Raw genomic sequence first — 55659 nt, forward strand, 5'->3', positions numbered from 1 at the left:
TCAAAGTCCTGGAGGAGAAGCGGGTGCGGCGGCTGGGCGGCAGCCAGGAGATCCCCTTCGACGTGCGGATCGTGGCGGCAGTCAACGAGCCGCCTCTTCAGCTGGTCAAAAAGGGAAAGCTGCGGGAGGATCTGTACTACCGCCTGGGGGTGGTGCGGCTCACCCTGCCCCCTCTGCGGGAGAGGCCGGAGGACATTCCGCTTCTGACCAACTACTTCATCGAGCAGTATAACCGCTCCATGCGCCGGAACATCCGGGGGGTCACCGACGGCGTGGCCGAGCGGTTTCTGCGTTACAGCTGGCCGGGCAATATCCGGGAGCTGCGAAACACTGTGGAGAGTGCCTTCGCCGTGGCCAAGGGGGATGTGCTCACCGAGGAGGATGTGGCCGGTAGCCTAGGGGCGTGGACCCTGGAGGAGACGCCGGCCCCTGCCACCGTGCCCGGCCAGGAGCTGCCAGAGGGCTTCTCTCTGACTCAGGCGCTGGAGCGCTATGAGCGGGAGCTGCTCCGACAGGCCATGAGCCAGATGGGTTCCATCTCGGGGGCGGCCCGTCTGCTGGGGATCTCCCGCCAGAACCTGAAGTACAAGCTGCAAAAATTTGACCTGTAAAAAATTTTGCACCTGCAAAAAATTTTGCGGGGTATATCGGATGAAACGGGCCGTCAAGGTCCCACTCGTCGAGGGTGCCAAACAGGCAAAACCCGGTGATGAGAGGGCCTTGACGGCCTTTTGTTGTAAAAATACACGATTTGGCACCGGGCTTGCTCCTATATAAGCTGTAAAACTTGCCGAAGGGCGGAAAGGGCGAGGGATTTGAAACGACTTTGGTACAACGGACGGGTGGTCTCCATGGACAGCCGGATGAGCCGCTGGGAAGCGGTGGGCACCGATGAAGATCGGATCGTCTATCTGGGGAATAGCACCCAGGCACTGACCATGGATTGGGATGAGAAGCGGGATCTGGAGGGAGCCATGGTGCTGCCCGCCTTCAACGATACCCACATGCACATGCTCTACTACGCCATGTTCCAAAAGAACGTGGCCCTCTTCGGGGTGGACTCCATCGAGACCATTGTGGAGCGGTGCCGGGAGAGGATCGAGAAGAACCATCCCGACTATCTGCTGGGAATGGGCTGGAACCAGGAGACCCTGGCGGAGGGTCGGATGCCCCAGCGGGAGGACATGGACCGCATCTCCACCGAGATTCCGGTGTGTATGCTGCGCGCCTGCGCCCACATCGCAGCCTGCAACAGTGTGATGCTGGAGCGCATCCGTGCCCTCCGGGGGGTGGACCCGGAGACCATGAGCCATGTGGATTTCATTCACGGCCTGCTGCGGGAGGACGCCATGCGGCTCTATATGGAGGTCTTCCCCAAGGCGGACGACGACTACGTCCGGGAGCTCATCGAGATCGGGCAGCGGGACCTGAACGCCGCCGGCATCACCTGCGTCCACTCTGACGACCTGAAGGTGATTGCCGGCATGGACCCCGTCCATCTGGTAGAGCTGTTCCGGGACATGGAGGCCCAGGGGCGGCTCACCGTCCGGGTCTACGAGCAGAGCCTGGTGGACCAGACTGATTTTGACCGCTTCCTCGCCGTGCGGGGGGACCCGGCGGACCGGACCAGCCTTTTCCGGGTGGGACCCCGCAAGCTGCTCCAGGACGGCTCCCTGGGGGCCAAGTCCGCCGAGATGATCGACGGCTATGTGGATGACCGGGACAACCACGGTATCCCCATCTATACCGAGGAGGAGCTCTACACCTGGATCAAGGCCGCCCATGACTGTCACATGGACGTGGCGGTCCACGCCATCGGTGACCTGGCCCTGAAAAAGGTGTGCGACGCCATCGAGCGGGCGGAGAAGGAGAACCCCTGGCCCGATCACCGCCACGGCATCGTCCACGCCCAGACCACCACCCCGGCTCTCCTCCGTCGGATGCAGGAGTTGGGGCTCCAGGCCTACATCCAGCCCATCTTCATCGACGCCGACATGCACATCATCGAGCAGAGGGTGGGCCCTGAGCACGCAAAGGACTGCTATAACTGGAAGGCCATGGAGGACCTGGGCCTGCGGGTGAGCGGTGGCTCCGACTGCCCGGTGGAGCCCTTCAACGTGCTGGACAACATGCGCGCGGCCATCACCCGGGAGGACCGGGCGGGTACCATGACCTACCTGCCCGAGCAGGCTCTGAGCGTGGAGCAAGCCGTCCGCCTCTTCACCTCCGACGCGGCCTGGGCCGGCCGGGACGAGGATGTTCGGGGCACCCTGGAGCCGGGCAAGCTGGCCGACCTGGTGGTGCTGGACAGGGACCTCTTTGAGACGGAGCCCCGGGACTTCCCCAAGGTCCGGGTGCTGGAGGCGGTGCTCAATGGCCGGACGGTTTACAGCGGTGAGAAGAAATAAGGTAAGAGGGCAGAAGGAGGAGACAGCATGAAGAAGAAAAACTTTTTCAAGGACATCATCATTGTGGGCCTGGCCCTGTTCGCCACCATGTTCGGAGCGGGCAACCTCATCTTCCCCCCGCAGATTGGCCTGTTCAGCGGTACCCAGTGGGGGCTGGGCGCGCTGGGCCTGCTGCTGGGCGGCATCGTACTGCCGGTGCTGGCCCTGTGGGCGGTCAACAACGTGGGTGAGAACGCCCAGGACCTGATGGGCCACGTGTCCCCCTGGTGCTATAACGCCTACTACCTGATCGGCTGCACCTTCATCGCCATGGGTTCCACCCTACCCAGGAGTGCCGCTACCACCCATGAGCTGGCCATTCAGCCCCTGTTCGGCAATGTACCTATCTGGATCACGGTCGTCGTGTTCTTTGTCCTGGTGTACTTCTTCGCCTGTGATTCCAATTCCGTCATCGACAAGCTGGGCAAATACATGACGCCCATCCTGGTCGTGCTGCTGGCCATCGTGCTCATCAAGGGTGTGATCAGCCCTGTGGGGGAGCCCATTGACACGGGGATCGCCAACCCCTTCGGCGACGCCATCCTTACCGCCTACAACACCGGTGACCTGACAGTGGGCATCATGTTTGCCGGCGTCATCCTGATGGATCTGCGCCGTCGTGGCTACAGCGGAAAGGACAGCAAACGGGGCGGCTTTTTGGCCGGTCTGGTCTCCATCGTGGTGCTCTTCGCCGTCTATGGTACCCTGACCTATATCGGCGCCTGCGCCAGCTCCATCTATCCCCAGGACACTGCCCAGACGGCTCTGCTCTCCGGCATCATCCGGCAGATCATGGGCACCGCCGGCATGGCCTGCCTGGGCTGTGCGGTGGCCCTGGCCTGCCTGACCACCGCCGTGGGCATCGGCACCACCGCCGTCAGCTTTTTCTATGATTTCTTCAAGCACAAGGTGCCCTATCGGGTACTGATGCTCATCGCCTGCCTGATCGGTGTGTTCATGGGTATCACCGGTGTGCAGAATCTGGTAAACTACGTCACCCCCATCTTCCTGGTGGTCTATCCCGCCCTGATCGTCATGACCGCATTGGGCCTGCTCAACAACTTCCTCCCGAACGACGGCCCCTATAAGGGCGGCGTGCTGATGGCGGTGGTGGTGAGCTTAGGTGACGCGGTGCTCAGTGTGAACCCCAACATCGGATGGCTGAAAGGCCTGATGTCCTGTTTCCCCTTCTCCGGTCTGGGCTTTGCCTGGGTGGTCCCCACGCTGATCGGTATGATTGTGGGTGCGGTGATCTGCCGGGGCCGTCCCAAGTATCAGCCCGCCGATGTCGGGGAGGAGGCCGCACAGTCCTGAGTCTTACCCTGGGTAGTGCGACACAAGTAAAAAGAACGCCGCCGGCACTGCCGGCGGCGTTCTCGTGTTTAAAATAAAAAACATGACCGCAAAGCAAAGCTTTGCGGTCATGTGGTGCGCGAGGCGGGAGTCGAACCCGCACGCCCTTGCGAGCACTGGCACCTGAAGCCAGCGAGTCTACCAATTCCACCACTCGCGCAAGTGGTTTGGCGGTTTTTGCTTTCGTGTTGCTCAACGCAAGAAGTATATTACCATAGGCGTGGGGAGATGTCAACAGTTTTTTTCAGATTTTTTCGACAAAGTGGGAGACAGTGCTCCCGAGGCCCGGAGCTGGACCAGCTGGGCGGCCACGCTCAGGGCGATCTCTTCCGGGGTCTCGCCTCCCAGGGGGAGGCCCACCGGCAGGACGATGCGGTCCAGGTCGGTCGGGGAGAACCCCTCGGCGGCCAGGGCGGAGCGGAGGAAGGCCCCCTTCTTCCGGCTGCCCAGGACTCCAAGGAAGGCGGGCTCTGCCGGCAGAATGGCCCGGAGAAGAGTGAGGTCCAGGCCGTGGCTCCGGCTCATAAGGAGGGCGCAGTCCTCCGGGCCGGGCAGATCGTAGGGGGAGAGACGCTCCAGATTCCGGCAGCGGACCTCCTCCGCGCCGGGAAAGCGCTCCTGCCGGGCAAAGTCCGGCCGGTCGTCCAGCACGGTGCAGGCAAAGCCCATCCGGGCCAGCAGTCCGGCGGTTTCCACCGCCACGTGGCCGGCGCCGTAGAGCAAGACCCGGCAGGGCCGGCGCAGATCCAGCCAGAAGGAGGGCTCGCCGTGGGGGCCAGGGATCAGCCCCGCCGCGCCGCCCGCCCTCTCCGGCCGGCGGTCCAGAAGCCGGGGAGGGCCGGAGGTCTCCCACACCAGGCAGCCCGGCGTTCCGGCGGCCAGGCGGTCCGCCGCCTCCGCCAGGGCAGCGCGCAGGGCGCCGTCCCCGGCGGGGAGGGCCTGGAGCCACAGGGTCACGTCGGCGTTTTGGCGGTCACGGGAGATCAGGCCGTCGTGCTCCAGGGAGAAGGAGACCAGCCCGCCGCCGCCCCGGGACAACCGCTCCAGGGCCAGTTCCCGGGCACGGGCCTCCAGCAGGCCGCCCCCCACGGTGCCCAGAGTGGGGACGCCCGGCTCTGTCAGCATCAGCGCCCCCGGCCCCCGGGGCGCTGAGCCGGTCCGTTCCGCCACCCCGGCCAGAGCCAGGCTCCGCCCCTGGGCCAGCCGATGGACGGCCTCCCGCAGCAGCACTTCCATGCTCACTCCACCATAGCCAGCTGAGGCAGCAGCTCCAGGAGGAGGCGGGCCCCCTCCTCGTTCATCCGCCGTTCCAGCTCCCGGTAGCCTGCCAGGAGATCCCGCCCCAGGGGCGTGAGCCGGGAGCCGCCTCCCCGCCGTCCTCCGGCCTCCCGTTCCAGCAGGGGGAAACCCAGGGCCTGCTCACAGGCCCGCAGGCTGGTCCAGGCTTTGGAATAGGCCATGTCGGCCTCCGCCGCCGCGGCCCGAAGGGAGCCCAGCCGGTCGGTGGCCTCCAGAAGGGCGGCGGGGCCAGGTCCGAAGCATTTTTCACCGCCGAAAAAGAGCCTGATGGACATTCGGACCTCCAGTGCCAGTTCTTCCATGGAATCGCCGCCTTTCGTGTTTTGTTATCTGCATTATACCGGTTTGACTTACAGGATGCAATATGCTATTCTAAGGATAACGGCACAGGATTTATGGAAATGTATCGTATAAAGTATAAAATGGAACCGGTGATTTTTGAAAAAAGATGCGTTGCACATCTGGGGACCAAAGGCCGGAAGGCGCCGCTGCCCGGTCTTTGGTTTTGTTCCCCTTGCATTATTCTGAGAAAAACATAACGGAGGGATGGCTATGGAGCTCCTGGAGGCCCTGGCGCTGCCGGCGGGGGGCTGGACCTGCCTGGTGGGCGGCGGGGGCAAGAGCAGTCTCATGCTGCGGCTGGTGGGGGAGCGGGCCGGGCGGGGCCTGCCCGCCCTGGCCGCCACCACCACCCACATCGGAGTGGAGCAGGGCCGGGCTGCCGGTCCCCTGGCGGGGACCCTGGAGGCGCTGGAGGTGGCCCGGAGGGCGGGCCTCACCGCCTGCGCCGCCCGGCCTGAGCCGGAGACGGGCAAGCTCACCGCCCCGCCGACGGAGGTGCTGGACCGGGGTCTGGCCCTCTTCGGCTTCGGGGTGGCCGAGGCCGACGGGTCCAAACGGCTGCCCATGAAGGCCCCTGCGGGCCACGAGCCCTGTCTCATCCCCGGCTGTGCCGCCGTGGCGGCGGTAGCGGGGCTGTCCGCCCTGGGACGTCCCCTGGGGGAGGTCTGCCACCGGCCCCACCTGGCCTGCGCCCTGCTGGGGGTGGGAGAGGAGACCCTTGTTACCCCGGCCCTGCTGGCCCGGCTCCTCACCCACGAGGCGGGGCAGTTCAAGGGGGTGGGGGACCCGAGAAAGTTCCGGGTCCTCCTGAACCAGGCCGACGGGCCGGCGGAGCTGGCCCTGGCCCGGGAGACCGCCCGGCAGATTCAGGCATATCTGCCGGGTACCCGGGTGGTGGCCGCTGCCCTCCGGGAGAAGGAATGTGTCAAAGAGGTGTTTGTATGCTGATCGTCGTAAAGGGAGCGGGGGATCTGGCCACGGGGATCGCCTGCCGGCTGTTCCGGGCAGGGTGCTCCGTGGTGATGACCGAGACCGCCCAGCCCACCACCGTGCGCTGCACCGTGGCCTTCTCCCAGGCGGTGTACCGGGGGACGGCGGAGGTGGAGGGAATCACCGCCCTCCTGGTTCAGAGTCCCCAGGAGGCCCTGGACTGCGTCCGGACGGGCAAGGTGGCGGTGCTGGTGGACCCGGAGGGGGCCTGTGTCCCCGCTCTGAAGCCCGACGGGGTGGTGGACGCCGTCCTGGCCAAGAAAAACCTGGGAACCGCCCTCACGGACGCCCCCGCTGTGGTGGGGGTGGGTCCCGGCTTCACCCCCGGGGTGGACTGCCACGCCGCCGTGGAGACCCAGCGGGGCCACGATCTGGGCAGGGTGCTGTGGGATCGCTCCCCGGCCCCCAACACCGGCGTCCCCGGCGACATCGGCGGCTATACCATTGAGCGGCTCCTCCGGGCCCCGGCGGAGGGGAGCTTCGTCCCCCTGGCCGCCATCGGCGACACGGTGCAGGCGGGGCAGACCGTGGGCCGGGTGGGGGAGGCCCCCATGCAGGCCCAGATCACCGGTGTGGTCCGGGGCCTGCTGCCGGAGGGCACGCCGGTCTTTGCCGGTATGAAGGCGGGGGATGTGGACCCCAGATGCCGCCGGGAGCACTGCTTCTCCGTCTCGGACAAGGCCCGGGCGGTGGGCGGCGGGGTCCTGGAGGCCCTCATGTGTCAATGGAGCAAGGGAGGAGAGATACAATGGCATCGGACATCCAACTGACCAAGCTGGCCGAGTGCGCCGGCTGCGGCGCCAAGGTGGGGGCAGGGGTCCTGGCCCAGCTGCTGGAGGGCCTGCCCACCCGCACCGACCCCAAGCTGCTGGTGGGCTACGACACCAGCGACGACGCCTCGGTGTACCAGCTCTCCGACGACCTGGCCCTGGTCCAGACGGTGGACTTCTTCCCGCCCATCGTGGACGACCCCTACCTCTTCGGCCAGATCGCGGCGGCCAACGCCATCAGCGACGTGTACGCCATGGGGGGCGAGCCCAAGCTGGCCCTCAACGTCATGTGCGTCTCCCCCCAGATGGACCGGGAGGCCGTCCACGGCGTCCTCCGGGGGGGCTATGAGAAGGCCTACGAGGCGGGGACCATCATCACCGGCGGCCACACCATCCAGGATAAGGAGCCCAAGTACGGCCTGGCGGTGTCCGGCTTCGTGCACCCGGGGCGCATCCTCCGCAACGACCGGGCCCGGCCGGGGGACGTGCTGATCCTCACCAAGGCCCTGGGCATCGGGGTCACCACCACCGCCGCCAAGGCGGGGCTGGCCGCCCCGGAGCTCTACCGCCAGGCGGTGGAGCAGATGCGCACCCTCAACAAGACGGCCCGGGACATCATGGTGAACTTCGACGTGGGCAGCTGCACCGACGTCACCGGCTTCGGCCTCCTGGGCCACAGTCTGGAGATGGCCCGGGGGGGCGGGGCCACGGTGGTCATCGAGAGCGGGCACATCCCCTTCCTGCCCGGGGTGCGGTCCCTGGCCGAGATGGGGCTCCTCCCCGAGGGCATGTATCGCAACCGCCACTTCGCCGAGTCCTCCACCAAGGTGGAGGGGGAGGTGCCCCTGGCCATCCAGGACCTCCTCTACGACCCCCAGACCTCTGGCGGTCTCCTCATCGCAGTTGCTGAGAAGGACGCCCAGGAGCTCCTCTCCGCCCTGAGGGACCGCATCCCCTGTGCCGCCCAGGTGGGCTATGTGGAGGCCAAGCGGGAGGACTGCTCCATCGTGGTGAAGCCGTGAGGGAGACCTATCAACTGCTGGCCTTTGACAGCACCCACGCCGCCATCGCGGCGGAGCGGGCTTTGAAAACCAGAATGCCGGTGACGGTGATGCCCACCCTGCGGCAGATCACCGCCGCCTGCGGCATTTCGCTCCGGATCGAGGACGGGGACGGCCCGGCCCTGGACGGAGCTTTGAAGGACGGCCTGGTGCCACCGGGGGCATACCGGCGTTATAGAGTGGAGGACGGGGTACCCGTCCTCTCTGGCTGTTGAAAAAGTGGTGACACGCAAGATGTGCCACGGGGGAAAAGTGTGAAAGGAGGGCGGTGAGCCCCCACTTTCGCGTGTAGTCAGGAACTTTTTCGATGGAATCGAAAAAGTCAGCAGCTTGTTGAAAAAGCCCTTTTGGGCTCTTTCAACAAGCTGGGAGGACGGGGTGCCCGTCCTGTGGAACGATGATACAGGAAAGGTGGAGAAGAGCGATGGCAGTGGAAATTGACGCCAAGGGCAAGGCCTGCCCCATGCCGGTGGTCCTGGCCAAGCAGGCCCTTGACGGCGGCGAGAACGATGTGACGGTGGTGGTGGACAACCAGATCGCCGTGGAGAACCTGACCCGGCTGGCCGAGAGCCAGGGCATGACGGCGGTGAGCGCGCCCCGGGTGGGCGGCTTTGCCGTGCGCATTACCGGCGAGCGGAAGGCGGCCCCCGCCCCCGAGCCGGTGGCCTGCTGCCCCACGGCCCCCGGCGGCGCCACGGTGTTCATCGGCAAGGACTTTGTGGGCGACGGCAGCCGGGAGCTGGGGGAGAACCTGATGAAGATGTTCCTCTACACCCTGGCCCAGAGCGACACGCCCCCAGCCTGCCTCCTCTTCATGAACGGCGGCGTGAAGCTGCCCTCCGGGGAGGAGCCTCAGGTCATCGAGAGCCTGAAGAGCCTTTTGGACAAGGGCTGCGAGATCCTGGTGTGCGGCACCTGCCTCAACTACTTCGGCCTTACAGAGCAGCTGAAGGTGGGCACCGTCAGCAATATGTACGACATCGCGGGACGGCTCCTGACCGCCCCCCATGTAGTCACGGTGTAAAAAGACAAAAAATCGCCTCTCCCGATAGGAGAGGCGATTTTTTTATGCAGCGGACCTTGCCATGCGCAGGGAGGCCAGGGACAGGAGGGCGGCGGCGGTGCAGCAGGCCATGCAGAAGAGCAGCATGGCGTTGGGGCCGCCCAGGTCCAGGATGGACCCGGCGAAGAGGCTCCCCAGCACCCCACCCAGGCCGTTGGAGGCCACCATCATCAAAGTCTGGCCCTTCACCTGGTCCTCGGCGGGCACGGAGTCGTTGACGTAGTACACCGAGGTTGGGGTAAAGAGGCCGTAGCCCAGCATTTGGAGGGGCTGGGACAGGAGGACGAAGGGGAGGGAGGGGGAGAGGAAGAGGGCCAGGGCCTTGAAGAAGCAGAAGACCATGCTCAGCAGGAGGAGGCGGCCGCCCCCCAGGCGGCGGTAGAGCCGCTGGAAGAAGAAGGCGGTGGGCAGCTCGAAGCCGGCCATGATGAAGAGGGCCACCCCCAGATCTCCGGCGGTACCGCCCCGGCTGGTGACCACGTTGACCAGGAAGTTGGACATGGGCAGGCACCCGGTGAGGCCGAAGAGAATGGCCAGCAGCATGAGGGCAAAGGCGGGGTTCTGCCGCAGGAGCCACAGGGCGGAGTGGGGGGCGGGGGCCGGTCCGGCGGTGCTCTCCTCCACCGGGCAGACGGGGTAGGTGATGACCAGGACGATCTCCAAGGCGGTGAGGACGGCGTGGGTGATGAGGGTGGTCTCCACCCCCCAGGCGGTGACCTGCAATCCCAGGGCCACGCAGCACACGGCGTAGGCCAGGGAGCCCACCCCCCGGCCCAGGCTGTACCGGATGGGCACGCCCTTCTGAATGAACTGGATGGCCATGGCGTCCATCAGGGGGTAGGAGGTGATCTCAAAGCCGCCCATGAGGATGAGGACGGCCATGGTCCCCGCCATGCCCATGGGGCACAGGAGAAAGACCACCCCGGCGACAAGGCCCACCCCCAGGGCCAGGGAGACGATGAGCCGCAGGGGAATGCGGGGGTGGCGGTCGGCGAAGGAGCCCAGGGCGGGCTGGCAGACGATGCCGGCCAGGCACCGGACGGCGATGAGGAGGCCGGTCTCGGCGTTGGTGAAGCCCCGGCTGGTGAGCAGGGCGGCCTGGTAGGCGCAGATGGCGGCGAACATGGCCCAGAAGCCGATCTGCATGGCCATATAGTGGTAGTCCAGACGGCGGACGGAGGGCATGGTGCATTACCTCACAGTCAAAGCGGTCAATTTGTGCCTAGGGCCGGCTTTTCCGCCGCCGGCGGGTCCAGGGCGTACTGGGGCTGGGCGGTGTCGTTGGGGAAGAAATCGAAGAGCTCATCCAGAGCGGTGGAGCCGGCGGTGTACATGACGATGACCAGGTCGGGCTCCAGCCAGTCCACGTAGGTGAGCAGGTCGTCGTTGAAATACCGCAGGTCGATGGTGATGAGCTCCCCGCAGTCCAGGGCCAGGAAGGGGGTGAGCACGCAGGCGTAGGAGTCCCGCAGGAGCATGATCCGGGGCCGGTCCGGGGCGAGCAGGTTGTAGATCCGGGCCATGGGGTAGTCCCCGCCGGCGTAGAGGGTGTAGGGGTTGCCGTTGAAGAAGTCCTTCTCCTCAATGCGCTCCGGGAAGAGGAGGGACTCTTCAAAGGGGCCGGTGCGCTCCATGTCGTAGATGGGGATGGAGTAGGTGAAGTCGGTGTCGAAGTTGGGTTTCCAGATCTCGATATCGTCTACCCCGGCGTACAGGGAGCCCACCCGCTTGCCCTGACTGCCCAAGAAGAAGTCGGACAGATTGGTCCGGGTAAAGGCGGCGGGGTCGGTGTTCTCCTCCGGGATGGTGAAACCGTAGTCGGTCTCCAGCACCTGGGCCAGGGCCTGGTGGGCGGTGAAGGCGGCCTCCGGCGTCCAGTGGTGGTCGGTGCGGAAGAAGAAGGAGGACCAGACCCGGCCGGTGTCGGTCAGGGTCTTTCGCAGGTCCAGGGTGACCACGCCGTTCTCCGAGAGCACCGAGAGGATCTGGTCGGCGTAGTCGTTGCCGTAATCGGTCACACCTGTGGGGAGATGGTCGTCATTTTCCTGGAGCTTCTGGGGGGCCTGGACGTAGAGGAGGGGGACCTCCCGCTGGGCCAGGGCCTGGGAGAGCCGCACCACCGACCGGCCATTGCCGGTGACGTCCTTGGGCTCGGCGTTGATGAAGGTAATGGTGCCGTCGGTGAGCTTCACCACCGAGTACTGGGGGTCCACGTCCTCCACCACCGTCCGGTCGGAGAGGGCCTGGACGCCGCCGTAGAGCTCAATGAAGAGGTGGCCCTTGTCCAGGGCGCTGTTGGCGGCGGCGTCGGCGGTGGAGAGGAAGTCCTGGAGCCGCTCAAAAGGGGGCTCCGTCTTGACGGGCACCGCTTCGCCTCCCTGGCCGGGGGAGGCGCGGCCGTCCCGCAGGCCTGCCTGGGCGGTATAGGCGGCGCTGCGGGTGGGAAGGCGTACCCCTTCACAGGCAGGGACGGTGGGGGCCAGGCCGGTGAGGAGCAATATGGCGCCGGCGGCCATGGCGCACAGGAAGAGGACGGCGCCGGTGCTGCTGTGTGAGGGGACCATGGGGCGCCCTCCTTTCGGGTCAGAAATTGAAGTAGATGAAGGGGTTGTAGGTCCCCTTCACCAAAAAGGCGGCGGCGGCCAGGAAGATGAGGAGGAGCCCCAGGCCGTACACCCCGTCCCACAGGGGGAAGACGTGGCGGGCGTACTGGCCGAAGTAGGCCTCTACCTTCCGGGTGAGCCAGGGGGCAATGGGGAAGGAAAAGAAAACGGCAAGTAGAATCACAATCCAATATTGCTCCCAGTAGTAGGCCACCTGGAGATCCGGCCCGCCGCCCTGGCCAAACATGGCCTGGAGAAAGGCGCCGCAGGCGGTGAGGGAGTCGGCCCGGAAGAGGACCCAGCCGAAGTTGACCATGAGGAAGGTCCAGGCCCAGCCCAGGATTTTGGGCCAGGAGAGAACCTGACCGGTGGTCTTTTCAAAGACCAGCAACAGGAAGTAGAAGAGTCCCCAGCAAATAAAGGTCCAGTTGGCGCCGTGCCACACACCGGTGAGGAGCCACACCACGAAGAGGTTCCGCAAGGTCTTGCCCTTCCCGTGGCGGCTTCCCCCCAGGGGGATGTAGACATAATCCCGAAACCAGGTGGACAGGGAGATGTGCCACCGCCGCCAGAACTCGGTCACCGAGCGAGAGACATAGGGCCAGTTGAAGTTCTCCAAAAAGTGGAAGCCGAACATGCGGCCCAGGCCGATGGCCATGTCGGAGTAGCCGGAGAAGTCGTAGTAGATCTGGAGGGTGTAGCACAAGGAACCCAGCCAGGCGAAAGCGGTGGAGAGGCTGCCGGCGGGGGTGTCCCAGGCGGCGTCGGCCACCAGGGCCAGCTGGTTGGAGAGGAGGACCTTCTTGCCCAGGCCCACCAGGAAGCGGCAGCACCCGGCGGAGAAGTCGTTCCAGGTCTCCTTGCGGCCCTGGATCTCATCGGCCACGGTGGCATATTTCACGATGGGGCCGGCGATGAACTGGGGAAAGAGGGAGATATAGAGGCCCAGGCCGAAGGGGCTGCGCTGGACCTGGGCGGTGCCCATGGCCACGTCCAGCACGTAGCTCAGGGCCTGGAAGGTGAAGAAGGAGATGCCGATGGGCAGCTCGATGACGGGGATGGGGGTGTTGAGGCCCAGCAGGTTCAGGTTCTTCAGGGTGAAGGTGAGGTACTTGAACACAAAAAGGAGCCCCAGGTTGCACACACAGGCGGCGGCCACGGGGAGAAGGAGCCTTCTGCCCCGCCGCTTCCAGGTGTGCACCCAGAGGCCGAAGAGGTAGTTTGCAAGAATGGAGGCCATCATCACCAGGACGAACCAGGGCTCCCCCCAGGCGTAGAAGAGGAGGGAGGCGGCCAGGAGCAGCAGGTTCTGGGCCCGGCGCATCCCCCGGAAGACGACATAGTACCCCAGGAGCACCGCGGGGAGAAAGGCGAAGAGAAAGACGGAGCTGGAGAAGAGCATGGGCGGGACTCCTTTGTGTGAGGGTTTCAGGTGAGGTAGCGGCCCACCGCCGGCAGCTTGTGGAGAAGCCAGGAGAGGGCGTAGCTGGGGATAAAAATGACCGGGGTCAGGAGGGGCACCGCCACCGCCGCCGGAATGGGCGGGATGGCCAGACCGAAGTGGCGCAGGAGGGTGAGAAAGACCACATGGGAGAGGTAGACACCGAAGCCGCAGGCGGCTATGGCGCTGACCTGTCCCTTCCGGGAGCGCTCGTCGCTCACCCCCAGCACATAGCGGAAGAGGACGAAGACCGCCACCGACATGGCGGCCACGTTGGGGGTGAGGTAGCTATACAGGGTGGTGTCCAACCCGCCGGAGCGGGTGGAGAGGAGGGCGGTCCCGCCCACCGTGGCCACAGCCCCGGCGATGCCCAGCAGGTAGATGAGCCACTCGGCCACCCGGCCCAGGGTGTAGGTCTTTAAGTAGTAGCCCGCCACAAAATAGCCCACGTAGGCAAGGGGCGGAAAGGCCAGAGTAAAATTGAGGTAGAAGCGGTTGGCGTAGAGGGCGACGGTCTGACTCCCCCTGAGCCGGAGGAAGAGGGGGAGGACCAGCATAAGGACGGCGTAAATGAGGAAGAACCAGTGGAGGTCCCCCCGGGAGGCGCCACGGATGAAGGCGCGGAGGAGGGGCGTGAGCAGGTAGAGGCCCATCATCATGGTGAGGAACCACAGGTGGGTCTCGGTGTTGCCCAGCACCACGGCGTAGAGGGCGTGGGGGAGGCTGTCCAGGCTCAGGACACCGTTGAGGAAATCATAGAGTAGGTGGTAGGCTATGCCCCAGAAGAAGAGGGCGGTGACCATCCGCAGAAAATAGCGGAAGAAGAGGGTGGGCAGGGAGAGGGATTTCTTTGGGTCCAGCAGGAACATGCCGCTGCACATGACAAAGACGGGGACGGCCCAACGGGTGAGGCTGTCCCAGGCGTTGAGGGCGTGCCAGTCCGCCGTCCCCACGGGGAGGGACTCCAGCCACCCCCCGGAGACGTGGATGATGATGACGGCCAGCATGGCGGCCACCCGCATCAGATCGGCATAGACCAGCCGACCGCCTTCCTGTTTCCCTGCCATGTCCTCACCCCTTGTCCGGGACGATCTCGATCCAGTAGCCGTCCGGGTCCTCAATGAAGTAGATCCCCATAGCGGGATTTTCAAAGCAGATGCAGCCCATCTCCTGGTGCTTCTGGTGGGCGGCGTCCAAGTCGGGCACGGTGAAGGCCAGGTGGAACTCCCCCTCGCCCAGGTCGTAGGGCTCGGTACGGTCCTTGAGCCAGGTGAGCTCCAGCGTGAAGGCGGAGACACCGTCCCCCAGGTAGACCAACCGGAAGGAACCGTCACTGGCCTCCTTCTCACGGACGGGGGTCAGTCCCAGGGCGTCCTTGTAGAAGGCGAGGCTCCGTTCCAGGTCCAGGACGTTAAAATTAAAGTGGTTAAAGGTGAACATGGTCGTAACTCCTTTGGCAAATATAGAAAAGTATAACATATCAGGGCATTGCCGTGCAACGGTCAACGGCCCAACAGCTCCTCGGCGATGCGGCGGCCGGTGGGGGTGGCGGCCAGACCGCCGCCGCCGGTCTCCCGGAGGGAGGCGGGAAGGACGTCGCCCACGGCGCGCATGGCGTCGATGACCTCGTCGCAGGGGATAGGGCTCTCCACCCCGGCCAGGGCCAGCTCGGCGGCGGTGAGGGCGTTGACGGCGCCGATGACGTTGCGCTTGACGCAGGGCAGCTCCACCAGCCCGGCCACCGGGTCGCACACCAGGCCCATCAGGTTCTGGAGGGCGGTGGCGCAGGCCCGGGCCATCTGCTCCGGGGTGCCCCCCATGAGGGAGACCAGGGCGGCGGCGGCCATGGCGGAGGCCGAGCCCACCTCGGCCTGGCAGCCGCCTTCGGCCCCGGCGATGGAGGCCCGGGTGGCGATGACCTGGCCGAAGCCGGCGGCCACATAGAGGGCCTGGACCATCTGCTCGTCGGAAAAGCCGTACTTCTCCTTCATGGGCAGCAGCACGGCGGGGAGGACGCCGCTGGCCCCGGCGGTGGGGGCGGCCACGATGCGGCCCATGCAGGCGTTGCATTCGCCCACCTTCAACGCGGTGGCCATGACGGCGGTGAGCACCGGGCCGCACAAGCCGATCTGAGCCTGTTCGACTTTAGCACCGTCGCCGCCGGTGAGGCCGCAGGCGGAACGGCGCTCCGGGTCGTAGTTGGTCACGGACTCCTCCATGGCCCGCCAGAGCCCCGTCATCTTCTCCCAGGAGGCCTCCCGCGCCACCCCCCGGTCGCTGAGGTCATCCAGGAGGACGGCCTCCCACACCGGGACGGACTCCGATGCCCGGAGGAGGCTCTCCACAGAACCGAATGCCATTTCAATGTCCCCCTTCCATGTCCAGGTAGGTCACCCGGACGATGCCCGGGGAGGAGCGCAGCTCCTCCACAGCCTCGTCCCAGATGGGCTGGTCGCTCTCCAGCACCATGACGGCCAGCCCGCCCCGCTTGTCCCGGTAGAGCTGCATGGTGGCGATGTTCACCTGCCGCCGGGAGAGGATGGCGGAGACTTCGGCCACGGCGCCGGGCCGGTCCTGGTTGCGGATGATGAGGGTGGGGTAGTCGCCGGTGAAGGTGGCCTCCATGCCGTCGATGGCGTTGACCCGCACCCGGCCGCCCCCCAGGGAGGAGGCGTTGACCTCCATCTCCCGGCCCTGGGCGTCCCGGACCCGGAGGAGGACGGTGTTGGGGTGGGCACCCCGGAGGACGGCGGTAGAGATGCTCAGCTCCATGCCGGCCTCTTTGGCCAGGACGAAGGCCTGAGGGATGCGGGGGTCATCGGGGGCCATGTCCAGCAGCCCGGCCACCAAAGCCCGATCGGTGCCGTGGCCCTTGCCGGTGGCGGCAAAGGAGCCGTGGAGGAGGAGCTGGGCGGAGACGGGCTGACTGCCCAGCAGGTGCCGGGTAATGAGCCCGATCCGCACCGCCCCGGCGGTGTGGGAGGACGACGGCCCCACCATAATGGGGCCCATAATGTCGAAAATGTTCATAGGAAACTCCTTGTTGAGAGTGAGAAAAGAGGTGGGTGGGGCCGTCGTCCGCGAGCGGGAGCGAGCCGCGCCGTCCGGCGCGCCCAAGCGTCCCGGGCTTGTCCCGGGACCTTGCCGCAGGGCGGATTCACTCCGCCCGAGGAAGTGAAGTCAATGAGGGGTCCCCGGCCCATGGACCATGGGCTGGGGCAAGGGCCCCACCATGATGGGGCCCATGATGTCGAAAATGTTCATAGGAAACTCCTTGTTGAGAGTAAGAAAAGAGGTGGGCGGGGCCGTCGTCCGCGAGCGGAAGCGAGCCGCGCCGTCCGGCGCGCTCAAGTGTCCCGGGCTTGTCCCGGGACCTTGCCGCAGGGCGGATTCACTCCGTCCGAGGAAGTGAAGGCAATGAGGGGTCCCCGGCCCATGGGACATGGGCTGGGGCATGGTCCCGACCATAATGGGACCCATGATGTCGAAAATGTTCATAGGAAAGCTCCTTGCTTGGGAATGAAAAAGGACGTTTACTTCGCCTTGAGGTCAATCTCCCTTGGGTCCCGCTTGGAGTAGAGGATGACTTGTTCGCTGTAGAGGCCGGAGTAGCCGGACAGTCGGTAGGCCACGGCGATGGCCAGGGCGTAGAGGGGGAGCCCGCCGCCGCCGAAGAGCTCGTAGGCCAGGAGAATGGAGGAGATGGGGCAGTTGGTGACGCCGCAGAAGGTGGCCACCGTACCCACGGCGCCGCCGAAGGAGGGGGACAGGCCCAGGAAGGGGGCAATCACGCAGCCGAAGGTGGCGCCGCAGGCAAAGGTGGGGACGATCTCGCCGCCCCGGAAGCCGACGCCCAGGGTGACGGCGGTAAAGAGGAGCTTGGCCAGAAATGCCCAAGGCTCCACGTCCACGCCGCCGCCGGTGACAGCGGCTTCCACCAGGTTACCGCCGGCACCGTTGTAGTACTGGTGGGCCAGACCGCCGTCCAGCAGGGAGAGGAGGAGGACCAGGGCGCCGCCCACCAGGGCCCGGAACCGGGGGTCGGGGAGGACCTTGGCGTAGAGGTGGCCGGCGCCGTGGGTGACGGCGCAGAAAAAGACGGCCAGCACGGCGCACAGGGCCCCCAGCACCACCACTTGGAGGAGGGAGAGGGGGGAGAGGGCGGCCAGGCCGGAGACGGTGTAGGCGGTGGGGGGGACTCCAAGCCATCCGGCCAACAGGAAGCCGGTGAGGGAGGCCAGGAAGGCGGGGACCAGGGCGGCGTATTGGATGACGCCCACATGGACCACCTCCAGGGCAAAGACAGCGGCAGTGAGAGGGGTGCCGAAGAGGGCGGAGAAGGCGGCGGCCATGCCGCAGACGGTGACGATGCGACCCTCCTCGGGCTCCAGGCCCAGCTTGTGTCCGATTTTGCTGGAGATGGAGGCGCCCAGCTGGAGAGCGGCGCCCTCCCGGCCGGCGGAGCCGCCCACCAGGTGGGTGAGGACGGTGGAGAGGAAGATGAGTGGGGCGGTGCGCAGGCGCATGGGCTCGTGTTCCCGGACGGCTACCAGCACCAGGTTGGTACCCTGATCCTTCTCCATGCCGCAGACCTGGTAGAGCAGTACGATGGCCAGCCCGCCCAGGGGGAGGAAGAACAGCAACCAGTGGTGTTCCTGGCGCAGCTCGGTGGCCAAGTCGATGCCGTAGTGGAAGGCCACACCCACGGCGCCCACCAGCAGGCCGATGAGGACGGCGAACAGGGCACGGCGGAGGAAGTCGCCCAACTCGTCGGGCAGGACACGCAGGGGGGTGGAAAGAGGCTTCATCTCTCATCATCTCCTGAAACGGAACTGTCATACAAGGAAGAGACACGGAAAAGTGAGAACAGTATACCACATTTGGATGCTCAGTTGAACTTTGTAGTGAAAAGTTTTCTCAGCTGTGTTATAATGTTGTCATTATAAAACCAAAAAGACGGCCGGGGCGTCTGTCCTCGGCCGGAATCACGAGGGGGAATTTGTTTTGCTGCCGGACCCATTATGGCCGTACATACTTGCAGGCGTCGTCCTGTTTCTGCTGGGGGCGCTGCTGTCCCAGGCGTGGGCGCCCCTGGGGGGCGGGATCAACGCCGCGTGGAACGCCTTTCTGCGCCTGACCCGGATCAACCCGGATGCTGGGCGGGAATCGGTCTCTGAGGAGGACCTGCGCGCCCTCATGGACCTGAGCGAGGAGAAGGGGGACATGGAGGCCGATGAGAAGGAGATGATCGAGAACGTCTTCGAGTTCAACGACACCGTGGCCGAGGACGTGATGGTCCACCGCACCGATATGGTGCTGCTGTGGGCAGAGGATACCGACGAGGAGATCGTCAAGACCATCGAGGAGTCGGGCCTGTCCCGGTTCCCGGTGTGCGGGGAGGACGCCGACGATGTGCTGGGCATCCTGAGCAGTCGGGACTACTTTCTCAATAGCCGCCATCCGGACCCCAAGCCCATCCGGGAGCTGCTGCGGCCGGCCTACTTCGTGCCGGAGTCGGTGCGGGCCGATGTGCTCTTCCGGGACATGCAGAGCAAGAAATTCCACATGGCCATCGTGGTGGACGAGTACGGCGGCACGTCGGGGCTTCTGACCATGGAGGACCTGCTGGAGGAGATCGTGGGCAACATCTACGACGAGTTCGACCGGCAGGAGGACCAGGAGATCATCCAGCAGGGACCCAACCTGTGGCGGATCTCCGGCTCGGCGGAGCTGGACGACGTGGCCGCCGCCCTGGACATGGAGTTTCCGGAGGACGAGGAGTCGGAGACCCTGGGCGGCCTGGTCTTTGACCAGCTGCCGGTAATCCCGGAGGACGGCCCCTGCCAGGTGGAGGTGGACACCCACGGCCTCCATATCCAGGTGGAGTCCATTGCCGACCGCCGGGTGGACTGGGCGCTGGTGTCCAAGCTGCCGGAGAAACAGGAGGATTGAGGGCGCACGCCCCGGGCAGTTCTGGTATGTCGGGCAGTTCCGACAAGTACAAGGCCTTTTATAGCAAGAGCAGGCATCGTCTTACATGGACATTACGTTTAACAAGCCAAGCGGCTCATGGTCTTTTGAGACCATGGGCCGCTTTCGGTTTATGGAGCACGGCGCCGCACGGGAAGGAGCGCGGCTGCCGGTGCTGTAGAGAGAAACAGGGGTCAGGAAATGTCACCGTCCTTGGAACAGGTGAGACTGATGTTAACAGGGAACTGCCCCAATCCCTTGGTGCTTTTGATGGTAGCGGTCAGCGTGGCGGTACCGCCGGAGTGGGAGATCCGCTCCCCGCTGTAGGACCAGCCGGGCTCTACGGTGTGGGAGCCGGAGGAACTGACCACCCAGGCATCGGAGCCATCGTATCCAAAGGTGGCGGTGAGAGTTGCAGTGGCAATCTCCTCACCGTTGTTTTTGTTGGATGCGTCTGGGACGCCGGGGCCCACATCCGCCAGAGCATTCCCCCTGGAGAAGACGTCATCTGCGTAACAAACAACAGATGAAGGGGGGTTTTAGGACGGAGGAGACGGATTCTTTGGCCTACGATCTCAGAATGACGCGGTGGAGAAACCCTCCAAGAAGATAACACAAGGCCCGTGGATGGCCACGGGCCTTGCTGTTTTGTGGGGACGGTCACCGGGGCAGGGCGACGGCGAAGTAAGCCCTCTTTTCCGGAAAGGACGGACGACCTTGAGACGAAACCTCCTGCTGGCGGTGCGGCTGCTCTCCATCCTCTGCATGCTCCTCGCCGGAGGCGCCTCCGGGCCATTCCGGGTGAAACGGAGGCCAACGGCGTGGAGGCCGGCTGACGGCCCGGAGCGGACCGGAAAAACAGACTGGAAGAACGGACGCCCTGGGGACAGCTCAACATGAGCCGTCCCCAGGGCGTCCGTTTGTCCGCGGATCTTGTTCAGGCGGAAAAGGCGTTGTTGATGGAGAGCAGGACCTGATCCCCGTCGAAGGGCTTGTATACAAAGCCCAGGGTGCCGATGCGCTTGGCCTCATCAATGGTGTCATCATAGGCCAGGGAGGAGATCATGACAATCCGGGCATCGGGGTGGCGCTGGAGCAGCAGCCGGGCGGTCTCCAGGCCGTCCATGCCGGGCATAAGGATGTCCATGGTGACCAGATCGGGGTGGATGGTCTCGTAGGTCTCCAGAGCCTCCTCACCGTTCTGGCAGCAGGCCACGACCTCGTAGTCGGTATCGGACAGGATCTTTTCAAGCTGCAGCTGGGCGATACGGGAATCGTCCACGATCATAATTTTCTTCGCCATAAATCTGATAGCTCCTTTATTTGTTTTCATGGGCGGGAAGCTGGTGGATCAGTTGAGCGCGCTCGTTGCTGCCGCTCACATAGCTGAGCACGCAGCAGAGAGAGCCCGCACCGTCCGGCAGGTGCAGCCCAGAGTAGAAACGGGGAATACGAAAGCGGGAGGAGATGTGGGCGGCCTGAAAGAGCCTTGCCACGATATGCCCGCAGATCACATTAAAATACTCCTTCATAAAATCTTCTATGTCTTGTAGGGAGACTGTCTCCTCCTGCATGGTGGTCTGTGTCAGCTTGGTGAGGAGTGCAGTATCCATATAGAGGATGAGATTGGCGTTGTAGCCGCCCTCAAAGGTGGTACAGACCGTACAGACATCGCCCAACGGAGCACCGTTCTGTTTGCACGGATAGATCCTTGCCATGCGGTTGGTGATGTCCTGCATAACGCAGTCCAGGATGTCCAGGATATCATTTTGCGTGAGGGGGATCAAGAGAGGAAGCCTCCTTTTCGGAAAATCGCATGGGACCAACCAGACCGTTTTTCAGGCCGATGGCGCACTTCTGCATGACCCGGCTGACACGATAGGAGGCGTGGTCTATGGTCACCACGGTGCCGGGATAAATTTCGCCGCAGTTCAGACGCCGGTGGTCCTGATCGGGGGTGGGTGGGAGGTGCTGCATGGCGCTTTTCTCCAGCCGTTTCAGCTTCATCTGGGCCACGTAGAGCCCCATCCGCTGCTTGGAGAGCGCCTGGTTCCGGTCCAGACTCTCTGGTGTGTCCTCCAGGGCCTGGAGGGCCGCCTCGGCGGCCTCTACCTCGGCCTGGATCTGCCTGCGCTCTAGATCTTCACAGGGCATTCCACCCAGAATGATGGTGGTGGCGTGCTCGGCCTTGGAGCCCACCGTGGCGGCGTCCACCTCCTGGGCGGCGCGGATGGTACCCCCGATGATGACGCCCCGGCCGGTGCGTACCCGGACAGTACCGTTGCTGTATACCTCACAGTCGATGACGCAGTCAGACTGTACGCTCCCTTGGGCATAGACCCGACAGTGTTCCAGATACTTGGCGTAGACGCTCCGATGGGCCTGGATGACTCCGTGATCCTGGCCCTGAACGCCGCTGGAGACCACCAGATCCTGCCCCGCCTCGATGGAGCAGTCCTCCATCACGCCGTCAATCTGGATGCTGCCCATGGCCCGGATGGTGGCGCCCCGGAAAACATCCCCATGTATGTGGATGTCGCCCAGGAAGTTGACGATACCGGTGTCGCCGGAGACATCTCCGGTGATTTCCAGAACGGGCTTGACCTGAAAGCTCTGACCGGTAAATTCCACATGGCCGTCCAGGGCGGCCAGCAGAAAGCGCCCATCCTCGGAGAATGTGGTGTTCCGGCCCTGGGGCGCCTGGACGGGATTCCCAGGTTTGGCGGGGATCAGCCGGCCGGTCACGGTGTTGCCGGGGACGCCTCGGGTGGGTGGGAGAATCTCGCAGATCACGTCGCCCTGGTGAATGTCTTGGACCAGGCGCAGGGTTTCGTAATCGGCCTGTGCCAGTTCATCCACCGAAAGATCGGCCTGCGGAGTGCGGGGATAATGGTCCACAATACTGCCATCTTCACCGGGCACGGGCGGTGCGCCGTCGGCGATGTGGAAAAGACGGAAATATCGCTGGGGCATGGTGGGGAGCTGCGCCAGAAGGTGCTTGTCCACGCCGTAGATGACCCCGCGGCGGGCCAGAGCCTGTTCCAGCTGTTCCTCGGTAAGTGGTGAGCCTTCTCCCACAGGGGGAAGAAACAGCAGCCAGGCGGCCATGCCATCGCTGGTGAGATAGAGGAAGATCCCTTCATTCAGGTCGGCGACGGCGTTGGAGTCACCGCTCTTAAAGATCTGTTGGATCCGCTTGGTGGTGAACCGGGTCAGAGAGATGACAAAGGGGGCGTCCTCCCGGGAGAGGATATCCTCCGGAAGGAGAGGATTGTCGCCCTGGCCGCACAGTAAGTCCAGGCGCAGTGGAACACCGGAGCTGGGCGTAGAGAGCCACAGATCCCGCAGGGCGCATATGGGATGCACCGGTGGAAAGCTGATCTCATGAGCAGTACGGCGAGCCGTGGCGTCTGTGTGCGCTTCCTCCGTCTGACTGCCCGGCATCAGGTGATGGGGATTCCATGCTTGAGGGAAGTCAGTCATGTCATGCCTCCTTTCCCAATCCTTACGGTCATTGTTCTATAACTAATATCGTCTCCGATGGAAAAAACATAAGCCAAATACTGTCATAACATAAGAACCCTGGAAAAATTTTTGGCTATTGCGTGGCGAACAAACTAGCGGGGTGACAAAAGATAAAATTCCAGGATCAGGATATATAGTTTATTACCAGAATGAGTAGCCCTCATCAGGACGGTGCTCAGGGCAAATTTCACGAAAGTAGAGAGCGGGTTTTTGCTAGATTTCTAAAAAATTTTACTTCCAAAATGCAGAGGGATGTAGTATGATAAGTGAGTAGACTTTCATACGTAACAAACTTCGATACCTATCAGGAGGTATTCCTATGAGAAAGACGAAAGTGATTTGCACCCTCGGCCCCGCTGTGGACAATGAGGAGATGATGAAGGCGCTCATTCTGGGCGGAATGAACTGCGCCCGGTTTAACTTCTCCCACGGCAGTCACGAGGAGCAGCTGGCCCGGCTGAACATGCTCAAGCATGTGCGGGACACCCTGGGCTATCCGGTGGCCACTATGCTGGACACCAAGGGCCCCGAGATCCGCATCAAGACTTTTGCCAATGGTCCTGTGACGCTGGAAAAGGGCAATCACTTCGTTCTGGACACCGATGAGGTGGCTGGTGACGAGACCCAGGTCTCCGTGACCTACAAGAACCTCCACAAAGAGGTGGAGCCTGGCTGCCGCATCCTGGTGGATGACGGTCTGGTGGAGCTGAAGGTGGAGAAGGTGGAGGGCCACAGAATTCTCTGCGAGGTGGAGAACGGCGGTACGCTCTCCAACAACAAGTCCATCAATATCCCCGATGTCCACATCCAGCTGCCCTCTCTCACCGAGAAGGATAAAGAAGATCTGAAGTTCGCCGTGGAGAACGACTTTGACTTCGTCGCCGCCTCCTTTGTCCGGAAGGCCGCTGACGTGGCGGACATCCGGGCCTGCCTGAAGGAGTACGGCGGGGAGCACATCCTCATCATCTCCAAGATCGAGAACCGGGAGGGTGTGAATAACCTAGACGAGATCATCACGGCCTCCGACGGCATCATGGTGGCCCGTGGCGACCTGGGTGTGGAGATCCCCGCCCACGAGGTGCCCATCCTCCAGAAGAAGATGATCAAGGCCACCATCCGTCAGGGCAAGCCGGTCATCACCGCCACCCAGATGCTGGACTCCATGATCCGCAACCCCCGGCCCACCCGCGCCGAGGTCTCCGACGTGGCCAACGCCGTCTTCGACGGCACCTCCTGCGTGATGCTCTCCGGTGAGACTGCCTCCGGCAAGTACCCTGTGGAGGCCCTGAAGACCATGGTGGATACCGCTGTGGCCGCCGAGGGTGCCATCGACTACTGGGGCCGTTTCCGTGAGAACTCCCTCACCCCCGGGGTCTCCAGCATCAACGACGCCATCACCCACTCCTGCTGCCTCACCGCTATGGACCTGGGCGCAACCGCCATCCTGGCCGCCACCAAGTCCGGCCACACCGCTAAGGTCATCTCCCGGTTCCGGCCCGGCTGCACCATCGTCGCCGTGTGCCAGAGCGAGCAGACCCGCCGGCAGCTGGCCATCTCCTGGGGCGTTCACCCCTACCTCACCGGTGAGGTGGACTCCACCGACCGCCTCTTCTCCATGACCGTGGATGTGGCCCGGAAGGAGGGCGCCGTGAGATGCGGCGATACCGTGGTCATCACTGCCGGCGTGCCCATCGGCCGCAGTGGCAGCACCAACCTCATCAAGGCCCAGGTTGTGGGCGAATAAGTTCATCTCCAGCCGTACAGAGGCGGTCCTCAGAAGAGGACCGCCTCAGCTTGTCGAAAAAGCCCCTTTGGCTTTTTCGACAAGCTGCTGACTTTTTCAATTACATCGAAAAAGTTCCTGATTGCACGCGAAAGTGGGGGCTCACCGCCCCCCTTTCACACTTTTCCCCCGTGGCTTATTTTGTGTGGTGCCACTTTTTCAACAGGCTCAGGCGGTCCTCAGGAGAGGACCGCCTTTTCTTATGTAAGAGAAGCGTAATGCCCGCGGCCTTGCTTTTGGGGGGAGGCCGTTGTAAAATGGAGCTTGTTTTCAAATTCTCTCGCGAAAAGGAAAGAAACTGACATGAGCGTTATGACCCCATCCCCCGCCAAGCTCCGCCACCCCGTCTTTTACCGCCGGGACCGGCTCCTCCCCGCCGCAGTCCTGGCCGCCGCGTTTTTTGCCGGCCTGGCCCTCTACGGACTGCCCCTGTGGCAGTGTGCCTGCTGGGCCCTGGCCTTCGGCGCCGCCCTTCCTCTGGGACTGCATGTGACGGACCGGGCCGCCGCCCGGTGCCGCTGGGCCGCCTTCGTCATCGGCCCTCTGCTGGCCTTTGTGCTGGTGGAGCAGATGAACTACAACTACCTGGTCTGGGAGGAGCTCACCCCCCTCCAGATCGCCCTGAACCTGGTGTGGTACTACATGGCCGCCGGAGTGCTCTACCTGGTCACCGGCCGGGTGCGACTGACGGCGGGGCTCACCACTGGGCTCTTTACCTTTGTGGGCCTGGCCAACCGATACGTCATCCACTTCCGGGGCCGCACCATCTTTCCCGGCGATCTCCTCACCCTTCAGACCGCCGCCAACGTGGCGGGGAACTACGATTATACCCCCGATGTGGTCCAGCTCCGGTGCCTGCTGATGCTCGCCCTCTTCCTGCTGCTGCTGTGGAAGGTGCCCAAGCGCCCAGGGCGGCAGCATCCCCACTGGCGGGCGGTCATCCCGGTGGCCTTCCTCTCCGCCGCCTACCTGACGGTCTTTTTCCAGACCGATTTTCTCCGGCAGATGGAGATCGAGCCCTCCCTGTGGACCACCCGGGGCAACGGCTTCGTCCTCAACTTCTCGGTGTGCCTGCGGTACAGCACGGTGGAGGAGCCGCAGGACTATTCTCAGGAGACCCTCTCCTCCATCCGGCTGGAGACGGAGGCGGACTGGCAGGCCGACGACGCCGCCGCCGGGGCGGAGACGCCGGTGAACCTCATCGTCATCATGAACGAGTCCTTCTCTGATTTGGCGGAGGTCTTTGATCTGGAGACCAATGAGGACCCCCTGCCCTTCTTCCACAGCCTCACCGAAAATACCATCCGGGGCACGGCCTACTCCTCCGTGTTCGGCGGCACCACCGCCAACTCGGAGTATGAGTTCCTGACGGGCAACACCATGGCCTTCCTCCCCGAGGGCACGGTGCCCTTCCACATGTACGTAGGGGCCGACGAGCCCAATCTGGGCGCCCAGCTGGGGAGCCTGGGATACCGGACGGTGTTCATGCACCCCTACCTCTCCTCGGGGTGGAACCGCCGGGCGGTCTACAAAAGCTTCGGCTTTGACGAGATCTATTTCCAAAACGATTTTACCGATGTCAGCTACATGCGCAATTACATCACAGACCAGGCCAACTATGAGAATCTGGTGCGGCGCTACGAGGAAAAAGAGGATGGCGAGCCCCTCTTCATCTTCAATGTCACCATGCAGAACCACAGCGCCTACAACGTGGCCTGGACGGGTCTGGACAAGACGGTGTGGCTCACCGGGGACATGGAGGGCCGCTACTCCACCGTGGACCAGTACCTCTCCCTGCTGCGGCAGTCGGACAGCGCCCTGGAGTACCTCATCAACTACTTCTCCCAGGTGGAGGAGCCCACCATGATCCTCATGTTCGGGGATCACCAGCCCCAGGTGGTCACCAACTTCTACACCGAGGTGCTGGGAGGCGACTTTGAAAAGGTGGACATCGCCACCGCCCAGCAGCGCCAGGAGGTGCCCTTCCTCCTGTGGGCCAACTACGACATTCCGGAGGAGGATGGAGTGGTGACCTCCCTCAACTACCTGTCTTCTCTGCTCATGGAGACGGCCGGCCTGCCCCTGACGGAGTACCAGCAGTTCCTGCTCCGGCTCCGGGAGACGGTGCCCGCCCTCAACGCCGTGGGCTACATGGATACTGACGGCACCTGGCAGAAGAGCCGGGAGGACCTCTCGGAGGAGGCCCAGGAGGGGCTTCTCCAGTATGAGTCCCTCCAGTACAACCTGCTCTTTGACAGCGAGGAGGACCGGCTGCCCGACTTTTTCACCCTACCCGGCCAATAAGGAGGATCAGATGGAACAGGAATTTTATCTCCCGGTGCTCTCCCACTACGAAAATGACAATGGCTGGTCGGGGAGCCGGGGCCTGCTGTGCTATGAGATCGAGAAGCCCCAGGAGGGCGCCATGCATGTGGTCATCTGGCAGGGACCTTTCTGCCGCAAGTACGCCCGGCAGGAGGGGGAGGCCACCTTCCCGGTGAGCGAGGAGGGCATCGCCGCCATGCGGACCTGGCTCCTGGAGCAGGCTGACGCCATGAACGCCCATCCGCCCCGGACGGCGGCGGAGTGCCGGGCCTATTACGAGGAGCTGACCAACGGCGCATGCAAGCCGGAGTCATAGACGGACAGAAGGAGGAAGGAACATGGAATGGAAACGGATGCTCTGCGGGACCCTGGCGGGACTCATTCTGGTGCCCGTCCTGACCCTGCCCGCCCTGGCCGCCCAGGAGACCGGAACGGCGGGGGAGACCTTTGAGGAGAAGGCTTTCCACGCCATCGAGCTGGCGGCCCAGTACGGCGGGGCTACCTCGGTGCGCTACGCCCTGTGGGAGGACGGCGCCATCACCGCCCAGGGGGGCTGGGGGGTCTACTCCAAGACGGAGAACCGGGCCCTCGCCGAGGACATCCTCTACGGCGTGGGCTCGGTGTCCAAGACCTACACCGCCGCCGCCGTCCTTACCCTGGCCCAAAACGGCAAGCTCAAGCTGGAGGACCCGGTGACCAAGTACCTGCCCGGCTTTACCATGGCCGATGAGCGGTACAAGGACATCACCGTCCGCATGCTGCTGGACCACTCCTCCGGCCTCATGGGGGACACCACCCGGGACGCCTTTCTCTTCAATGACACCGACGAGAGCGCCGCCGATGACCTGCTGGAGCGGCTGTCCACCCAGCGGCTCAAGGCCGACCCCGGAGCATACTGTGTCTACTCCAACGACGGCTACACCCTGGCCCAACTGGTGGTGGAGGCGGTGAGCGGCATGGACTATATGGACTACCTCCACGCCGCCATCCTGGACCCGGTGGGCCTCACCGACACCTACGCCCCCGGGGACGACTTTGACACCGGCCGTCTGGCCAAGACCTACGCCTCCGCCGAGGACACCCGGGCCCTGCCCCAGGACACCATCGGCATCGTGGGCACCGGCGGCCTCTACGCCACCGCCGCCGATCTGGCCGCCTTCGGCGGCCTCCTGTGCGGCACCGACCTGCTGAGCCAGGAGTGGCTGGACCTCATGAACACCGACTGGTCGGTGAAGGGCCTGTGGCCGGAGAACAGCGAGAACGACACCCTGGCCTACGGCCTGGGCTGGGACAACGTCCACCAGTACCCCTTCAACCAGAGCGGGGTCACCGCCCTGGTGAAGGGGGGCGACACCCTGCGCTACCACGCCTCCCTCATCGTCCTCCCGGAGGAGGAGAAGGCGGTGGCCGTCCTCTCCTCCGGCGGCGTGAGCACCTATGACCAGCTGGCGGGGGAGCGCATCCTGATCGATGCCCTGGCCGAGGAGGGGGTGACGGTGGACGAGAGTCTGCCCGCCCTCCCCGACGGCCAGCCCGCGGCCATCCCCTCGGCGCTGAAGGCCAACGCCGGCACCTATGTCTCCCTGGGCATGGTGGCCACCGTGGCCTTCCCCGACGACCAGACCATGACCCTCACCAACGCCGCCGCCCTGGGCGGGGCGGTGCAGACCTTCACCTACCGGGACAACGGCACCTTCCTGGATGAGACAGGCAGCTTCATCCTGAAGTTCGTCACCGGGGACAACGGCCGGACTTACCTATATCAGGAGGGCTATGCCGCCGTGCCCGGCCTCACCGTCTCCGGCACCGCCAACTACGCCCTGGAGAAGCTGGAGCCCAACAACGAGGCCGATCAGGCCGCCCTGGATGCCTGGGCCGCCCGGGGCTCGGAGCTCTACCTCATCGTCAATGAGAAGTATACCTCTCAGGTCTACCTCTCCGGGCCCTTTGCCGCCGTGGCGTCCATGCCGGAGACTCCCGGCTATGCGGCCGGCTTTGAGCGCATCGTGGACGAGACCCTGGCCCAGCAGTACATCCAGATGCCTGGCACCGGCAGCCGCAACGGCGCCGACTATGCCGCCGTCACCGTGGATGGCAAAGAGTACCTGAAGGCGGGGGACTACCTCTGCGCCCCGGCCTCCGCCCTGGAAAACCTCTACGCCGGCACGGGGGCGTATTGCACAATCCTGAACGACGGCTATGCCCGGTGGTTCAATGTGGGGGACCTGGCGGGGAAGACTCTCGCCGTCACCCTGCCGGAGGCGGGTGGCTTCACTGTCTACGATGCCAACGGCGCTGTGACGGCCAGCTCTGTGGCCTACGGGGACACCTCCGCCGTGCTGCCGGAGGGCGGCTGGGTGGTCTTTGCCGGCGACCCCGGCGCTCGGTTCTATCTGAGTCTCTCTGAATAAATGGCACAAGGACCCGCCGACACAGTCGGCGGGTCCTTGTGCGTCCTGTCCAGAATGTAAACTTTTTGGGATGCCTTTACAGGGGGGCGGCCAGGAGGTAGAATGAAGGTGACCAAAGAAACAAAGGAGGTGCCCCATGAAGCTCACATTTTTCGGCGCGGCCAAGGCCGTCACCGGGAGCTGCCACTGCCTGGAGGTCAATGGAAAGCGCATCCTCATCGACTGCGGACTCCAGCAGGGGCGGGACGAGCGGGACAACCGGGTGTTGGACTTCGCCCCCGGCTATATCGACTGCGTCATCGTCACCCACGCCCATATCGACCACACCGGCCGCATCCCGCTGCTGGTGAAGCAGGGCTTCCACGGCAGGATCGTCACCACCTGCCTCACCGGACAGCTCATGTCCATCATGCTGCGGGACTCGGCCCACATCCAGGAGTCGGATGCCCAGTGGCAGAACCAGAAGGGCCGGCGGGCCGGCCGGGCACCGGTAGAGCCCCTCTATACCATTGCCGATGCGGAAAACGCCATGGGATTGGTGGAGACCTATGAGTACGGCGAGATGGTGGACCTCTTTGAGGGGGTGCGGCTCCGGTTCACCGACGCCGGCCACCTGCTGGGCTCGGCCTGTGCCGAGCTGTGGCTCACCGAGGAGGGGGTCACCCGGAAGATCGTCTTCTCCGGCGACCTGGGCAACGTGGACCAGCCCATCATCCGGGACCCACAGCCCATCGACGAGGCCGACTATGTGGTCATGGAGAGCACCTACGGCGACCGGCTCCACGAGCCGCCGGAGAGCTATACCGAGGCCCTGGCCCAGATCATCGACGAGACCTTTGAGAAGGGCGGCAACGTCATCATCCCCTCCTTCGCCGTGGGCCGCACCCAGGAGCTTTTGTACTTCATGCGGGAGATGAAGGAGGAGGGCATGGTGAAGTCCCACCCCGACTTCCGGGTGTGCGTGGACTCCCCCCTGGCCAACGAGGCCACCCGCATCTACTCCGGCAACCTCCACGGCTACCTGGACGAGGACGCCATCGAGGCCCTGAAGGGGGGCGCCCTCTTCCAGTTCCCCGGCCTCACCCTCACCGAGACCAGCGAGGAGTCCAAGGCCCTCAACCTGGACACCAGCTCCAAGGTCATCATCTCGGCCTCCGGCATGTGTGACGCCGGACGCATCCGCCACCACCTCAAGCACAATCTGTGGCGGAAGGAGTGCGTGGTGGTCTTTGTGGGCTACCAGGCCGAGGGCAGCCTGGCCCGGGCCCTCCTGGAGGGGGCCAAGTCGGTGAAGCTCTTCGGGGAGGAGATCGCCGTCAATGCCCGCATCGTCAACTTCAAGGGTCTCTCCTCCCACGCCGACCGGGACCACCTCCTGGCCTGGGCCAAGCACTACGCCCCCAAGCCCCGGCACATCTTCGTGGTCCACGGCGAGGCGTCGGTCACCGAGATCTTTGCCCAGAAGCTGCGGGACGCCGGGCTGGCCGCCCACGCCGCCGAGTATGAGGAGGTCTACGATCTGGCTGCCGACCGGATGCTCTCCGCCGGTGTGCCTCTGCCTCCCAAGCCGGTGTCGGCGTCCGGCTCCCCCGCCTACCGGAAGCTGGAGGCGGCGGGGCAGGACCTCATGGAGGCCATCCGCCACAACAAGGGCGGCACCAACAAGGACCTGGCCCAGTTCGAAAAGGAGCTCATGGCCCTCATCCAGAAGTGGGACCGCTGAGCCGAAGCGCTTTGAAGAAAGAAACGGGCGCACCATTCATATGGTGCGCCCGTTGGCGTAAGAAGGATACAAATCACCGTACCACCTGGGTCTCCGGCTCCTGCCCTTTCTCCGGCGGGCGTCCGAAATTCTGAACCCATCCGATGAGGAAGGAGGAGATGGTGACGGTGATGAGGGAGTATAGGATGCGGGTGAAGGGGATATAGCTCAAAGAGAGGGCTAGCACGGTGAGGTCGGTGATGAGATAGCACCGGGCGATGGGCCATTTGGAGAGGTGGGAGATGGTGAGGGCCAGGGCGTCGTCGCCGCCGCAGGCGCCGCCGATGCGGACCACCAGTCCCACGCCGATGCCCACAAAGGCCGCACCCAGGATGGCGGCGGCCACCGGCCAGGCGCTCAGATCGGGGAGAATGGGCGGGAACTGCTCCCAAAGGCCGTGGAACAGGGCGAAGGCCAGGCTGGCGGTGACGGCGTACCGGGCGAAGGAGTTGCCCAGGAAGCGCCAGGCCAGCAGGTAGCAGGCGATGTCCATAACGGGGCTGGTGATGGCGGGGGAAAGCCCCAGCCAGTGCTGGAGGAAGAGGGTCATGCCCAGTACGCCCCCCTCGGTGACCTGGGTCCGCTCATGGATGTTGTAGAGCCCGAAGGACAAAATAGCGGAGCCCAGGAGGATGATGCCGTAGGTGTACAGGAGGGACTTTGCTTTTTCCCTGGGGGAAGACATGATAAAACTCCTAACTTAAGATAAATTATATTAGAATTATATCAAAAAAGTGCCGTACAGTCAAGGGGCCCGGATGGGCGAAAGGATGGGAGAGCCATGCTGGAAAACGAGGAACGCCGGACACATACCAAGGACGAGCAAAAGGCGTGGAAGGCGGAGCGCAAGGAGCTGGAGCGGGCCCTGGAGGCCCTTCAGCAGCCGCTGAAGGAGGCGGGGATTCCGGTGATGCTGGTCTTTGAGGGCTGGAGTGCCGCCGGGAAGGGGGCGGTCATCGCCCGGACCATTGCCCGGCTGGACCCCCGGAACTACCAGGTGCTCACCTTCGGTCCCGCCACCGACGAGGAGAAGCGCCGCCCCCTGCTGTGGCCCTTCTGGAAGGGGCTGCCCGCCAAGGGACAGATTGCGGTGCTGGAGCGGAGCTGGTTCGGCCGCGCCCTGGAGCGGATGGAGGAGGAGCCGAAGGAGACGGCTCAGCTGGTGGAGGAGATCAACATCTTCGAGCGGCAGCTGTGCGACGACGGTTATCTGATCCTGAAATTCTTCCTCCACATCGGCCAGGCCGAGCAGCGCCGGCGGCTGGAGAAGCTGGCGGGGGACGATGACACCGCCTGGCGGGTCACCGACCGGGACTGGCGGCAGAACCGGGACTACGTGCGCCGTAAAGAGAAGCTGGACCTCCTCCTCCAGGCCACTAGCACCCCCCACGCCCCCTGGCACGTGGTGTGGAACGAGGAGAAGGGGAGCGGCCCCCTGGAGGTGCTGCGGACGGTGAAGGCGGCTCTGGACGACGCCCTGGACCACGGCGTCCCCAAACCGGCCCCGGTGGAGCGGGCCCCCTGGCCCCTGCTGGAGATGCCGCGGCTCAGCCAGGTGGACCTGAGCCCCCGGCTCTCCGACGCCGACTACGACGCCGCCCTCAAGAAGGAGAAAAAGCGCTTGTCTAAGCTTCACAGCCGGCTCTACCGGGAGAAGGTGCCGGTGGTCATCGGCTTCGAGGGCTGGGACGCCGCCGGCAAGGGGGGCGCCATCCGCCGCCTCTCCTGGGCCCTGGACCCCCGGGGCTTTGACGTGGTGCCCATCGCCGCCCCCACAAAGGACGAGCTGGACCGGCACTACCTGTGGCGGTTCTGGCGGCAGCTGCCCAAGGATGGCCACATCGTCCTCTTCGACCGGACCTGGTATGGCCGGGTCATGGTGGAGCGGCTGGAAAATCTCACTCCGGAGGCCCGCTGGAGCATGGCCTACGATGAGATCAATGAGTTCGAGCGCAGCCTCACCCGCTGGGGGGCGGTGGTGCTGAAGTTCTGGCTCCACATCGACCCCGACGAGCAGCTGCGCCGCTTCCATGACCGGGAGAATACCCCGGAAAAGCGCTACAAAATCACCGACGAGGACTGGCGCAACCGGGAGAAGTGGCCGGAGTATGAAAAGGCGGTGGACGAGATGCTACAAAGGACCTCTACCGAGTACGCCCCCTGGGTCATCGTGGAGGGCAACGACAAAAAATACGCCCGTCTCAAGGTGCTGCGGACGGTGCGAAAGGCCCTGGAGGAGCGGCTGGACAGCTGAGGGGAGAGAGCGTCATTTCGTCTCCGTTTTGTAACCAACAGTAGGTGGACAGCCCCGGGACAGGGTGCTACAATGAAATGACCTGATACGGCAAAGGAGAGCTTGACCCATGAAAACAAAACTGCCTGTACGCGCGGCGGCCCTGGGGCTGACGCTGACGCTGGCGTTGAGCCCCGTGGCCGGCGCCATCACCGTGGACGAGGCCCGGGACCTGCTCCGGGGAAATTACATCGATGAGATCCCTGAGGAGATCCTGTCCCTGCCCACCATCGAGGAGATCACCACCGCCCTGGGGGACCACTACACCTACTATATGACAGCGGAGGAGTACACCGCCTTCCAGAACAGCTTGGAGGGCACCAATGTGGTTGGGATCGGCGTCATGGTGGAAAAGACGGCCGATGGCCTGCTGGTGAGCGGCGTGGCCCCCGATTCCCCCGGCCAGGAGGCCGGTGTTAAGACCGGCGACCTCATAGTGGCCGCCGACGGCACCACCATCCAGGCTGCCGGCTCTCCCGATGCTCTGGCCGCTCTCATCACCGGCGAGGAGGGGACGAAGGTCACCATCACCGTACTACGGGATGGCCAGGAGCTGAAGCTCACAATGACCCGGGAGGCGGTGGTCTTTCCCACCGTCACCGGCGAGGTGGTGGACGACCACATCGGCTGGCTGAGCTGTAGCAGCTTTGGGACCAGCACCGGCGACTATTTCCAGAGCTATATCCTGGACGAGGACGAGGCAGCCGATCACTGGGTGGTGGACCTAAGGGGCAACCCCGGAGGCTCGGCCACAGCGGTGATCCAGGCGGTGGGCTACGTCCTGGGCAACCATGACGTGGCCTATGTGGTGGACCGGCAGGGCGACCTGGATGTCTGGCGTCCCAACCCCTTCCCGGTGGAGATACCCGGCCTCATTCAGGAGCCCCTGGTGGTCCTGGTGGACGCCAATTCCGCCAGCGCCGCCGAGCTCTTCACCGCCGCCATGCGGGATTACGGCTACGGGCTTATCATCGGTACCCGGACCTTCGGCAAGGGCGTCGCCCAAAACGTCTTTGAGCAGGCCGACGGCTCCGCCTTCAAGATCACCACGGAGCGGTACTACTCTCCCAACTATGTGACACCCGACCGCTCCGGCGTGCTGCCCCACCTGGTGGTGGACGCCAACCTGGCCGACGAGGTGGCTCGCCTCCTGTGTGGTACCGCCGAGGAGCAGGCCTCCGGGGATGTGCTGGTCCTCCAGCTGGCCGGCCAGACCTGGTACATCCACCGGGAGGAGGCGGTGAGTGAGGATTATGCCCCCGCCTTTGCAGAGCTCCTGGCCGCCATCGCCCCCAACACACCTATGACGCTGGACGGCAAGGTGGTCACCCCGGCGGAGGTCTCTGAGGCCTGGGGGGTGGATTATGTCTCCCGCTGGTTCGATGATGTGGGCGATTCTCCCTACGGCGATGAGATCAATACCCTGGCCGCCCTGGGGGTCCTCCTAGGCAACGAGAACGGCGACTTTAGCCCCCAGGACCCGCTCACCCGGGGCGAGCTGGTGTCCATGATCGTCAAGGCCATGGGCTACTGGTGCTGGCAGAGCCAGGGCAGCGCCCCCTTCACCGATGTGGACCGGGAGGACTGGTATGCCACCTCTGTGGATATCGCCTATAACCTGGGCCTCATCCAGGGCGACGAGAACGGCGAGTTCCGGGCCGACGACCCGGTGGACCACCAGCAGTTTTTGACCATCCTGACCCGGATGGGCGAGCGCGCTGACCTCTCCGTCGAACGGCGGCTGGAGCAGGTAACCGGGGAGGAGCTGGCGACCGAGGCGGTGCAGGCCTATGACGCCTGGGCCCGCCCCTATGTGGTGACGGCGGAGGACCTGGGCTTCCTGGCGGTGCCTCTGGAGGAGCTGGACCCGACCGTCCCCACCACCCGCGAGGAGGCCGCCGCCATGCTCTACCGGATGCTGGAGTACATCGGCATTCTCACTCCGGTGACGGAGGAATAAATGCCGGGGCGGGGGAAAAGAGCGGGAACCATTTTCCACATTTGTCGTCCAAGAAGGCAGAACCACTGAATAAGGAGGATCTTCCGCTATGAAGCAGAAAAAGATCTTGACCGCCGCTCTGGCGGCGATGTTGACGCTGTCCCTGAGCGTGCCCGCCATGGCGGTGGAGCCTGTCAGCATTGACGCGGCCGCTGAGACGCCGGCCTATGAGCTGGTCCAGCGGGGGGAGAACTTCCCCATCCGGGTGTGGGGCGGCGCTGTGGAGCTGGGCGACATGAGCCTCACCCTGGAAAACAGCAATGAGAGCGACCCCTATCAGAAGATCGTGGTCAATGTGGCTGAGGATACCGTCATCCTGGACGCCGTCACCGGTGAGGCAAAAACCTTTGCCGACATCAGGGCGGGGGAGACCGTCTGTGCCTGGGTGGGTCCGGACATGACCAAGAGCCTGCCCCCCATCAGCACCGCCCGGGTTATTCTGTGTGGTATCCCCGCCGATTTCGGTGTGCCCACCTATGCGGAGGTGGAGACCGTCACCGAGACTGAGAACGGCGTGGACGTCTACATGAATAACGATGTGGTCCTCCACCTCACCGGCGACACTGAGTATCTGGCCGCCCCCGGCTGGGAGAAGGCAACTGTGAGCCCCGCCGACATCGTACCCGGTACTCGGCTCCTCTCCTGGTACAATGCAGCCACCATGAGCCTGCCCGCCCAGGCGTCTCCCAGCAAGGTCATGGTATTTCCCTCCGGTTACGCCGGCTGGGTGTCCGCTGACGGCCTGGAGGTCACCATCAACGGCGAGACCCTGACTCTGGAGGGCACCTCCTCCGCCAAAGTGGAGAACGGCCGCCTGATGGTACCGGTGCGGGCTGTGGCCGAGGCCATGGGCTGTGAGGTGGCCTGGGAGCCCTACACCAACCAGGTCTCCGTCACCAAAGACGGCGTGGAGCTCTACCACTTTGCCATCGGCGCAGATCAGGCTGCCAAAGGTGACGTCACCGTGGGCCTGGTAGCCTCTGCCAAAGCCGTGGATGGAGTTACCTTTATGGTTCTGGATGACCTCATTGTCCTCCACGGCCTGAAGCTCTCGCAGGGCTGAAGAGAAGAAAAACTGCCCCGGACCGCGACGGCGGTCCGGGGCAGTTTTCTTTTGCGATGCAGGTAGGGGCTCAGCCGCAGTGGCCACAACGCTGGCAGGCGCTGGGGGTGACGGCGCAGCCACCCAGGGCGGTCTCCCGCAGCTCGGCGGGGATGTGGCGGCCCACCTGGTACATGACGGCCAGCATCTCATCAAAGGGGATGAGCTGCCGGATGCCGCTCAGGGCAATCTCGGCGGCCACCAGGGCGTTGGCCACGCCGGCGGCGTTGCGGTTCTGGCAGGGGTACTCCACCAGGCCGCCCACCGGGTCGCACACCAGGCCCAGCATATTCATGAGTACGGTGGAGGCGGCGCCCAGACACTCCTCGGGGGTGCCGCCCATGAGCTCCACGGCGGCGGAGGCGGCCATGGCGGCGGCGACGCCCACCTCGGCCTGGCAGCCGCCCACGGCGCCGGCCACGGTGGCGTTGCGCATGGCCAGATAGCCTACGGCGCCGGCGTTAAAGAGGCCATCCAGCAGCCGGTCGTCGGAGATGTGGTAGTGCTCCTGGAGAGCCAGCAGCAGTCCGGGCACCACGCCGGAGGAGCCGGCGGTGGGGGCGGCCACGATGAGACCCATGGAGGCGTTGACCTCCAGCACTGCCATGGCGTAGGTGATGGCCTTTTGGAGCACCGGGCCGCAAATGTCCTTCTTCTTTCCGGCGTGGCTGGCCAGATGCTTGGCCTCCCCGCCGATGAGGCCGCCCATAGAGCGGCCGGGGTTCTCCAGGGGGATGGTGGCCGATGAGCGCATGATGGACAGGGCCTTGGCCATGCGGCGTTTGACGGTGTCGGGGGTGGTCTCCCCCAGGATGCACTCCCGGCGGCGCATGATCTCGGAGATGGGACAGCCCTCCTGTCGGCACAGGGCCAGCAGCTCGTTGGCATTTTTGAAATCCATTGTGTCCCCTCCTTACGGCTGGACGATCATGACGTCGTGGATGTGTGGATTGGTCTTGAGCTGTTCCGGGATGCCGTCGGGCAGGATACCGTCCGACTCAATGATGCTGTAAGCGGTGTCTCCTTTGCCCTCCCGGAACAGACGCATAAAGGCGATGTTCACGTTGCGGTCACTGAGCACCTTGGTGATGTGGGCCACCACGCCGGGCTTGTCCTGCTGGACCACCACCACCGAGGCGTACTCGCCGCTGAAGTCCACGTGGACGCCGTTGATGCGCACGATGTGCATCTTGCCGCCCCCCAGGGACTCGCCACGGACAGTCATGACCTGTCCGTCGGCATTCTCCATGCGGATGTCCACCGTGTTGGGGTGGATGTCGGTCTCGGTCTCATTGGGGGTGAAGGAGAAGGCCAGCCCCCGCTCGTTGGCGATGCGGAAGGAGTCCCGGATGCACAGGTCGTCGGTGGAAAAACCCATGATGCCGCCCAGCAGGGCCCGGTCGGTGCCGTGGCCGTGGTAGGTCTTGGCGAAGGAGCCGTAGAGGGTGAAGTCCACCTTCTTCAGCGGCGGCGCCAGCAGCTTGTGTGCCACGTTGGCAATGGCCACGGCCCCGGCGGTGTGGGAGCTGGAGGGGCCGACCATGTTAGGGCCCAGTACGTCGAACACGCTGATAAAGGACATAAGCTCACTCCTTCACAGGGGTCTTGTTGATGAATTTGCGGTAAATGGTGTCCACGATGGTGCCGATGGCGTTGTCGCCGGACACGTTGCAGGCGGTGCCGAAGGAGTCCTGGGTGATATAGAGGGCCACCATGATGGCGCAGATGGGGCCGTTCACGTCACCGGCCTCAGTGCCGAACACCATGTAGAGGAAGGGCAGGGCGGTCATGATGGAGCCGCCGGGGGCGCCGGGAGAGGCCACCATGGCGATGCCCAGGGTCATGATGAAGGGGACCACGGTGCCCAGGCTGATGGGCAGCTGGTACATCAGGCACACGGCGGTGGCGCAGGCGGTGATGGTAATCATGGAGCCGGCCATGTGAATGTTGGCGCACAGGGGTACCACGAAGTTGCGGATTTCCTCCAGGATGCCGTCCTTCGCGGCGCACTCCAGGTTGACGGGGATGGTAGCGGCGGAGGACTGGGTGCCGATGGCGGTGGCATAGCCGGGGATCTGGTTGCGGATGAGGGTGATGGGGTTCTTGCCGGAGACCACGCCGGCCACCAGGAACTGAATGCAGATATAGATGAGGTGCATGGCGATGACCACCAGGAACACCTTCCACAGGATGCCCAGGATGGCGAAGGTCTTTCCGGAATAGGTCATGTTGGTAAAGGTGCCGCAGATGTAGAGAGGCAGCAGGGGGATGATGACGGTGTGGAGTACCTTGTCAATGATGGCGGAGAAGTCCTCCATGCCGTGGTAGAGGCTGTCGCCGATCTCCTTGCCCCGCATGGTGGAAAGGCACAGGCCCAGCACAAAGGCCAGGGTGACGGCGGACAGGGTGTCCAGCAGGGGCGGGATGGACAGAGAGAAGTAGCCGGACAGGGAAACGTCAGCGGTGGCGGCGATCTGGTCCAGGGCCCCCGCACTCATAAAGGAGGGGAACAGTCTGGAGGAGACCAGGTAGGAGGCGGAGCCCGCCACCAGGGTGGAAAAGTAGGAGAGGATTACGGTGATGACCAGCAGCTTGCCCGCGCCACTGCGCAGATTGGCGATGCCCATGGTCACGTAGGCGACGATAATCAGGGGGATCACGAAGGAAAGGAAGGTGCTGAAAATCGAAGAGAAGGTGACCACCACGCGGTTGAACCACTCTGGCATAAAGGAGCCGAAGAGGATACCCAGGATGATGGCAATGATGAGCTTTGGGATCAGCCCGATGCGTAACTTCTTTTTTTCCATAATGTTTCCTCCTATTTACATTTTGCTCTTTTGCTAAGTTTCCCCGTTGACTTTGTGGTGGCTTTAGTCTATCATGACAATAACGTTTAATCAAATAAACCGTTTTTATTATTTTAATTAAAAAAATTCATATTACTTTTTGAGGCAGAAGGGAGGAGTTGGCATGGAACTTCGGCAGATCACCACGTTTATCCGGGCGGCCCAGTTTGAGAGCTTTTCCAAAGCGGCGGCCAGCCTGGGCTACTCCCAGTCGGCGGTGACGGTGCAGATCCGCCAGCTGGAGGAGGAGCTCCACGTGCGCCTGTTTGACCGCATGTATAAGCGGGTGGTGCTCACTGCCCAGGGAAAACAGTTTCTGGACAGCGCCTACAACATTATCCAGGAGGTCAACCACGCTGCCCTCTCCTTGTCCGTGGAGGGGGAGCTGAACGGGCAGCTCCACATCGGCACGCTGGAGTCCCTGTGTTATGCCCGGCTGCCGGGGATCGTGCGGCGGTTCCGGGTGCAGCACCCCAAGGTGAGCATCCAGATCACCACGGGCATCCCGGAGGAGCTCATTGCCAAAATGGAGCGGGGAGAGCTGGACATCATCTACATCCTGGAGGAGCCCCTCTACAACAACAGCTGGTGCAAGGTGCTGGAGCGGCAGGAGGAGGTGGTGGTGGTGGCTTCGGCGGAGCTGGGACGGGAGCTGGGACCCGGCCCCCACCATCTGGTGGATCTGCTGGACCGGCCCTTTTATCTCACCGAGCGGGACGCCAACTACCGCCGCCTGCTGGACCGGCGGCTGGCCACCCTGGACCGGGCCATCACACCGGCGCTGGAGAGCAGCTACGCCTCCTTCCTCCTCCGGGTGCTGGAGGAGACGGAGGGGCTTTCCTTCCTGCCACGCTTTCTGGTGGAGGAGCCGGTACAACAGGGCAAGCTGACGGTGGTGGAGGTCAGCGACCTCCAGGCGGTGATGTACGAGCAGATCTTCTACCATCGGGAGAAATGGGCCACCAGGGAGATGGAGGCCTTCATCCGCTTCTGCGCGCCGGAGGCCGCGGCGTGGGTCGGAGCGGCGGCTCCAGGTGCCGTAGGTGAGAGCGGAACAGAGTTATAAAAGAAACAAAAATGCCGCTGCCTCCCGCGAAAACGCGGAAGACAGCGGCATCGTGCTGCCTGGGGATACGTGCTCAGCCCAGAAGGAGCTTGTCGTCGGCTTCGTCAGAGCCACTGTTTCCCCAGCCGGCCTGTGGCCGGCCGGGGACCCCGACTGCAATTTCATGGGCGGAAATGAATTCCGCCCATGAAAGGTTTTGCTGCGCAAAACACTTGTACGGCGTGACCGCCGTCCCATCTGCGATGGGTCCCGCCAGGCCAGCGGCTCAGCCCAGCAGGAGTTTATCGTCGGCTTCATCTGAGCCACTAGCCTGGCTGAAGAGGGAGAGAAGCTGCTCCACAGTGAGGTTCTTCTTCTCCTCGCCGGAGACGTCCACCGCCACCCGGCCCTCATACATCATGATAAGGCGGTTGCCGTGGGCGATGGCGTCCCGCATGTTGTGGGTGATCATCAGGGTGGTGAGCTTGTCCCGCTGGACGATCTTCTCGGTGGCGTCCAGCACCTTGGCCGCCGTCTTGGGGTCCAGGGCGGCGGTGTGCTCGTCCAGGAGGAGGAGCTTGGGCTTGACCAGGCTGGCCATGAGGAGGGTGAGGGCCTGGCGCTGTCCGCCGGAGAGAAGTCCCACCTTGGCGGTGAGTCGGTCCTCCAGGCCCAGGTCCAGGATCTTGAGAAGTTCCCGGTACTCCTTTCGCTCGCTGGCGGTGATGCCCGCCTTCAGGCCCCGGGGCTTGCCCCGGCGGGCGGCCAGGGCCAGGTTCTCCTCGATCTGCATGGTAGCGGCGGTACCCATCATGGGGTCCTGAAAGACCCGGCCGATGTACTGGGCCCGCTTGTGCTCAGGCAGGCGGGTGACGTCGATGCCGTCGATGGAGATGGTGCCGGAGTCCACCGGCCACACCCCCGCCACGGCGTTGAGCAGGGTGGATTTGCCGGCGCCGTTGCCGCCGATGACGGTGACGAAGTCACCGTCGGCCAAGGTGAGGGAGACCCCGTTGAGGGCTCGCTTTTCGTTGATGGTGCCGGGGTTGAAGGTCTTGTAGATCTCTTTGAGCTCAAGCATTGCGTGCCGCCTCCTTCCGAGCCGTCTTAGTGAAGTACTTGCCCTTCCAGTAGGGGATGGTGAGGAAGAGGGCCACCACCACGGCCGAGAGCAGCTTCAGGTCGGTGGACTCCAGGCCCAGCCGGAGCACGAACTGGAGCACGATGTAGTAGATGATGGAGCCAATGACGGCGGAGAGCAGTTTGAGGGCGAAGTTGACAAAGACCTTGCCCAGGAGCACCTCGCCGATGATGACGGCGGCCAGGCCGATGACGATGGCGCCGCGGCCCATATCCACGGTGGAGCTACCCTGGTACTGGGCCAGCAGGCCGCCGGAGAGGGCCACCAGGCCGTTGGACACCACCAGGCCCAGCACTTTGGCAATGTTGGTGTTGATGCCCTGGGCCCGGGCCATGTTGGGGTTGGCGCCGGTGGCCCGGAGGGAGCAGCCCAGCTCGGTGCCGAAGAACCAGTAGAGCACGGCGATGACCACCACGGTGAGGACGGCCAGCAGCAGCAGGGGGTTGCGCAGGCTCATCTCACGGATATAGCGGGAGGAGACCAGCAGGGGCTGCTTATCCACGCTGAGGGCCAGGGTGGCCTTGGTACTGGCGCCGCTGCCGATGGCCATGATGCGCAGGTTGATGGAGTAGAGGGCCAGCTGGGTCAGGATGCCGGAGAGGATGGCGGGGATGCCGCAGGCGGTGTGGAGCAGTCCGGTGACCAGACCGGCCAGCATGCCGGCGATGACGGCCATCAGGAGAGCCAGCCAGGGATTGAGGCCCATGGTGATGCCCAGGGCGGCCACCGCGCCGCCGGTGGCCAGGGAGCCGTCCACGGTCAGGTCGGCGATGTCCAGAATCCGGAAGGTGATGTACACCCCGATGGCCATGATGCCCCAGGCCAGGCCCTGTCCGAAGGCGCCGGGCATGGAGTTGAGGAAAGAGAGCAGGAAATCCATAGTTCGATACCTCCAAAAGGTGGATTCCGCCTCGGGCGGGAAAGGCGCAAAAACAGCGGAGGCGCAGAGCGCCCCGCTGTTTTTACGATTTTAGAAGGGGGAAAGAGGATCAGGTGATGGGCTCGTAATCCTCGGGCATGGTGAGGCCAAGGGCCTCGCAGTTGGCGGCGTTGTACATCTTGGTGACGTTGGGAGCGTACTCCACAGGCATGGTGGAGATGTCGGCCTCGCCGGTGAGGATCTGGGCCGCCATCTCGCCGGTCTTGTAGCCGATGTCGTAGTAGCTGATGGAGAGGGTGGCCACGCCGCAGCCGGAGCAGATGCCGGACTCACCGGCAATGACGGGCACGCCGGCGGGGATCACCACGTTGGCGATGGTCTCGGTGTTGGCGGCGGCGGTGTTGTCGGTGGGGATGTAGATGACGTCGGAGTTGTCGCAGGCGGTCTGGGCCACGGAGGACAGGTCGTTCACGTCGGTGAAGGCGTACTGCTCACAGGTGTAGCCCATGTCCTCCAGGTAGCCCTGGATGGTCTCCACCTGATAGACGGAGTTGGGCTCGCCGGAGCAGTAGAGGAGCCCCACGTTGGTGGCGTCGGGGAAGAGCTCGTTGAGCATGGCGGCCTGCTGGTCCAGGGGGGCCAGGTCGGAGGTACCGGAGATGTTGCCGCCCACGGTGCCGGTCCAGTCGTCGATGGACAGGGCGGTGGCGTAGTCGGTCACCGAGGTGCCCAGCACGGGGATGTCGGCGGTGGCGGAGGCTGCGGCCTGGAGGGGGTAGGTGGCGTTGGCCAGAATGAGGTCCACACCCTCGGAGACGAAGCCGTCCATGATGGTGCCGCAGTTGGCGTACTCGCCGCCGGCGTCCTGCTCCTCAAAGGTCACCTGGCCGGGCAGCAGCTCGTTGAGGGCGTCCTTGAAGCCCTGGGTGGCGGCGTCCAGCGCCTCGTGGGTCATCTGCTGGCAGATGCCCACGGTGTAGGATGCGGTGCCCTCGGCGGAAGCGGAGGACGCGGGGGCAGAGGACTCAGGGGCGGGGGTGGTGGTGCTGGTGCCGCCGCCGCAGGCGGCCAGAGACAGGACCATGGCGCTGGCGGCGGCCAGTGCGGTCACTTTCGACAAAACATTCATGCTTCTCATCCTTCCGATTTGTGCAAGTACAGCACTTCATTGCTTTTTTGCGCTAAAGTATTGTCTGTATTATAATCCCTTTTCCCGAAATGTCAATGCTTAATTTTTCATGAAGATACGGGGGGAGCGGGCAGGTTCCGATGGACTTTTGAGTGTTCCTGTGGTATGATGGCCTGGAATGATAAAAATGGAGGCATGCGCCTTGCGGACAGAGATCATGGGGGTCAGTTTTGACGACCTGACCCTGGAGGAGGCGGCCAAAGCGGCCGCCGGGATGATAGAAGCGGGTGGATTCCACTATGTGGTAACCCCCAACCCGGAGCTGGTGGACCGGGCACGGCGGGAGGAGCCCTTCCGGCAGGCCCTCAACGGGGCGAACCTGGTGCTCCCCGACGGCATTGGTGTGGTGTACGCCGCCAAGATTCTGGGCCGGCCCCTGAAAGGCCGGTGCCCCGGCATCGACTTTGCCGGGAAGCTGATGGAGCATATGGCCAGGAGCGGCCTGCGGCTCTACCTGCTGGGGGCCAAGCCCGGGGTGGCCGAGACGGCCGCCGCCCGGCTGGAGGCCAAATACCCAGGCCTTACCATCTGCGGTACCCACGACGGTTACTTCAAGGAGGACGACCCCGTGGTAGAGGCCATCCGGGCGGCCGAGGCCGACGTGGTCTTTGTCTGCCTGGGGGCCCCCAAGCAGGAGTACTGGATGGTGAAGAACGGCCCCGCCACCGGCGCCAAGCTCATGGCTGGTTTGGGCGGAAGCCTGGACGTCTTTGCCGGCGTGGTGGAGCGGGCGCCGGAGGCCTGGCAGAAGCTGGGCCTGGAGTGGCTCTACCGCCTCAAGAAGGAGCCCAAGCGCATTGGCCGCATGGCCCGGCTGCCCCTCTTCCTGGTGGCTGCGCTGGGCGAGCGGGGAAAGGCGGGGAAGCGGGCATGAAGGGCAGGCTCATCGTGCTGGAGGGCACCGACGGGTCGGGCAAGTCCACCCAGTTCGGCCTCCTGTGCCGCCGGATGGAGGAGGCGGGCAAGCCCTTCCACCGCATCGTCTTTCCCCAGTATCAGGAGCCCTCGTCGGCTCTGGTGCGGATGTACCTGGGTGGGGAATTCGGGTCCCATCCCGACGACGTGAACGCCTATGCCGCCTCCACCTTCTACGCGGTGGACCGGTACGCGTCTTACAAGAAGGTGTGGGGGGAAGACTACGGGGGGGGCGGACTCATCCTGGCCGACCGCTATACCACCTCCAACGCCGTCCACCAGACCAGCAAGCTGCCGGAGGAGGCGTGGGAGCCCTTCCTGCGCTGGCTCTTTGACTTTGAATACCACAAGCTGGGGCTGCCCGCCCCGGACCTGGTCCTCTATCTGGACATGCCCACCGATCGGGCGGTGGAGATGCTCCGCCGCCGGGAGGGGGAGACCCACACCACCGGCGACATCCACGAGGTGGATACCGAATACCTCCGCCGCTGCCGGAAGGCGGCCCTGGCCGCCGCCGGGCTGTGCGGCTGGGAGCGGGTGTCCTGCGTGGACGAGACTGGGGCGGTGCTCCCGCCGGAGGTCATCCATCAACAGATCTGGGACCGGGTCAGCGCCCTGCTGTGACAGGGACCATCAAGTATATTTGGAGGAGAATGATCCATGGTATATATTCTGCTGGGAGAAGGTTTTGAGGAGGCCGAGGCCATCGTCCCCGGCGACCTGCTGCGGCGGGCCGGTGTGGATGTGGCCTATGTGGGCCTGGAGAGCCTTGCGGTAAAGGGGAGCCACGGCATCACCGTCACCGCCGACATGACTCTGGAACAGGTGAAGACGGAGGACATGGAGATGCTGGTGCTGCCCGGTGGGCTGGGCGGCGTAGCCTCCATCCAGATGGACCTCTTTGCCACCGCCCTCATCCAGAAGGCCCGGGACCTGGGCTGCTGGCTGGCGGCCATCTGCGCCGCCCCCTCCATCCTGGCCCACATGGGCATGCTGGACCGGCGAAAGGCGGCCTGCAATCCCTGCGTGTGGGAGGAGATGGGCTCCGCCGCCGTGGACCGGGAGGCCCAGGTGGTGGTGGACGGGAAGTTCGTCACCGCCCAGGCTGCCGGCGCCGCGTTCCTCTTTGGACTGAAGCTGGTGGAGGTGCTCAGGGGCGACGAGGCGGTGCAGAAGGTCCAGAATGGCATCCTGTACCGGAGCTAAAGCCGCCCTGCGGACCCAGATCCGGGCTCAGGTGGCGGCCATGCGTCCCGCTGAGCGCCGGAGGAGCGACGTGATCCTGCTCCAGCGGTTCCTGGAGCTGCCCTGGGCGGCGGAGGCCAATACCCTGCTGCTCTTTTATGGCGTAGGTACTGAGCCGGATACCGGCCACCTGATCGTGGAGCTATGGCGGCTGGGAAAGCGGGTATGCTTGCCCAAATGCCTGCCCGACCGGGCCATGGAGGCCCGTCTGGTCCGGAGCGGGGACGACCTACGGCCCGGGGTGTTTGGCATCCCGGAGCCATTGGATACCTGTCCCGTTGTGGGCAAGGGGGAGATCGACCTCATTCTGGTCCCAGCCCTCTGCTATGACCTGTCCTGCCAACGGCTGGGACAGGGGGGCGGATATTATGACCGCTACCTGGCCGATTATGGCGGCCGGACGGTGGGCCTGTGCCGGGAGCGGCTGCTCCAAGAGAAGCTGCCTGCAGAGGCCCACGACAGAGCTGTGGACCTGGTGTTGACGGAGAAGCGCCGGCTGGAAGGCCCGTCCCATATTCTGACGAACAGACGCTGAGGAAAGACCACAGCCCTTGCCGCGGCGGGGGAGTGCGAGGGGGCGGCAGCCCGCCTCGCGTAGGATCGAATGCCCTGCCCGGAGGGCGGCGAGCGCAGCGAGGACTTTTCCGGACCGAAGGAGACGGAAAAGTAACGGCATTTTTAAAGGGCGGAGCCCAAAGGCTCCGCCCTGGAGGGACACTGTAGGTTTCTAAGTAGGCCGGGGAGGCGGCGCGGTGGGCTCAGCAGCAGGGATCGCAGCCGCAGCTGTTGTTGTTGCCGCAGCCACAGCCACAGCCGTTGTTGTTATTGTTGCAGCCGCAGCCGCAGCTGTTCCCGCCGCCGCAGCAGCAGCACACCAGGATGAGGATCAGGATAATCCAACAGCAGCTACCATTGTTACCGAACATGAACGACACACCTCGTTTTTAGAGTTTGGAGGCGCCGCCGGCGGGAGACCGGGGCTTTTGCCCTCCAACTGGCCTATTCTATGTAGCGGGAACACCATTGGTTCCCCTATGGAGCGATCCGGAAGGAGAAAAACTGCCTATGTCACAAGAGGAAAGAAGAAGCTCCGGCGGAAGGCGAGAGCAGCCCCGGGAGCGGAGCGAGCGCCCCGCCACCCGGAGACGGCGGAAGAAAAAGGGATTCAGCCTGCTGGGTACCCTGCTGTACGTGGCTTTCGTCATCGGAATCTCCACCCTGCTGGCGGCGGTGGGCTGGGTGGCGGCCAACGACGTGCTGGCCCTCAACAAGGCCGAGCACTCCGCCATCATCACCCTGCCCGAGGACATCTTTACCGAGAAAGAGGTGACGGTAAAGACCGACGAGGGCACCGAGACCGAGACCGTTGAGGTCGTGGATCTGGACTACGTGGCCAACCAGCTCAAGGAGAACGGCATCATCGAGTTTAAGCTGGTCTTCCGGCTCTTCTCCGTCTTCTCCAACGCCGACGAGAAGATGGCCCCCGGCACCTACCAGCTGGATACCGACATGGACTACCGGGCTATCGTCACCAATTTGGGCTCCAATTCGGCCAGCCGTCAGATGGTCACCGTCACCATCCCCGAGGGCTACACGGTGGACCAGATCTTCCAGCGCCTGGAGGACAACGGCGTCTCCACGGTGGAGAAACTCCAGGATATGGCGGCCACCCACGACTATGCCTTCTCCTTCCTGCAAGAAATCCCTCTGGGGGACTACCACCGGCTGGAGGGCTACCTGTTCCCCGACACCTATGAGTTCTATATGGGCGAGGACCCCAAGACGGTCATCAACAAGATGCTGGTGAACTTCGACCGCCGCTTCACCGACGAGATGCGGGCTGAGGTCCAGGAGAAGGGGTATACCGTCCGGGACATCGTCATCATCGCCTCCATGATCGAGCGCGAGACCGACGGCAACGACCGGGCCACCATCGCCTCTGTCATTTACAACCGTCTCAACAATCCCAACGCCGGGACACAGGGTTATCTGCAGGTGGATGCCACCCTGGTCTACGCTTTGGGCCGCCCCATCACCTCGGCGGACTATACCGCCGACACGGCCTATAACACCTATACCAACAAGGGGCTGCCCCCCGGACCCATCTCCAACCCCGGCCTGGCCTCCATCCAGGCCGCCATGGAGCCGGAGAGCACCAACTATTACTACTACGCCCTGGGCAGCGATGGCACCCACTCCTTCTTCAAGAGCCTGGAGGCGCAGCAGGACTTCATCGCCCAGCAGCGGGGCAACTAAACACTGGGGCGGCCGCCTTTGGGCGACCGCCCTTTTGACAGGAGGAACAAGTGATGAGCATCGAGCTATTGGCCCCGGCGGGGGATATGGAGCGGCTGCGCATGGCCGTGGCCTACGGCGCCGACGCGGTTTACCTGGCGGGCAGCGATTTCGGCATGCGGGCCTTTGCGGGCAACTTTGACCAGAAAGGGCTCCGGGAGGCGGTGGAGCTGTGCCACAGCCGGGGGGTGCGGGTCCATGTGACCTGCAACACCATGCCCCGGTGCGACGAGGTGGACCGGCTGCCGGAGTGGCTGGAGTATCTGGACAGCGTGGGGGTGGACGCCGCCATCATCGCCGACCTGGGGGTCTTCCGCATGGCCCAGAAGTACGCCCCCCACCTCCAGCTCCACATCTCCACCCAGGCCGGCGTCACCAACCACGCCGTGGCCCAGGCCTGGTACGACCTGGGGGCCAGCCGGGTCATCCTGGCCCGGGAGCTCTCCCTGGAGGAGATCCGCACCATCCGGGCCAAGACCCCCAAGGAGCTGGAGATCGAGGCCTTTGTCCACGGGGCCATGTGCGTGAGCTATTCGGGGCGGTGCCTGCTCTCCAACTACATGACCGGCCGGGACGCCCAGCGGGGCATGTGTGCCCAGCCCTGCCGCTACAAGTATGCCCTGGTGGAGGAAAAGCGGCCCGGAGAGTATTTCCCCGTCTATGAGGAGAACAATGAGACCTTTATCATGAACAGCCGGGACATGTGCATGATCGACCACCTGACCGATCTGGTGGAGGCCGGTCTCAGCTCCCTGAAGATCGAGGGCCGGGCCAAGTCGGCCTACTATGCCGCCGTGGTCACCGGGGCCTACCGCCACGGGATCGATGCCGCCTTGGCGGGGGAACCTCTGGACCCCGTCTGGCGCGCCGAGCTGGACAAGGTCTCCCACCGGCCCTACTCCACCGGCTTTTATTACGGCTCGCCGGGACAGTATACCGGCGACGCCCGGTACATCCGGGACTACCAGGTCTGCGCGGTGGTGGAGACCTGCTCCCCCGACGGCACCGCCGTCCTCTCTCTGCGGAACAAGTTTTCTGCCGGGACCCAGGTGGAGCTCCTGGCCCCCGGCCTGGACCCCATGACCTTTGAAGCGCCAGAGATGACCGACATGGACGGCCTGCCCCTCCTGGAGCCCAAGAAGCCGGAGATGCGCTTCAAGATGCGCCTGCCCCGTCAGGTAAAGCCCCTCTCCATCCTCCGCCGCCAGGTGGATTTGAGCCCACAATAGTTCTGCACAAAAACTAGGGCTGGAAATCCCATTATTTTGTGCTATAATATTGTCTGCTGAATCGGGCGGCCGGTGATTGAGGCCGGTCATGCTTAAGAAAGGGGGGGACGACCTGCCATGAAGCGGCTGCTGCGGCCCATTATGTTAGAATTCTGCCGGAGCCACCTGATCTTGACGGCCGTGGTCTCCCTCCTCACCGTCCTCGCCTTGGCGCTGAGCGGTCTGCTGGGCCTGGGCAGCGCCGTGCGGGCCGCACTTCCCTTCCCCCTGCGGGGAGCGGCGTCAGAGCTGAGCGGCACTCTGCCCGCCCTGATCCCCTTGGCTCTGGGGCTGCTGGCCTATCTCCCCGCCGGCCGCCTCACCCGCAAGCGGAATCTCCTGCCCCGCCCCGACGTGGAGGAGGCCCTCCTCTTGCTGTTGGTGCCCGCCGCCGCCTTCTGGCTGCTGTTGGCCCTGGCCTACCTTATCCCTCACGGTACCGGGCTGCTGGTGGCCGCCATGCTCCTCAACTGTCCCGCCTACGGCCTTTACAGCCTGCTGGCCCAGTTCCTGGGCTGGGGGAGCGGCGGTTCCCTGTGGACGGTCTATGTGGGCGGTCTGGTTACCGGCCTCCTACCCCCGCTGCTTTACCTGATGGGCAGCTATCTCCCCATCGCCGCCCTGGACCAGGAGGAGGACGCCGACGAGGAGTTTATTGAAAAGCAATAAAAATAAATTGACTTTCAATAAAAGCGGTGATACGATACCCTTGAAAGGGGTGATCGTATGGCGAAGCATACCTCCCTCCGTGCCCGGTTCGCCGGTTTTGCGGGGGGACATTTTATGCTCTCCGCCCTGGGGTCGCTGATCGCCTTTGCCATGTTCGGGGCGGCGGAGGCCGGCGTGGGGCTGATGGTGGCGCTCTGCGCCCTGCTGATGCTCCTCTATGTACCCGTCGGGGCCTTTGTCGCCCGCCTCTTGGAGTGGGAGCGGCCCACGGTCCGGGAGTGGCTCCGGGCGGTGGCCCTGACGGGGGGCATCGCCTGCCTGTGGGGGTTCGGGGGCTTTGCCCTGTGCCTGACGGAGCCCACGGCCCTGATGGGCTTCTGCCTCCTCATGTCCACGGCCATCCTGGCCAGCCCCTCCTTCTGCCTCATGTTTCTTGTGGTGATGGGGATACTTGACCTGCCCGGCCTGACCTGGGCACCTGTTTGGTTTGGGTCAATCGCCGCCGCCGCCTTGCTGCCCCCGGTGCTCTTCTTCACAGGAGCCCTGTTCATACCAAAAAAACAGCCTCAGACGGGGCTGGACGAAGGGAGAGAGGCGTCATGACCTGGTTGTTGATGGGGGCCTTGGCCTTTCTGCTGGCCCTGGTGAATTTGGCCCTGGCCCTGCTGGGCAAGAGGCGGGGGCAGAGCGCCCTCCTCTTCGGGAGCCTGGCCTGCGGCGTGCTGGCCATGCTGGAGGAGTACCGTCTTGCGGTACAGTGGGTACAAAAAGAGGACTGGTCGGCCCTCATGGACGTGCTGCCCGGCATGGAAATGGTGCTGACGGCTGCCGTATTCCTGGGGCTGGGGTTGAACCTGGCTGCCATGGTGCTCCATCAGGTACGGAGAAAAGAAAAAACCAGTTGACAATGCCCTGAAAAGTGATAAAATAAAACAGCTTAAAAAGGCAAGGACGAAGCCAAGCGGGCCACGCCGCGACGAGCGAGAGGGGACGGTGAGAGCCCTCCGCGACACGGACCCGTACGCCACTTCACCAGCCGCCCGGGAGGACCGGGACGCTTCATCCCCGTTACAGGATGGAATGAGATGCGCTTTTTCAACGAAGCGTAATCAGGGTGGTACCGTGGAAATGCTTTTCCGCCCCTGGCCGATGCCGGGGGCGGTTTTTCTTTTCCCGCCGCCCAGACCAGTGAGTCGTAACATAAATTGAGATAAACGGAGGTAATACCCATGCCCACCAAGCCTTACGGCCTCAATGAGCTGCGCGAGATGTTCCTCTCCTTCTTCGAGACCAAGGGACACCTGCGCCTGCCCAGCTTCTCCCTCATCCCCCAGAACGACGCCAGCCTGCTGCTCATCAACTCCGGTATGGCGCCCATGAAGCCCTTCTTCACCGGGGAGCAGGAGCCCCCCCGCCACCGTGTGACCACCTGCCAGAAGTGCATCCGCACCGGCGACATCGAGAACATCGGCCACACCGCCCGCCACGGCACCTACTTTGAGATGCTGGGCAACTTCTCCTTCGGCGACTACTTCAAGAAGGAGGCCATCCACTGGGCCTGGGAGTTCCTGACCAGCCCCGAGTGGGTGGGCCTGGACCCCAACCGGCTCTACCCCTCCGTGTTCGCCGGCAACGAGACCACCCCCGCCGACGACGAGGCCTTCCGCATCTGGAACGAGGAGATCGGCATCCCCGCCGAGCGCATCTTCAAGTTTGGCAAGGAGGACAACTTCTGGGAGCACGGCTCCGGTCCCTGCGGCCCCTGCTCCGAGATCTACTACGACCGCGGCGAGCAGTGGGGCTGCGGCAAGCCCGGCTGCACCGTGGGCTGTGACTGCGACCGCTATATCGAGGTCTGGAACGTGGTGTTCTCCCAGTTTGACAACGACGGCGAGGGCCACTACACCGAGCTCAAGCAGAAGAATATCGACACCGGCATGGGCCTGGAGCGTCTGGCCTGCGTGTGCCAGGACGTGGCCTCTCTCTTCGACGTGGACACCGTCATGAACATCACCAACAAGGTGTCCGAGATCACCAACGCCCATTACGGTGAGACCGCCGCCAAGGACGTCTCTCTCCGGGTCATCACCGACCACATCCGCTCCGCCACCTTCATGATCTGTGACGGCGTGCTGCCCAGCAACGAGGGCCGGGGCTACGTGCTCCGCCGCCTGCTGCGCCGGGCCGCCCGCCACGGCAAGCTGCTGGGTGTCAACGACCCCTTCCTCTATGAGGTGTGCGACACCGTCATCCACGAGAACGAGGGCCACTACCCCGAGCTGCGGGAGCGCCAGGACTATATCACCAAGGTCATCCGCACCGAGGAGGAGAACTTCGCCCGCACCATCGACGGCGGCATGAAGATCTTCAACGACCTCCTCTCCGAGCACAAGGCCAAGGGGGAGACCGTATTCTCCGGCGCCGACGCCTTCAAGCTCTACGACACCTACGGTTTCCCCATCGACCTCACCATCGAGATGGTGGAGGAGCAGGGCATGACCGTGGACCAGGACGGCTTCAAGGCCCTAATGCAGGAGCAGAAGGAGCGGGCCCGGAAGGCCCGTGAGGCCCTGGGCGACCTGGGCTGGGCCGGCGTGGAGTTCGGCAAGGACGTGCCTGAGACCGAGTTCGTGGGCTATGCCAACACCGCCGTGGACGACGCCAAGGTGGTGGCTCTGGTGGTGGAGAACGAGCAGGCGGAGGAGCTGATGCCCGGCGTGGAGGCCATCGTGGTTCTGGACAAGACCCCCTTCTATGCCGAGATGGGCGGCCAGGTGGCCGACCACGGCACCATCACCGCCGGCGACGCCGTCTTTACCGTCACCGACGTGCAGAAGAACAAGGGCGGCAAGTATATGCACTACGGCAAGCTGACCGGCGGTATCCTGAAGCTGGGCGACACCGTCTCCGCCGCCATCGACGTGAAGCGCCGGAAGGCCGTCATGCGTGCCCACTCCGCCACCCACCTGCTGGATAAGGCCCTGCGCACCGTGCTGGGCGACCACGTACAGCAGGCCGGCTCCCTGGTGGAGGAGGACCGCCTCCGCTTTGACTTCACCCACTTCTCCGCCATGACCGCCGAGGAGCTGGGCAAGGTCTCCGCCATGGTCAACGAGGCCGTGCTGGAGGGCTACGACATCCACACCGACGTCCTCCCCATCGAGGAGGCCAAGAAGCGCGGTGCCATCGCCCTCTTCGGCGAGAAGTACGGCGACACCGTCCGGGTAGTGGACATGGGCGAGGGCTACTCCGTGGAGTTCTGCGGCGGCACCCACCTGGACAACACCGCTAAGGTGGGCGTGTTCCACATCTCCAGCGAGTTCTCCGTGGCCAGCGGCGTCCGCCGCGTCGAGGCCACCACCGGCCTTGCCTCCTTGGAGGTCATGAACCGGAACCAGGAGCTGCTCTTCCAGGCTGCCGCCGCCCTGAAGGCCAAGCCCGGCGAGCTGCGGGAGAAAGCCATCCAGAACATGGAGGAGCTCAAGGAGCTGCGCCATGTGGTGGAGGCCTTCAAGGCCAAGGAGGCCGTCAGCGAGGCCGGTCAGTTCCTCATGGGCGCCAAGGAGGTGGGCGGCCTGAAGGTGGTCACCGCCACCCTGGCCGACGCCGACTCCGACCGTCTGCGCAAGATGGGCGACTTCCTGCGGGATAAGAGCCAGGCCGTGGTGGCCGTGCTCTCCGCCGTGAAGGACGGCAAGATCACCTTCCTGGCCGTCTGCGGCAAGGAGGCGGTCCAGAAGGGCGTGAAGGCCGGCGACCTCATCAAGCACGTCACCGCCATCTGCGGAGGCAAGGGCGGCGGTAAGCCCGACTCCGCCATGGGCGGCGGCACCGACGTCCTCAAGCTGGACGACGCCCTGGCCACCGTGGACGACTTCGTGGCCGGAAAGCTGGGGCTGTGAGCATGCTGCCCCAGGACCCCATGATCTTATATAGCGTGGTCAACGCCCGGCTCCGGGATACCTATCCCGACCTGGAGTCCTTCTGCGACGACCACGACACCACAACCGAGGCCCTCTGCGCCGTCCTGGCCGCCGCCGGCTTCACCTACCATCCAGAGCTCAATCAGTTTCGATAATGAGCAACGTGTGAAAGGAGGTTTCTGCACATGAGCGATTGTCTGTTCTGCAAGATCGCGGCGGGGGAGATCCCCTCCAACAAGGTCTACGAGGACGAAACGGTCTACGCCTTCTACGACATCGACCCCCAGGCGCCCACCCACTTCCTAGTGATCCCCAAGACCCACATCGGCTCCGTGGCCGATGTAACCCCGGAGAACGCCACTGTGGTGGCCCACATCTTCGCCGTCATCTCCAAGGTGACCAAGGAGCTGGGCCTGGAGAGCTACCGGGTGGTCTCCAACATCGGCGAGCAGGCGGGGCAAAGCGTCCACCATCTGCACTTCCACGTGCTGGGCGGACGTGACATGACCTGGCCTCCCGGCTGACCGCATACACCCATCGCCATCCCCCGGCGGCACAGCCGCCGGGGGATGGTTTTTCCTGACGATGGTCCCCTATCCCCCGGCACCGGCGGCGCTGCGGCAGACCGTCGGTGGTCCTCCCGTTCCCCGGGCGGCACGGGCGTTACGAAGTAAGCCCGGGACGCAAGTAGCCTAACAGTAGAGCAGCCTGGGGGGTACATCCAATAGGGGGGCCGCGGCCCCCCTGTGTTGGCCGTTTCAAGGGGGAGAGTCCAGAGAGGGGGGAAATCGGAATCCCCCCTCTCTGGGGTGTCTTTGGTTCCTTTCTGCACAAGCAGAAAGGAACGCCCCCGGCAGGGCGGACAACACCTCAAATAGAAATCGCTTCTGTTCAAAAGAAAATCCTTCTGCTGCCATCTCCGATGAAGAACGGCCTCCGGCGGGCCCCTTTCTGAATGCCCAGAAAGGGGCGAAAGAGTCAGTCAAGGAGGGGGATTTCGATTTCCCCCTCCTTGACAATCCACCCCTTAAAACGACCAAGCACAGGGGGGAGCTGCGGCTCCCCCCTATTGGATGTACCCCCCAGGTCTTCTATTGCCACGTTGCTTGCACCGTCGGCTTACTTCGTAACGCCGCCGGTGCTTGGGGGCCGGGGGACCACCGCTTGAGGCTTGTAGGGCAGCAACGAATTTGCTAAAATAACGCCGTATGGCAGTATCTCGAACGGTAAATGCTACTGAATGGTAGGATTTTACCGGGTGATCGTATGTACTTTCGCAGATTGGGAGACCTGAGAAACGACAAGGACAAGACCCAACGAGACATTGCCGAATACCTTCATATGAATTTGGAGGTCTACCGCCGGTATGAAAAGGGCCTGCGGGAGATCCCGGTTTGGGCCCTCATCAAGCTGGCGGACTACTACCAGACCTCCACCGACTACCTGCTGGGCCGCACCGACGACCCCTCGGCGCCCCGTGCGTAAGCTGGCGGCGGTGGCCGCCGGCTTTGCCGCGGCGGTCTTTCTGACCTGCAATGGGCTGTGGATGCTCTCCCTGCTCCTGCCTCTGCCGGCTCTCCTGAAACGGGAGGACCGGTGGCGCCGCTGCGCCCTGGTGTGCCTGGGCGTGGCGGCGGGGCTTGCCTGGACGGTGGGCTATAACGCCCACTTTCTGGGCGGGGCCCGGGAGCTGGACGGCGTCCG

General features: G+C 64.1%; 54 protein-coding genes and 1 tRNA gene (2 of these 55 running past the window's edge). 32 read left to right on the forward strand and 23 right to left on the reverse strand.

Translation table 11 applies throughout. The features are described 5' to 3' along the window. The 3 genes from ACTNBK_RS00285 to ACTNBK_RS00295 form a co-directional block, all read left to right on the forward strand. On the forward strand, positions 1-611 hold the end of the coding sequence (locus ACTNBK_RS00285; protein ID WP_441142619.1) for a sigma-54 interaction domain-containing protein. Its footprint begins 739 nt before the window's first position; 611 of the gene's 1350 nt are visible here — the last part of the coding sequence; its start codon lies beyond the left edge, outside the window; the stop codon is at positions 609-611. Positions 612-815: 204 nt separating this feature from the next. Then, the gene (locus ACTNBK_RS00290; RefSeq protein ID WP_441142621.1) at positions 816-2408 is read left to right on the forward strand and encodes an amidohydrolase; all 1593 of its coding nucleotides are present in this window, start codon (positions 816-818) and stop codon (positions 2406-2408) included. A 27-nt stretch (positions 2409-2435) separates the two neighbouring features. Next, positions 2436-3761, forward strand: a complete 1326-nt coding sequence (locus tag ACTNBK_RS00295; protein ID WP_441142623.1) for a branched-chain amino acid transport system II carrier protein — start codon at positions 2436-2438, stop codon at positions 3759-3761. A gap of 112 nt (positions 3762-3873) precedes the next feature. On the opposite strand, the gene ACTNBK_RS00300 is transcribed toward ACTNBK_RS00295, so the two are convergent. The 3 genes from ACTNBK_RS00300 to ACTNBK_RS00310 form a co-directional block, all read right to left on the reverse strand. Beyond that, positions 3874-3960 (reverse strand) — tRNA-Leu (locus tag ACTNBK_RS00300). Between the two features lie 71 nt (positions 3961-4031). Next, the gene (locus tag ACTNBK_RS00305) at positions 4032-5036 is read right to left on the reverse strand and encodes an XdhC family protein (protein ID WP_441142625.1); all 1005 of its coding nucleotides are present in this window, start codon (positions 5034-5036) and stop codon (positions 4032-4034) included. A gap of 2 nt (positions 5037-5038) precedes the next feature. Beyond that, positions 5039-5401, reverse strand: coding sequence for a winged helix-turn-helix domain-containing protein (locus ACTNBK_RS00310; RefSeq protein ID WP_441142627.1), 363 nt, complete (start codon positions 5399-5401; stop codon positions 5039-5041). Positions 5402-5651: 250 nt separating this feature from the next. On the opposite strand from ACTNBK_RS00310, the gene yqeC reads away from it, so the two are divergent. The 5 genes from yqeC (at position 5652) to yedF (ending at position 9286) form a co-directional block, all read left to right on the forward strand. Next, positions 5652-6389 (forward strand): selenium cofactor biosynthesis protein YqeC, encoded by a 738-nt coding sequence (gene yqeC / locus ACTNBK_RS00315; protein ID WP_441142629.1) that lies wholly within the window; start codon positions 5652-5654, stop codon positions 6387-6389. Continuing rightward, a complete protein-coding gene (gene yqeB, locus ACTNBK_RS00320) occupies positions 6383-7201 on the forward strand; it encodes a selenium-dependent molybdenum cofactor biosynthesis protein YqeB (RefSeq protein ID WP_441142631.1) in 819 nt (272 codons plus the stop codon). The genes yqeC and yqeB overlap by 7 nt, the downstream gene beginning before the upstream one ends. Further along, entirely contained in the window at positions 7180-8223 is a 1044-nt protein-coding gene (selD, locus tag ACTNBK_RS00325) for a selenide, water dikinase SelD (RefSeq protein ID WP_441142632.1), read from the forward strand. The genes yqeB and selD overlap by 22 nt, the downstream gene beginning before the upstream one ends. Next, the gene (locus ACTNBK_RS00330; RefSeq protein WP_441142634.1) at positions 8220-8477 is read left to right on the forward strand and encodes a DUF3343 domain-containing protein; all 258 of its coding nucleotides are present in this window, start codon (positions 8220-8222) and stop codon (positions 8475-8477) included. Before selD ends, ACTNBK_RS00330 begins: the two co-directional genes overlap by 4 nt. A 209-nt stretch (positions 8478-8686) precedes the next feature. After that, on the forward strand, positions 8687-9286 hold the full coding sequence (yedF, locus tag ACTNBK_RS00335) for a sulfurtransferase-like selenium metabolism protein YedF (protein ID WP_441142636.1): 600 nt from the start codon (positions 8687-8689) through the stop codon (positions 9284-9286). 42 nt (positions 9287-9328) lie between these two features. Here the strand turns inward: yedF and ACTNBK_RS00340 are convergent, their stop codons facing one another. The 8 genes from ACTNBK_RS00340 to ACTNBK_RS00375 all read right to left on the reverse strand — a co-directional run bounded on the left by ACTNBK_RS00340 (position 9329) and on the right by ACTNBK_RS00375 (position 18177). After that, positions 9329-10510, reverse strand: a complete 1182-nt coding sequence (locus ACTNBK_RS00340) for an MFS transporter (RefSeq protein ID WP_441142638.1) — start codon at positions 10508-10510, stop codon at positions 9329-9331. Positions 10511-10536: 26 nt separating this feature from the next. Continuing rightward, the gene (locus ACTNBK_RS00345; RefSeq protein ID WP_441142640.1) at positions 10537-11889 is read right to left on the reverse strand and encodes an alginate O-acetyltransferase AlgX-related protein; all 1353 of its coding nucleotides are present in this window, start codon (positions 11887-11889) and stop codon (positions 10537-10539) included. Between the two features lie 19 nt (positions 11890-11908). Continuing rightward, positions 11909-13330, reverse strand: a complete 1422-nt coding sequence (locus ACTNBK_RS00350) for an MBOAT family O-acyltransferase (RefSeq protein ID WP_441142642.1) — start codon at positions 13328-13330, stop codon at positions 11909-11911. 26 nt (positions 13331-13356) lie between these two features. Further along, positions 13357-14436 (reverse strand): acyltransferase, encoded by a 1080-nt coding sequence (locus ACTNBK_RS00355; protein WP_441142644.1) that lies wholly within the window; start codon positions 14434-14436, stop codon positions 13357-13359. A 4-nt stretch (positions 14437-14440) separates the two neighbouring features. Next, positions 14441-14809: a VOC family protein gene (locus ACTNBK_RS00360; RefSeq protein WP_441142645.1), complete on the reverse strand. Its 369-nt coding sequence runs from the start codon at positions 14807-14809 to the stop codon at positions 14441-14443. Between the two features lie 62 nt (positions 14810-14871). Further along, entirely contained in the window at positions 14872-15729 is an 858-nt protein-coding gene (sdaAA, locus tag ACTNBK_RS00365) for an L-serine ammonia-lyase, iron-sulfur-dependent, subunit alpha (protein WP_441142647.1), read from the reverse strand. Between the two features lies 1 nt (position 15730). Then, positions 15731-16399, reverse strand: a complete 669-nt coding sequence (sdaAB, locus tag ACTNBK_RS00370) for an L-serine ammonia-lyase, iron-sulfur-dependent subunit beta (protein ID WP_441142649.1) — start codon at positions 16397-16399, stop codon at positions 15731-15733. A 503-nt stretch (positions 16400-16902) separates the two neighbouring features. Beyond that, positions 16903-18177: a chloride channel protein gene (locus ACTNBK_RS00375; protein ID WP_441142651.1), complete on the reverse strand. Its 1275-nt coding sequence runs from the start codon at positions 18175-18177 to the stop codon at positions 16903-16905. A gap of 196 nt (positions 18178-18373) precedes the next feature. On the opposite strand from ACTNBK_RS00375, the gene ACTNBK_RS00380 reads away from it, so the two are divergent. After that, positions 18374-19321 carry a hemolysin family protein gene (locus ACTNBK_RS00380; protein ID WP_441142653.1) on the forward strand — a complete coding sequence of 316 codons (948 nt, stop codon included), beginning with the start codon at positions 18374-18376 and terminating at the stop codon, positions 19319-19321. Between the two features lie 212 nt (positions 19322-19533). On the opposite strand, the gene ACTNBK_RS00385 is transcribed toward ACTNBK_RS00380, so the two are convergent. The 4 genes from ACTNBK_RS00385 to ACTNBK_RS00400 all read right to left on the reverse strand — a co-directional run bounded on the left by ACTNBK_RS00385 (position 19534) and on the right by ACTNBK_RS00400 (position 22822). Then, on the reverse strand, positions 19534-19812 hold the full coding sequence (locus ACTNBK_RS00385; RefSeq protein ID WP_441142655.1) for a hypothetical protein: 279 nt from the start codon (positions 19810-19812) through the stop codon (positions 19534-19536). A 464-nt stretch (positions 19813-20276) separates the two neighbouring features. Continuing rightward, entirely contained in the window at positions 20277-20642 is a 366-nt protein-coding gene (locus ACTNBK_RS00390) for a response regulator (RefSeq protein WP_441142656.1), read from the reverse strand. 16 nt (positions 20643-20658) lie between these two features. Beyond that, positions 20659-21126: a chemotaxis protein CheX gene (locus ACTNBK_RS00395; protein WP_441142658.1), complete on the reverse strand. Its 468-nt coding sequence runs from the start codon at positions 21124-21126 to the stop codon at positions 20659-20661. Further along, positions 21104-22822: a DUF342 domain-containing protein gene (locus tag ACTNBK_RS00400; protein ID WP_441142659.1), complete on the reverse strand. Its 1719-nt coding sequence runs from the start codon at positions 22820-22822 to the stop codon at positions 21104-21106. Before ACTNBK_RS00400 ends, ACTNBK_RS00395 begins: the two co-directional genes overlap by 23 nt. Positions 22823-23183: 361 nt before the next feature. Here ACTNBK_RS00400 and pyk point away from each other — a divergent pair, with 361 nt between their 5' ends. From pyk to ACTNBK_RS00425, 5 genes are all read left to right on the forward strand, one after another. After that, the gene (gene pyk / locus ACTNBK_RS00405) at positions 23184-24608 is read left to right on the forward strand and encodes a pyruvate kinase (RefSeq protein ID WP_441142660.1); all 1425 of its coding nucleotides are present in this window, start codon (positions 23184-23186) and stop codon (positions 24606-24608) included. A 342-nt stretch (positions 24609-24950) separates the two neighbouring features. Then, positions 24951-26951: an LTA synthase family protein gene (locus ACTNBK_RS00410; RefSeq protein ID WP_441142661.1), complete on the forward strand. Its 2001-nt coding sequence runs from the start codon at positions 24951-24953 to the stop codon at positions 26949-26951. A 10-nt stretch (positions 26952-26961) separates the two neighbouring features. Beyond that, a complete protein-coding gene (locus ACTNBK_RS00415) occupies positions 26962-27288 on the forward strand; it encodes a hypothetical protein (protein ID WP_441142662.1) in 327 nt (108 codons plus the stop codon). 22 nt (positions 27289-27310) lie between these two features. Continuing rightward, a complete protein-coding gene (locus ACTNBK_RS00420; protein WP_441142663.1) occupies positions 27311-29383 on the forward strand; it encodes a serine hydrolase domain-containing protein in 2073 nt (690 codons plus the stop codon). 136 nt (positions 29384-29519) lie between these two features. After that, positions 29520-31106 (forward strand): MBL fold metallo-hydrolase RNA specificity domain-containing protein, encoded by a 1587-nt coding sequence (locus tag ACTNBK_RS00425; RefSeq protein WP_441142664.1) that lies wholly within the window; start codon positions 29520-29522, stop codon positions 31104-31106. 73 nt (positions 31107-31179) lie between these two features. Here ACTNBK_RS00425 and ACTNBK_RS00430 read toward each other — a convergent pair whose 3' ends face one another. Then, entirely contained in the window at positions 31180-31830 is a 651-nt protein-coding gene (locus tag ACTNBK_RS00430; protein WP_441142665.1) for a YitT family protein, read from the reverse strand. A 96-nt stretch (positions 31831-31926) separates the two neighbouring features. On the opposite strand from ACTNBK_RS00430, the gene pap reads away from it, so the two are divergent. The 3 genes from pap (at position 31927) to ACTNBK_RS00445 (ending at position 36500) form a co-directional block, all read left to right on the forward strand. Further along, positions 31927-33399, forward strand: coding sequence for a polyphosphate:AMP phosphotransferase (gene pap, locus ACTNBK_RS00435; RefSeq protein ID WP_441142667.1), 1473 nt, complete (start codon positions 31927-31929; stop codon positions 33397-33399). A 109-nt stretch (positions 33400-33508) separates the two neighbouring features. After that, positions 33509-35398, forward strand: a complete 1890-nt coding sequence (locus ACTNBK_RS00440) for a S41 family peptidase (protein WP_441142669.1) — start codon at positions 33509-33511, stop codon at positions 35396-35398. Between the two features lie 88 nt (positions 35399-35486). Beyond that, positions 35487-36500: a copper amine oxidase N-terminal domain-containing protein gene (locus ACTNBK_RS00445; RefSeq protein ID WP_441142670.1), complete on the forward strand. Its 1014-nt coding sequence runs from the start codon at positions 35487-35489 to the stop codon at positions 36498-36500. A gap of 70 nt (positions 36501-36570) precedes the next feature. Here ACTNBK_RS00445 and sdaAA (ACTNBK_RS00450) read toward each other — a convergent pair whose 3' ends face one another. From sdaAA (ACTNBK_RS00450) to ACTNBK_RS00460, 3 genes are read right to left on the reverse strand one after another with little or no spacing between them, the layout of a single operon-like run. Next, positions 36571-37440 (reverse strand): L-serine ammonia-lyase, iron-sulfur-dependent, subunit alpha, encoded by an 870-nt coding sequence (gene sdaAA, locus ACTNBK_RS00450; RefSeq protein ID WP_441142671.1) that lies wholly within the window; start codon positions 37438-37440, stop codon positions 36571-36573. A gap of 12 nt (positions 37441-37452) precedes the next feature. After that, positions 37453-38121 carry an L-serine ammonia-lyase, iron-sulfur-dependent subunit beta gene (gene sdaAB, locus ACTNBK_RS00455; protein ID WP_294511233.1) on the reverse strand — a complete coding sequence of 223 codons (669 nt, stop codon included), beginning with the start codon at positions 38119-38121 and terminating at the stop codon, positions 37453-37455. Between the two features lie 4 nt (positions 38122-38125). Then, positions 38126-39346, reverse strand: coding sequence for a dicarboxylate/amino acid:cation symporter (locus ACTNBK_RS00460; RefSeq protein ID WP_441142674.1), 1221 nt, complete (start codon positions 39344-39346; stop codon positions 38126-38128). A 163-nt stretch (positions 39347-39509) separates the two neighbouring features. Here ACTNBK_RS00460 and ACTNBK_RS00465 point away from each other — a divergent pair, with 163 nt between their 5' ends. After that, positions 39510-40451, forward strand: a complete 942-nt coding sequence (locus tag ACTNBK_RS00465; protein WP_441142676.1) for a LysR family transcriptional regulator — start codon at positions 39510-39512, stop codon at positions 40449-40451. A gap of 265 nt (positions 40452-40716) precedes the next feature. On the opposite strand, the gene ACTNBK_RS00470 is transcribed toward ACTNBK_RS00465, so the two are convergent. From ACTNBK_RS00470 to ACTNBK_RS00480, 3 genes are all read right to left on the reverse strand, one after another. Then, a complete protein-coding gene (locus ACTNBK_RS00470; RefSeq protein ID WP_441142678.1) occupies positions 40717-41511 on the reverse strand; it encodes an ABC transporter ATP-binding protein in 795 nt (264 codons plus the stop codon). Next, complete coding sequence (locus tag ACTNBK_RS00475; protein ID WP_441142679.1) at positions 41504-42451, reverse strand: ABC transporter permease; 948 nt, start codon at positions 42449-42451, stop codon at positions 41504-41506. The genes ACTNBK_RS00470 and ACTNBK_RS00475 overlap by 8 nt, the downstream gene beginning before the upstream one ends. A gap of 109 nt (positions 42452-42560) precedes the next feature. Continuing rightward, positions 42561-43589 carry an ABC transporter substrate-binding protein gene (locus ACTNBK_RS00480; RefSeq protein WP_441142681.1) on the reverse strand — a complete coding sequence of 343 codons (1029 nt, stop codon included), beginning with the start codon at positions 43587-43589 and terminating at the stop codon, positions 42561-42563. A 193-nt stretch (positions 43590-43782) separates the two neighbouring features. On the opposite strand from ACTNBK_RS00480, the gene ACTNBK_RS00485 reads away from it, so the two are divergent. The 4 genes from ACTNBK_RS00485 to ACTNBK_RS00500 are packed head-to-tail and all read left to right on the forward strand — an operon-like array spanning position 43783 to position 46335. After that, positions 43783-44514 (forward strand): WecB/TagA/CpsF family glycosyltransferase, encoded by a 732-nt coding sequence (locus tag ACTNBK_RS00485; protein WP_441142683.1) that lies wholly within the window; start codon positions 43783-43785, stop codon positions 44512-44514. After that, entirely contained in the window at positions 44511-45179 is a 669-nt protein-coding gene (locus ACTNBK_RS00490; RefSeq protein ID WP_441142684.1) for a dTMP kinase, read from the forward strand. Before ACTNBK_RS00485 ends, ACTNBK_RS00490 begins: the two co-directional genes overlap by 4 nt. A 36-nt stretch (positions 45180-45215) precedes the next feature. Next, the gene (locus ACTNBK_RS00495; RefSeq protein ID WP_441142686.1) at positions 45216-45761 is read left to right on the forward strand and encodes a DJ-1 family glyoxalase III; all 546 of its coding nucleotides are present in this window, start codon (positions 45216-45218) and stop codon (positions 45759-45761) included. Continuing rightward, entirely contained in the window at positions 45739-46335 is a 597-nt protein-coding gene (locus ACTNBK_RS00500) for a 5-formyltetrahydrofolate cyclo-ligase (RefSeq protein ID WP_441142688.1), read from the forward strand. The genes ACTNBK_RS00495 and ACTNBK_RS00500 overlap by 23 nt, the downstream gene beginning before the upstream one ends. 223 nt (positions 46336-46558) lie before the next feature. On the opposite strand, the gene ACTNBK_RS00505 is transcribed toward ACTNBK_RS00500, so the two are convergent. Further along, positions 46559-46726, reverse strand: a complete 168-nt coding sequence (locus ACTNBK_RS00505; RefSeq protein ID WP_165449750.1) for a hypothetical protein — start codon at positions 46724-46726, stop codon at positions 46559-46561. 139 nt (positions 46727-46865) lie between these two features. Here ACTNBK_RS00505 and mltG point away from each other — a divergent pair, with 139 nt between their 5' ends. The 10 genes from mltG to ACTNBK_RS00555 form a co-directional block, all read left to right on the forward strand. Then, positions 46866-48056, forward strand: a complete 1191-nt coding sequence (mltG, locus tag ACTNBK_RS00510; RefSeq protein WP_441142690.1) for an endolytic transglycosylase MltG — start codon at positions 46866-46868, stop codon at positions 48054-48056. Between the two features lie 53 nt (positions 48057-48109). Continuing rightward, positions 48110-49324: a peptidase U32 family protein gene (locus ACTNBK_RS00515; protein WP_441142692.1), complete on the forward strand. Its 1215-nt coding sequence runs from the start codon at positions 48110-48112 to the stop codon at positions 49322-49324. Positions 49325-49441: 117 nt separating this feature from the next. Then, a complete protein-coding gene (locus tag ACTNBK_RS00520; RefSeq protein ID WP_441142693.1) occupies positions 49442-50032 on the forward strand; it encodes a hypothetical protein in 591 nt (196 codons plus the stop codon). Positions 50033-50089: 57 nt separating this feature from the next. After that, positions 50090-50635, forward strand: coding sequence for a hypothetical protein (locus ACTNBK_RS00525; protein ID WP_441142695.1), 546 nt, complete (start codon positions 50090-50092; stop codon positions 50633-50635). After that, positions 50632-50937 (forward strand): hypothetical protein, encoded by a 306-nt coding sequence (locus ACTNBK_RS00530; protein ID WP_441142696.1) that lies wholly within the window; start codon positions 50632-50634, stop codon positions 50935-50937. Before ACTNBK_RS00525 ends, ACTNBK_RS00530 begins: the two co-directional genes overlap by 4 nt. Before the next feature lie 324 nt (positions 50938-51261). Then, complete coding sequence (gene alaS / locus ACTNBK_RS00535) at positions 51262-53934, forward strand: alanine--tRNA ligase (RefSeq protein WP_441142698.1); 2673 nt, start codon at positions 51262-51264, stop codon at positions 53932-53934. A gap of 2 nt (positions 53935-53936) precedes the next feature. Continuing rightward, the gene (locus tag ACTNBK_RS00540) at positions 53937-54110 is read left to right on the forward strand and encodes a DUF4250 domain-containing protein (RefSeq protein ID WP_294511263.1); all 174 of its coding nucleotides are present in this window, start codon (positions 53937-53939) and stop codon (positions 54108-54110) included. Positions 54111-54140: 30 nt separating this feature from the next. Then, complete coding sequence (locus ACTNBK_RS00545) at positions 54141-54479, forward strand: histidine triad nucleotide-binding protein (RefSeq protein ID WP_441142700.1); 339 nt, start codon at positions 54141-54143, stop codon at positions 54477-54479. Between the two features lie 742 nt (positions 54480-55221). Continuing rightward, positions 55222-55440, forward strand: coding sequence for a helix-turn-helix domain-containing protein (locus ACTNBK_RS00550; RefSeq protein WP_294511177.1), 219 nt, complete (start codon positions 55222-55224; stop codon positions 55438-55440). After that, on the forward strand, positions 55433-55659 hold the start of the coding sequence (locus ACTNBK_RS00555; protein WP_441142702.1) for a DNA internalization-related competence protein ComEC/Rec2. It continues 2026 nt past the right edge of the window; only the first 227 of its 2253 coding nucleotides appear in the window; the start codon lies at positions 55433-55435; the stop codon falls past the right edge of the window. Before ACTNBK_RS00550 ends, ACTNBK_RS00555 begins: the two co-directional genes overlap by 8 nt.

Origin of the sequence: Intestinimonas sp. HCP28S3_D6 (assembly GCF_052065695.1) — a bacterium.
Taxonomy (GTDB): Bacteria; Bacillota; Clostridia; order Oscillospirales; family Oscillospiraceae; genus Intestinimonas.

Bases quoted from the DNA above. Each gene is read 5' to 3' on its own strand.
- alaS (WP_441142698.1), top strand. From the start codon at position 51,262: ATGCCCACCAAGCCTTACGGCCTCAATGAGCTGCGCGAGATGTTCCTC.
- yqeC (WP_441142629.1), top strand. From the start codon at position 5,652: ATGGAGCTCCTGGAGGCCCTGGCGCTGCCGGCGGGGGGCTGGACCTGC.
- ACTNBK_RS00545 (WP_441142700.1), top strand. From the start codon at position 54,141: ATGAGCGATTGTCTGTTCTGCAAGATCGCGGCGGGGGAGATCCCCTCC.
- ACTNBK_RS00525 (WP_441142695.1), top strand. From the start codon at position 50,090: ATGGCGAAGCATACCTCCCTCCGTGCCCGGTTCGCCGGTTTTGCGGGG.
- ACTNBK_RS00430 (WP_441142665.1), bottom strand. From the start codon at position 31,830: ATGTCTTCCCCCAGGGAAAAAGCAAAGTCCCTCCTGTACACCTACGGC.
- ACTNBK_RS00540 (WP_294511263.1), top strand. From the start codon at position 53,937: ATGCTGCCCCAGGACCCCATGATCTTATATAGCGTGGTCAACGCCCGG.
- ACTNBK_RS00460 (WP_441142674.1), bottom strand. From the start codon at position 39,346: ATGGAAAAAAAGAAGTTACGCATCGGGCTGATCCCAAAGCTCATCATT.
- sdaAA (WP_441142671.1), bottom strand. From the start codon at position 37,440: ATGGATTTCAAAAATGCCAACGAGCTGCTGGCCCTGTGCCGACAGGAG.
- mltG (WP_441142690.1), top strand. From the start codon at position 46,866: ATGTCACAAGAGGAAAGAAGAAGCTCCGGCGGAAGGCGAGAGCAGCCC.
- ACTNBK_RS00515 (WP_441142692.1), top strand. From the start codon at position 48,110: ATGAGCATCGAGCTATTGGCCCCGGCGGGGGATATGGAGCGGCTGCGC.
- ACTNBK_RS00465 (WP_441142676.1), top strand. From the start codon at position 39,510: ATGGAACTTCGGCAGATCACCACGTTTATCCGGGCGGCCCAGTTTGAG.
- sdaAB (WP_441142649.1), bottom strand. From the start codon at position 16,399: ATGAACATTTTCGACATTATGGGCCCCATTATGGTGGGGCCGTCGTCC.
- ACTNBK_RS00345 (WP_441142640.1), bottom strand. From the start codon at position 11,889: ATGGTCCCCTCACACAGCAGCACCGGCGCCGTCCTCTTCCTGTGCGCC.
- sdaAA (WP_441142647.1), bottom strand. From the start codon at position 15,729: ATGGCATTCGGTTCTGTGGAGAGCCTCCTCCGGGCATCGGAGTCCGTC.
- ACTNBK_RS00350 (WP_441142642.1), bottom strand. From the start codon at position 13,330: ATGCTCTTCTCCAGCTCCGTCTTTCTCTTCGCCTTTCTCCCCGCGGTG.
- sdaAB (WP_294511233.1), bottom strand. From the start codon at position 38,121: ATGTCCTTTATCAGCGTGTTCGACGTACTGGGCCCTAACATGGTCGGC.
- ACTNBK_RS00305 (WP_441142625.1), bottom strand. From the start codon at position 5,036: ATGGAAGTGCTGCTGCGGGAGGCCGTCCATCGGCTGGCCCAGGGGCGG.
- ACTNBK_RS00375 (WP_441142651.1), bottom strand. From the start codon at position 18,177: ATGAAGCCTCTTTCCACCCCCCTGCGTGTCCTGCCCGACGAGTTGGGC.
- ACTNBK_RS00445 (WP_441142670.1), top strand. From the start codon at position 35,487: ATGAAGCAGAAAAAGATCTTGACCGCCGCTCTGGCGGCGATGTTGACG.
- ACTNBK_RS00390 (WP_441142656.1), bottom strand. From the start codon at position 20,642: ATGGCGAAGAAAATTATGATCGTGGACGATTCCCGTATCGCCCAGCTG.
- ACTNBK_RS00490 (WP_441142684.1), top strand. From the start codon at position 44,511: ATGAAGGGCAGGCTCATCGTGCTGGAGGGCACCGACGGGTCGGGCAAG.
- ACTNBK_RS00355 (WP_441142644.1), bottom strand. From the start codon at position 14,436: ATGGCAGGGAAACAGGAAGGCGGTCGGCTGGTCTATGCCGATCTGATG.
- yedF (WP_441142636.1), top strand. From the start codon at position 8,687: ATGGCAGTGGAAATTGACGCCAAGGGCAAGGCCTGCCCCATGCCGGTG.
- ACTNBK_RS00550 (WP_294511177.1), top strand. From the start codon at position 55,222: ATGTACTTTCGCAGATTGGGAGACCTGAGAAACGACAAGGACAAGACC.
- ACTNBK_RS00420 (WP_441142663.1), top strand. From the start codon at position 27,311: ATGGAATGGAAACGGATGCTCTGCGGGACCCTGGCGGGACTCATTCTG.
- ACTNBK_RS00520 (WP_441142693.1), top strand. From the start codon at position 49,442: ATGAAGCGGCTGCTGCGGCCCATTATGTTAGAATTCTGCCGGAGCCAC.
- ACTNBK_RS00505 (WP_165449750.1), bottom strand. From the start codon at position 46,726: ATGTTCGGTAACAATGGTAGCTGCTGTTGGATTATCCTGATCCTCATC.
- pap (WP_441142667.1), top strand. From the start codon at position 31,927: ATGCTGGAAAACGAGGAACGCCGGACACATACCAAGGACGAGCAAAAG.
- ACTNBK_RS00310 (WP_441142627.1), bottom strand. From the start codon at position 5,401: ATGGAAGAACTGGCACTGGAGGTCCGAATGTCCATCAGGCTCTTTTTC.
- selD (WP_441142632.1), top strand. From the start codon at position 7,180: ATGGCATCGGACATCCAACTGACCAAGCTGGCCGAGTGCGCCGGCTGC.
- ACTNBK_RS00410 (WP_441142661.1), top strand. From the start codon at position 24,951: ATGAGCGTTATGACCCCATCCCCCGCCAAGCTCCGCCACCCCGTCTTT.
- ACTNBK_RS00480 (WP_441142681.1), bottom strand. From the start codon at position 43,589: ATGAGAAGCATGAATGTTTTGTCGAAAGTGACCGCACTGGCCGCCGCC.
- ACTNBK_RS00470 (WP_441142678.1), bottom strand. From the start codon at position 41,511: ATGCTTGAGCTCAAAGAGATCTACAAGACCTTCAACCCCGGCACCATC.
- ACTNBK_RS00340 (WP_441142638.1), bottom strand. From the start codon at position 10,510: ATGCCCTCCGTCCGCCGTCTGGACTACCACTATATGGCCATGCAGATC.
- ACTNBK_RS00440 (WP_441142669.1), top strand. From the start codon at position 33,509: ATGAAAACAAAACTGCCTGTACGCGCGGCGGCCCTGGGGCTGACGCTG.
- ACTNBK_RS00360 (WP_441142645.1), bottom strand. From the start codon at position 14,809: ATGTTCACCTTTAACCACTTTAATTTTAACGTCCTGGACCTGGAACGG.
- yqeB (WP_441142631.1), top strand. From the start codon at position 6,383: ATGCTGATCGTCGTAAAGGGAGCGGGGGATCTGGCCACGGGGATCGCC.
- ACTNBK_RS00475 (WP_441142679.1), bottom strand. From the start codon at position 42,451: ATGGATTTCCTGCTCTCTTTCCTCAACTCCATGCCCGGCGCCTTCGGA.
- ACTNBK_RS00400 (WP_441142659.1), bottom strand. From the start codon at position 22,822: ATGACTGACTTCCCTCAAGCATGGAATCCCCATCACCTGATGCCGGGC.
- ACTNBK_RS00500 (WP_441142688.1), top strand. From the start codon at position 45,739: ATGGCATCCTGTACCGGAGCTAAAGCCGCCCTGCGGACCCAGATCCGG.
- ACTNBK_RS00415 (WP_441142662.1), top strand. From the start codon at position 26,962: ATGGAACAGGAATTTTATCTCCCGGTGCTCTCCCACTACGAAAATGAC.
- ACTNBK_RS00425 (WP_441142664.1), top strand. From the start codon at position 29,520: ATGAAGCTCACATTTTTCGGCGCGGCCAAGGCCGTCACCGGGAGCTGC.
- ACTNBK_RS00530 (WP_441142696.1), top strand. From the start codon at position 50,632: ATGACCTGGTTGTTGATGGGGGCCTTGGCCTTTCTGCTGGCCCTGGTG.
- pyk (WP_441142660.1), top strand. From the start codon at position 23,184: ATGAGAAAGACGAAAGTGATTTGCACCCTCGGCCCCGCTGTGGACAAT.
- ACTNBK_RS00495 (WP_441142686.1), top strand. From the start codon at position 45,216: ATGGTATATATTCTGCTGGGAGAAGGTTTTGAGGAGGCCGAGGCCATC.
- ACTNBK_RS00295 (WP_441142623.1), top strand. From the start codon at position 2,436: ATGAAGAAGAAAAACTTTTTCAAGGACATCATCATTGTGGGCCTGGCC.